Annotated in this window: 44 protein-coding genes and 1 pseudogene; 30 read left to right on the top strand and 15 right to left on the bottom strand. The window is 41.7% G+C overall.

The window, feature by feature from the left end:
* Positions 1-48: 48 nt before the first annotated feature.
* Positions 49-1,236, bottom strand: coding sequence for an acyltransferase family protein (locus WA256_RS05175; RefSeq protein ID WP_335989478.1), 1,188 nt, complete (start codon positions 1,234-1,236; stop codon positions 49-51).
* A 372-nt stretch (positions 1,237-1,608) separates the two neighbouring features.
* On the opposite strand from WA256_RS05175, the gene WA256_RS05170 reads away from it, so the two are divergent.
* Together WA256_RS05170 and WA256_RS05165 are read left to right on the top strand one after the other, a co-directional pair.
* Positions 1,609-3,222 (top strand): sensor domain-containing diguanylate cyclase, encoded by a 1,614-nt coding sequence (locus tag WA256_RS05170; protein WP_335989476.1) that lies wholly within the window; start codon positions 1,609-1,611, stop codon positions 3,220-3,222.
* Positions 3,223-3,274: 52 nt separating this feature from the next.
* The gene (locus WA256_RS05165) at positions 3,275-3,976 is read left to right on the top strand and encodes a M15 family metallopeptidase (protein WP_335989473.1); all 702 of its coding nucleotides are present in this window, start codon (positions 3,275-3,277) and stop codon (positions 3,974-3,976) included.
* Positions 3,977-4,267: 291 nt separating this feature from the next.
* On the opposite strand, the gene WA256_RS05160 is transcribed toward WA256_RS05165, so the two are convergent.
* Positions 4,268-4,762 carry a hypothetical protein gene (locus tag WA256_RS05160; RefSeq protein WP_335989471.1) on the bottom strand — a complete coding sequence of 165 codons (495 nt, stop codon included), beginning with the start codon at positions 4,760-4,762 and terminating at the stop codon, positions 4,268-4,270.
* A gap of 127 nt (positions 4,763-4,889) precedes the next feature.
* Between WA256_RS05160 and WA256_RS05155 the strand changes: the two genes are divergently transcribed.
* Entirely contained in the window at positions 4,890-8,903 is a 4,014-nt protein-coding gene (locus WA256_RS05155) for a rhombosortase-dependent M36 family metallopeptidase (protein ID WP_054563170.1), read from the top strand.
* A gap of 338 nt (positions 8,904-9,241) precedes the next feature.
* On the opposite strand, the gene WA256_RS05150 is transcribed toward WA256_RS05155, so the two are convergent.
* Positions 9,242-11,407 carry a M3 family metallopeptidase gene (locus WA256_RS05150; RefSeq protein WP_335989470.1) on the bottom strand — a complete coding sequence of 722 codons (2,166 nt, stop codon included), beginning with the start codon at positions 11,405-11,407 and terminating at the stop codon, positions 9,242-9,244.
* A 433-nt stretch (positions 11,408-11,840) separates the two neighbouring features.
* Between WA256_RS05150 and WA256_RS05145 the strand changes: the two genes are divergently transcribed.
* The 15 genes and pseudogenes from WA256_RS05145 to WA256_RS05075 all read left to right on the top strand — a co-directional run bounded on the left by WA256_RS05145 (position 11,841) and on the right by WA256_RS05075 (position 25,792).
* Positions 11,841-13,172 carry a dihydroorotase gene (locus WA256_RS05145; RefSeq protein ID WP_335989469.1) on the top strand — a complete coding sequence of 444 codons (1,332 nt, stop codon included), beginning with the start codon at positions 11,841-11,843 and terminating at the stop codon, positions 13,170-13,172.
* A gap of 11 nt (positions 13,173-13,183) precedes the next feature.
* Positions 13,184-14,068: a GTP cyclohydrolase FolE2 gene (gene folE2, locus WA256_RS05140; RefSeq protein ID WP_269408568.1), complete on the top strand. Its 885-nt coding sequence runs from the start codon at positions 13,184-13,186 to the stop codon at positions 14,066-14,068.
* Positions 14,069-14,191: 123 nt separating this feature from the next.
* Positions 14,192-16,351, top strand: a complete 2,160-nt coding sequence (locus WA256_RS05135; RefSeq protein ID WP_335989466.1) for a S46 family peptidase — start codon at positions 14,192-14,194, stop codon at positions 16,349-16,351.
* Between the two features lie 186 nt (positions 16,352-16,537).
* Positions 16,538-17,179: a thermostable hemolysin gene (locus WA256_RS05130; RefSeq protein ID WP_442961418.1), complete on the top strand. Its 642-nt coding sequence runs from the start codon at positions 16,538-16,540 to the stop codon at positions 17,177-17,179.
* Positions 17,176-18,633, top strand: a pseudogene (locus WA256_RS05125) (AMP-binding protein); the annotation flags it as partial. The gene WA256_RS05130 and the pseudogene WA256_RS05125, both read left to right, overlap by 4 nt.
* A gap of 12 nt (positions 18,634-18,645) precedes the next feature.
* The gene (locus WA256_RS05120; protein WP_205989601.1) at positions 18,646-19,335 is read left to right on the top strand and encodes a TenA family transcriptional regulator; all 690 of its coding nucleotides are present in this window, start codon (positions 18,646-18,648) and stop codon (positions 19,333-19,335) included.
* Positions 19,332-20,108 carry an SDR family oxidoreductase gene (locus WA256_RS05115; RefSeq protein ID WP_054563176.1) on the top strand — a complete coding sequence of 259 codons (777 nt, stop codon included), beginning with the start codon at positions 19,332-19,334 and terminating at the stop codon, positions 20,106-20,108. The genes WA256_RS05120 and WA256_RS05115 overlap by 4 nt, the downstream gene beginning before the upstream one ends.
* 20 nt (positions 20,109-20,128) lie before the next feature.
* Positions 20,129-20,776 carry a tetratricopeptide repeat protein gene (locus WA256_RS05110; protein ID WP_062565412.1) on the top strand — a complete coding sequence of 216 codons (648 nt, stop codon included), beginning with the start codon at positions 20,129-20,131 and terminating at the stop codon, positions 20,774-20,776.
* 3 nt (positions 20,777-20,779) lie between these two features.
* A complete protein-coding gene (locus tag WA256_RS05105; protein WP_063528423.1) occupies positions 20,780-21,439 on the top strand; it encodes a response regulator transcription factor in 660 nt (219 codons plus the stop codon).
* Positions 21,439-22,749 carry an ATP-binding protein gene (locus WA256_RS05100; protein WP_130167461.1) on the top strand — a complete coding sequence of 437 codons (1,311 nt, stop codon included), beginning with the start codon at positions 21,439-21,441 and terminating at the stop codon, positions 22,747-22,749. Before WA256_RS05105 ends, WA256_RS05100 begins: the two co-directional genes overlap by 1 nt.
* Positions 22,750-22,768: 19 nt before the next feature.
* A complete protein-coding gene (locus WA256_RS05095) occupies positions 22,769-23,089 on the top strand; it encodes a cupredoxin domain-containing protein (RefSeq protein WP_082422995.1) in 321 nt (106 codons plus the stop codon).
* Positions 23,073-23,822 carry an iron transporter gene (locus tag WA256_RS05090; protein ID WP_335989461.1) on the top strand — a complete coding sequence of 250 codons (750 nt, stop codon included), beginning with the start codon at positions 23,073-23,075 and terminating at the stop codon, positions 23,820-23,822. The genes WA256_RS05095 and WA256_RS05090 overlap by 17 nt, the downstream gene beginning before the upstream one ends.
* Entirely contained in the window at positions 23,810-24,514 is a 705-nt protein-coding gene (locus WA256_RS05085; protein ID WP_251602164.1) for a hypothetical protein, read from the top strand. Before WA256_RS05090 ends, WA256_RS05085 begins: the two co-directional genes overlap by 13 nt.
* Positions 24,515-24,714: 200 nt before the next feature.
* The gene (locus WA256_RS05080) at positions 24,715-24,924 is read left to right on the top strand and encodes a cold-shock protein (RefSeq protein ID WP_004587186.1); all 210 of its coding nucleotides are present in this window, start codon (positions 24,715-24,717) and stop codon (positions 24,922-24,924) included.
* 172 nt (positions 24,925-25,096) lie between these two features.
* Positions 25,097-25,792, top strand: a complete 696-nt coding sequence (locus tag WA256_RS05075) for a substrate-binding periplasmic protein (protein WP_253048936.1) — start codon at positions 25,097-25,099, stop codon at positions 25,790-25,792.
* Here the strand turns inward: WA256_RS05075 and WA256_RS05070 are convergent.
* From WA256_RS05070 to udk, 3 genes are all read right to left on the bottom strand, one after another.
* Positions 25,789-26,520 (bottom strand): substrate-binding periplasmic protein, encoded by a 732-nt coding sequence (locus tag WA256_RS05070; protein ID WP_335989451.1) that lies wholly within the window; start codon positions 26,518-26,520, stop codon positions 25,789-25,791. The genes WA256_RS05075 and WA256_RS05070 overlap by 4 nt on opposite strands.
* Positions 26,521-26,677: 157 nt before the next feature.
* Positions 26,678-27,901 carry a NupC/NupG family nucleoside CNT transporter gene (locus WA256_RS05065; RefSeq protein ID WP_054563193.1) on the bottom strand — a complete coding sequence of 408 codons (1,224 nt, stop codon included), beginning with the start codon at positions 27,899-27,901 and terminating at the stop codon, positions 26,678-26,680.
* Positions 27,902-27,919: 18 nt separating this feature from the next.
* Positions 27,920-28,549 (bottom strand): uridine kinase, encoded by a 630-nt coding sequence (gene udk / locus WA256_RS05060; RefSeq protein WP_054553619.1) that lies wholly within the window; start codon positions 28,547-28,549, stop codon positions 27,920-27,922.
* Between the two features lie 191 nt (positions 28,550-28,740).
* On the opposite strand from udk, the gene WA256_RS05055 reads away from it, so the two are divergent.
* The 4 genes from WA256_RS05055 to WA256_RS05040 all read left to right on the top strand — a co-directional run bounded on the left by WA256_RS05055 (position 28,741) and on the right by WA256_RS05040 (position 32,512).
* Positions 28,741-29,970, top strand: coding sequence for a phosphopentomutase (locus tag WA256_RS05055; RefSeq protein ID WP_130151981.1), 1,230 nt, complete (start codon positions 28,741-28,743; stop codon positions 29,968-29,970).
* Positions 29,970-30,671, top strand: a complete 702-nt coding sequence (gene deoD, locus WA256_RS05050) for a purine-nucleoside phosphorylase (RefSeq protein ID WP_335989442.1) — start codon at positions 29,970-29,972, stop codon at positions 30,669-30,671. Before WA256_RS05055 ends, deoD begins: the two co-directional genes overlap by 1 nt.
* A gap of 210 nt (positions 30,672-30,881) precedes the next feature.
* Positions 30,882-31,622: a ferredoxin--NADP reductase gene (locus tag WA256_RS05045; protein WP_062565402.1), complete on the top strand. Its 741-nt coding sequence runs from the start codon at positions 30,882-30,884 to the stop codon at positions 31,620-31,622.
* 71 nt (positions 31,623-31,693) lie between these two features.
* Positions 31,694-32,512: a nuclear transport factor 2 family protein gene (locus WA256_RS05040; RefSeq protein ID WP_335989437.1), complete on the top strand. Its 819-nt coding sequence runs from the start codon at positions 31,694-31,696 to the stop codon at positions 32,510-32,512.
* A 487-nt stretch (positions 32,513-32,999) separates the two neighbouring features.
* On the opposite strand, the gene WA256_RS05035 is transcribed toward WA256_RS05040, so the two are convergent.
* Positions 33,000-33,890: a tetratricopeptide repeat protein gene (locus tag WA256_RS05035; protein WP_063529509.1), complete on the bottom strand. Its 891-nt coding sequence runs from the start codon at positions 33,888-33,890 to the stop codon at positions 33,000-33,002.
* 271 nt (positions 33,891-34,161) lie between these two features.
* Between WA256_RS05035 and WA256_RS05030 the strand changes: the two genes are divergently transcribed.
* The gene (locus tag WA256_RS05030; protein ID WP_335989434.1) at positions 34,162-35,535 is read left to right on the top strand and encodes a GAF domain-containing sensor histidine kinase; all 1,374 of its coding nucleotides are present in this window, start codon (positions 34,162-34,164) and stop codon (positions 35,533-35,535) included.
* Between the two features lie 63 nt (positions 35,536-35,598).
* Here WA256_RS05030 and WA256_RS05025 read toward each other — a convergent pair whose 3' ends face one another.
* Positions 35,599-35,856: a hypothetical protein gene (locus WA256_RS05025; protein WP_058584436.1), complete on the bottom strand. Its 258-nt coding sequence runs from the start codon at positions 35,854-35,856 to the stop codon at positions 35,599-35,601.
* 263 nt (positions 35,857-36,119) lie between these two features.
* On the opposite strand from WA256_RS05025, the gene katG reads away from it, so the two are divergent.
* A complete protein-coding gene (gene katG, locus WA256_RS05020) occupies positions 36,120-38,297 on the top strand; it encodes a catalase/peroxidase HPI (RefSeq protein WP_269408578.1) in 2,178 nt (725 codons plus the stop codon).
* 583 nt (positions 38,298-38,880) lie between these two features.
* Here the strand turns inward: katG and WA256_RS05015 are convergent.
* From WA256_RS05015 to WA256_RS05000, 4 genes are all read right to left on the bottom strand, one after another.
* A complete protein-coding gene (locus WA256_RS05015; RefSeq protein WP_335989430.1) occupies positions 38,881-40,806 on the bottom strand; it encodes a hypothetical protein in 1,926 nt (641 codons plus the stop codon).
* A gap of 138 nt (positions 40,807-40,944) precedes the next feature.
* Entirely contained in the window at positions 40,945-42,543 is a 1,599-nt protein-coding gene (locus WA256_RS05010) for an ABC-F family ATPase (RefSeq protein WP_335989428.1), read from the bottom strand.
* Positions 42,544-42,868: 325 nt separating this feature from the next.
* Positions 42,869-43,870, bottom strand: a complete 1,002-nt coding sequence (locus WA256_RS05005) for an alpha/beta fold hydrolase (RefSeq protein ID WP_335989425.1) — start codon at positions 43,868-43,870, stop codon at positions 42,869-42,871.
* Positions 43,871-44,334: 464 nt separating this feature from the next.
* Positions 44,335-45,105 carry an EAL domain-containing protein gene (locus tag WA256_RS05000; RefSeq protein WP_058584440.1) on the bottom strand — a complete coding sequence of 257 codons (771 nt, stop codon included), beginning with the start codon at positions 45,103-45,105 and terminating at the stop codon, positions 44,335-44,337.
* Positions 45,106-45,426: 321 nt separating this feature from the next.
* On the opposite strand from WA256_RS05000, the gene WA256_RS04995 reads away from it, so the two are divergent.
* Both WA256_RS04995 and WA256_RS04990 read left to right on the top strand, forming a co-directional pair.
* Entirely contained in the window at positions 45,427-46,020 is a 594-nt protein-coding gene (locus WA256_RS04995; RefSeq protein WP_138618976.1) for a class I SAM-dependent methyltransferase, read from the top strand.
* Between the two features lie 349 nt (positions 46,021-46,369).
* Entirely contained in the window at positions 46,370-49,324 is a 2,955-nt protein-coding gene (locus WA256_RS04990; protein ID WP_335989420.1) for a DEAD/DEAH box helicase family protein, read from the top strand.
* Between the two features lie 569 nt (positions 49,325-49,893).
* Here the strand turns inward: WA256_RS04990 and WA256_RS04985 are convergent.
* Together WA256_RS04985 and WA256_RS04980 are read right to left on the bottom strand one after the other, a co-directional pair.
* Positions 49,894-50,628, bottom strand: coding sequence for a hypothetical protein (locus tag WA256_RS04985; RefSeq protein ID WP_250660744.1), 735 nt, complete (start codon positions 50,626-50,628; stop codon positions 49,894-49,896).
* Between the two features lie 30 nt (positions 50,629-50,658).
* Positions 50,659-53,811, bottom strand: a complete 3,153-nt coding sequence (locus WA256_RS04980) for a DUF3427 domain-containing protein (RefSeq protein WP_335989416.1) — start codon at positions 53,809-53,811, stop codon at positions 50,659-50,661.
* Between the two features lie 358 nt (positions 53,812-54,169).
* Between WA256_RS04980 and WA256_RS04975 the strand changes: the two genes are divergently transcribed.
* Both WA256_RS04975 and WA256_RS04970 read left to right on the top strand, forming a co-directional pair.
* Positions 54,170-55,042 (top strand): nuclease-related domain-containing protein, encoded by an 873-nt coding sequence (locus WA256_RS04975; RefSeq protein WP_063703968.1) that lies wholly within the window; start codon positions 54,170-54,172, stop codon positions 55,040-55,042.
* Between the two features lie 152 nt (positions 55,043-55,194).
* Positions 55,195-55,920 (top strand): hypothetical protein, encoded by a 726-nt coding sequence (locus WA256_RS04970; protein ID WP_335989413.1) that lies wholly within the window; start codon positions 55,195-55,197, stop codon positions 55,918-55,920.
* Positions 55,921-55,968: 48 nt separating this feature from the next.
* On the opposite strand, the gene WA256_RS04965 is transcribed toward WA256_RS04970, so the two are convergent.
* Positions 55,969-56,823 carry a LysR family transcriptional regulator gene (locus WA256_RS04965; protein ID WP_335989411.1) on the bottom strand — a complete coding sequence of 285 codons (855 nt, stop codon included), beginning with the start codon at positions 56,821-56,823 and terminating at the stop codon, positions 55,969-55,971.
* An 81-nt stretch (positions 56,824-56,904) separates the two neighbouring features.
* Here WA256_RS04965 and WA256_RS04960 point away from each other — a divergent pair, with 81 nt between their 5' ends.
* Together WA256_RS04960 and WA256_RS04955 are read left to right on the top strand one after the other, a co-directional pair.
* The gene (locus WA256_RS04960; RefSeq protein ID WP_058584444.1) at positions 56,905-57,126 is read left to right on the top strand and encodes a DUF2798 domain-containing protein; all 222 of its coding nucleotides are present in this window, start codon (positions 56,905-56,907) and stop codon (positions 57,124-57,126) included.
* On the top strand, positions 57,123-57,404 hold the full coding sequence (locus WA256_RS04955; protein ID WP_335989408.1) for a putative quinol monooxygenase: 282 nt from the start codon (positions 57,123-57,125) through the stop codon (positions 57,402-57,404). Before WA256_RS04960 ends, WA256_RS04955 begins: the two co-directional genes overlap by 4 nt.
* The last annotated feature ends 267 nt before the right edge of the window (positions 57,405-57,671 follow it).

The raw sequence follows: 57,671 nt of genomic DNA, 5'->3' as shown, positions 1-57,671 counted from the left end.
TTGCTAATTTGATGAGCCAGTGATTGACTGGCTCATCTATTTTAAAGCTTACACTTTCCAAAAAATGCCTTTGCGGTAGCAGCTGTACATCACCCCATAAGACACCACTAAAAACAGCAGTGAAAAGCTAAAAGAAGCGAGGTGATCATTGCTGATCACTAATTGTATTAAGCCATAAATACTGCCTTTTAAACTGCTATCGCCAAGCGGGCTCATAATTAGTAGCCGTGCAAACACGCCTGCAAACATAAAAAATAATATCGCATTTGCACCAAATACAATAAAAGGAGCGCCCCAACTACGCAGCTTATAAATATCTAAAATAGCACTGCACAGCGCATAGAAAATCGCTGCAAGCCCTGAGCTGAGTAGCACATAGCTCGGCGTCCATAAGGCTTTATTGATAGGCGTTAATGGCGAAATTGCATAGCCGGCAATAACAGCTAATGTACCCAGAAAAATAAGTGTACGGGCTTGTTTTTTAAGGTTGGGTTGCTTAGTTAAATAAACCGCAGCCAAGATGCCGCTATGCGCACTTGCAATGGCTGGCAATGTTGAAAATAGCCCTTCAGGGTCAAATGGCAGTGGCTTAGCACTGGCATAATACAGGTGATGGCTACCAAGTACGGCATTGTCTATGTAGGCACTTAAGTTATTGCCATGTAACCATAAGCCACTGACTACCTCGCCGTTTGGCAATGTATAGGGGATATAAAGCATGGCAGCGCCATAAAACACTAAAAGGACGATGCAAGTAATGGCTATTTTCTTAGGCGATAAATAGAGATAACAACACAGAGCGACTAAATACACCAAACCGATACGTTGCAGCACACCCAACACACGCAGCTGCAATAACTTGTCATCAAGCCAGCTAAAAGAAGGGTCTCGAAAGTTGTAATAAAACAAGGCTAAAAACCAACCGAGGGCAATGAGTTTAATGGTGCGAATAACCCCCGCTTTTAGTATGTGTTGATCACTGACCCCTTTAGCACGCAAGCTATTTACTGAGAGCGTGATAGACATGCCGACGATAAAAATAAAAAACGGAAAAATTAAGTCGGTTGGTGTCCAACCATGCCACTGTGCATGTTTCAAAGGCCAATACATCGCTCCCCAGCTACCCGGGTTATTCACTAATATCATGGCGGTAATAGTCAAGCCCCGCATTACATCTAACGCCATGAGGCGATGTGAAGGGAGTTTATTGATGATTTCAGCACAGTGGTGACGCATAGGAAAACTTTATTGTTATTTTGTTTTTATAGTGTAATAAATTATTACATCAAAGCAAGCTGCTTTTTGAACAATATAAATCGTACGTATTAGCCGTTCTTTTAACTGTCTTAAGTTTATAGTTCATTAAATTCAATATGTTAAACCGCGAAGGTTGTTGGTAAGTGACTTTGATGACGTTCATATTCAAAGAGCGCTTGGTAGCTGAAGTTTTAAACAGAGTTACTTTAATTAATTAGAGTAATTGCACTCATTTGTTTGCGCTAAATCAAATTATGACAAAAGTTCTATAGAGGTACATAGAACATCTTGCTAGTATAAAGGTATTAGATGTACCCGATATGGACTTTGGGCCTGTATGTGAGAAATATCGTGCTTAATAGTCTTAGCCATGGTTTAAACCTACGCCGCTTAATTTTAGTGTTAGCGTTTTCTACAACGCTTATTACCTTTCTAAATAGTTATTACTCGAGCTATCAAGTTCAGAAGCAACAACTAATAGATAAAACCCTAAATAACCATAAAGCATACGCCGCTAAGTTGGTGTCGGCGACCGATAACTTTTTACTTAATGCTCAGCAACAGCTTGCTTATGTTGGAAAAATTCTTGAAGACGATTTTAATAATCAAGGCTTAATTAATTCTGAGGCAGACCGCCTAAGGCTACAAACCAATAGTTTTAATTCGACCATTATTGTTAATGCGCAGGGCGATATTTTAGGGGTATCACCAAAGTCATTGAAGCTACAAAACCGTAAAGTAGATAGCTTTGGCACTAAAGCCGCTTTGTCGTATCGTACTCCAATGATCAGCGAGCCTTATATCTCGATGGCGGGCAATTTACTGATCTTTATATCGCAGCCTTTATTCGATAAACAAAGTAACTTCATTGGTTATATTGGCGGCACTTTGTACTTAAAACGTGCCAGTATTTTAAATGAATTGCTGCAAGTTCATTATTATCAAGATGGCTCTTATCTGTATGTGGTTGATGAAAACCATCGCTTACTCTATCACCCAGATAAAAGCCGTATTGGTGAGCAAGTGTTTGATAACCAAGTAATTGAAGAAGTACTAAAAGGAAACGCCGGCACCCAGCTTGTTACCAATAGCAAAGGCGTTGAGATGCTTGCAGGCTACGCTCCTATGACAGTTGCTCCATGGGGAGTCGTCACTCAGCGCCCTCTAGAAAGCACGCTTGCACCGCTTGATAATTTAATGTGGCAAGTGTTTGTAAAAACCGCCCCAATAGGTGTACTCACATTTATATTGATTTGGGTGTTAGCACGTTTAATTGCTCAGCCTTTAAGGCAGTTAGCCGAAACTGCAAATACTTTAGATCGCCCTTCAACGTCACTTGAGCTGACACAAATTCGCTCATGGTACTTTGAAAGTAATGAACTCAGAAAAGCCATGTTAAAAGGGGTCGGGTTATTACAAAGTAAAATAGGGCTATTGCGCCAAGAAGCGCAAACTGATCCCCTCACTTGCCTGCATAATCGCCGTAGCCTCGATATGCAAATTAGCCATTTGATAGCTCAACGTTGTCCTTTTGCTGTATTGGCTATAGACATCGATCACTTTAAACGGGTTAACGACGAGTTCGGTCATGACATTGGTGATGTGGTTCTACAGTCGTTAGCTAAAATTTTGTTAGATGTTACTCGTGATAGTGATGTGGTTGCTCGTACAGGTGGTGAAGAATTCATTGTGATTATGCCAAGAGTGGAAGCAAAACGTGCGTATCAGCTGGCTGAGCGTTTGCGTATGCGGGTGTCAGAAAGCTACATTGACCCGGTTGGCTGCATTAATGTATCAATTGGTATTTCGGGCTGGCCAATTGAGCAATTAAGCATTGATGAAGTATTTAAGCTTGCTGACCAAGCTTTATATCAAGCTAAAAAAACCGGTCGTAACCGTTCAGTTGTCGATGCCACATACAGCCAAGACCTTGCTCCAGTTTCTGAGCCTTCAATCTTGGAATAAGTTATTTAATGTGCAATAGTGGATGCTATTAAGTTATTTATGGAAAATCAAAATGGCATTCACTTTTTTGGCTCGTTTAACTAAATCCACTTCTTTGTTAGGTATTGCGCTTATGAGTGCAAGTACTGCTTATGCCAACCCAAGCGATGATAAACGTAGCGAATTTGTGGATGTAGGTGCTTTGCTACCGAATGCAGTGTTAGATATCCGTTATTTTGGTCATCACAACTTTGTTGGCAAACCAGTTGATGGTTACAACGCACCTAAATGTTTATTGCACAACAGTGCTGCAAGCGCGCTTAAAAATGTGCAAACAGCAGCGCAAACCCAAGGCCTGAGCTTAAAAATATTTGATTGTTATCGTCCGCAGCGCGCAGTAGATCACTTTGTGCGTTGGGTTAACGATTTAGAAGATACCCGCACTAAAGCTGAGTTTTATCCAAACTTAGGCAAAGACAAGTTACTTGGTGATTACATCGCCGCTAAGTCGGGTCACAGCCGTGGCTCAACGATTGATTTAACGTTAGTTGATGCAAAAGGCAAAGAGCTCGATATGGGCTCACCGTTTGATATGTTCGACACTCTTTCTAACACCGACGACCCGCGAATTAGTGCAGAGCAAAAAGCCAATCGATATAAACTTAAAAGCCTGATGACAGAGGCCGGTTTCGCCCCTTATTCAATGGAATGGTGGCATTTTACCTACCAACCGCAAGCATACCCCACCACCTATTTTGATTTTGTGGTGGAGTAGGTAAAACAGCTTTAAGCTTTCAGCTGTAAGTTTTAAGCCGAAAAGTGTTGTTTTTGAATGTTGAGTTAGCTTGATTAAATGGCGTTGAATGTTAGACACGCCATGCAAGCATGACGCCTACGGTTTGATGTAGGCGTGAAACTTGTTTCACGCGTCTGACGGCTGATAGCTGAAGGCTGACAGCTCCTTCTAGAACCTATCGCATGATGACGCGGGATAAACCCGCTGCTACAAGTAGGCGTGAAACTTGTTTCGCGCGTCTGACGGCTGATAGCTGAAGGCTGACAGCTTCTACATCACCTCTTTAATCGGCGAATAATCAACTTTAATTTCAACAATATCGACATTGGCATTTTGTTTAAAAGCGTTTTGTACTTTTAATAAATCAGTGTCTTTTTCAGCAAGGTAGCGATAGCTTTTGTTGGTCATTTTTTTCAGCGTATATTGGCTGCTAAGCGCTACTGGTAAGCTGTTTTCTTTTAGCGTTAAGTAAATTGCACCCGTTGCGATGCCACGCTCTTGCATTGCGTGATTAAAGACTTCTGTGCCCTTGGTTAAAGTAGGCGCATCAAAGGTAATTTTTTCGCCATTATTACTAAAAGCGTTCGTCGATTTTTGCTTGTTGATTTCGACTGCTTTTTTAACATCTTTAACTGAAGTTTGTTCTTTTTGTGAACTGGTTGTTGGCTGTTGTGTTGTATTTTGCTCGCTTATTTCATTTTTTTGACAGCCTGATACTAGTACTAATGCTAGTGTAAGTGCTTGTATCTTAATTGTTTGGTTCATTATGTTCCTACTTGTTTGTTACTTTTGTTTACAATTAATTCTGTTTTTTAATTGCCATATTGGGTACATTGGCCGCGGTTATGATTGTTAACCGAAAATAAAAATATAACAATAGGGAACGTAAGGAATGTCTCAATTTAAAGTAACAGCAGTTGCTACCATGGTAACGGCTATCTTGGCATCATCTCAAGTACAGGCAAGTGAACAAACTCGCTTTTATAATGCTTCAAGCGTTAGCTCTCAAGTACAATTTAATCCTCAAGTATCTCAGCAACGTGCATTAGCTGAGCGTCGCACTGTATCGGGTCACAAATCTATTTTCGATGCGCAATTAGGTAAAGCTACTTTCCTATGGAATGCAGTAGGTCAAGCTAAGCCTGATATGGCAATGGTGCTTCCTGAGCAACGTAATGCTTACGCTGCAGATTTTTATTTGAATGCCTTAACCGGTGTTAGCACCGCTAAAAAAGGTGTATCAAGCGCTGTATTAGCAGATTTATCTGAGCAAAAGCTTGGCTCAATCACAGCTAAATACAAGCAAAAAGTTCATGACATTGAAGTATTCAACCGTGAATACAACCTGATCATGGATAAAGAATATAACCTAGTTGCTGGTTCTGGTTATTTCGCTAACACAAGTTCAAATGCAACGCAGTCGTTCGCGCCACTTGCTGAGTTTGTTGGTGCTGAGCAAAGTATTAAACGTGCAATTAAAGAACTTGCTGATATCAATGTTTCTTTAACTAAATCAACTGAGCAAGGTGACTATGTTAAGTACACTGTGTCTAACCAAAGTGGTGACAAAGTTGTATTAGGTCAGCCACGTGCTAAGAAAGTATTCTTTGAAGTAGCGGGTGAGCTGCAATCTGCATACTATGTTGAAGTAGAAGTTGCTGATAAAAACAGCCTAGAAAGCGATTACTTCAGCTACGTTATTGGCGCGCAAAACAGCAAAGTTTATTTCAAGAAAGACTTAAAAGCACACGCGGCAGACTTTAACTACCGTGTATGGGCTGACGAAGATGGTTACCCGTGGGAAGGTCCACACGGTGACGTGATCCCAGCTGATGGCCCAGATCAAATTGATGAAACTGAAATCCTAGATGCACCACTTGTAAGCTTGTCTTACTACAAAAAACTAAGCACGATGGATCCGTGGCTTGCTGATGACGCTACAACAACATCAGGTAACAACGTATTTGCTTATGCTGATGTAATTGCACCTCAAGGTTACACAGAAGGCGACTTCACTGCTGAAACTACATCAGATTACACATTCGATTACCCTTACCAAGTTGATCAAGTAGCAAACAGCTACGACAACCGTAAAGCGGCAATTGTTAACTTGTTCTACATGAACAACTTCTTACACGATTTCTTCTATGACCATGGTTTTGACGAAACGTCAAATGTTGCACAAGTATCAAACTACGGCCGTGGTGGTGTAGAAGGCGACCCAATCGAAGCACAAGCGCAAGATAATAGCGGTTTAAATAACGCTAATATGGCAACACCTGCTGACGGTGCAAGCCCACGCATGCAAATGTACTTATACAACTCGAAAGATGCGAAAGTGGGTGTAGATTTCGGTGTGGTTGTAACATCAGATGAAACAATTGGTCTACTTGAGTCTTCTAAAGTATCTGGCTTTGGTCAAATGCAATTTGCTGATATCGCAGGCGAAGTTGTTCGTTTAGTTGATGGCAATGATGTAGATTCTGGTAGCGTAACAGACGGCTGTGAACCTGCAACAAATGCAGCTGAACTGGCTGGCAAAATTGCGCTAGTCGATCGTGGTTCTTGTAACTTCACAGCAAAAGTACTACACGCTCAAGAAGCGGGTGCAATTGGTGCAATCGTTGTAAACAACAACCCAGATACAGATGAGCCAGCGCCAATGGGCGGTGAAGACGATGCAGTTATCATTCCTAATATGGGTCTGAACTATGCTGACGGTCACGCACTTTACGATGGTATCGCTGCAGGCGACACTGTTACTGTTAATATGTTCAACAAAGCAACGTTAAAAGACGGTACGCTAGATAACGGTATTATTGCTCACGAATGGGGTCACTATATCAGTAACCGTTTAGTGGGTAACTCATCAGGTCTTATCAACTTCCAAGGCCGTGCGATGGGCGAAGGTTGGGGTGATTTCCACTCATTGATGTTCATTGCTAAAGCTGATGATATTAACATTCCAGGTAACGACAAGTTCCAAAAAGCCTACGGTAGCGGTACATTCGTAGAAGATTTCTACTATGGTATTCGTCGTGTTCCATATTCAACCAATATGGAAGTAAACCCGCTGTCTTTCCGCCACATTACTGAAAATGAAGGTGCTGATGTAGGTATTGCTCCAACTAATGTTGGTTCACCACACGCAGCAGGTGAAATTTGGGCAACTATGCTTTGGGAAAGCTATGTAGCACTTATCAACGAGCACGGCTTTGAAGAAGCTCAAAACCGTATGGCTAACTACTTAGTTGCTGGTTACAAGCTAACTCCAGTTGCTCCGCTATACACAGAAGCACGTGATGCTATCTTAGCTGCAGCGTACGCAGTTGACCCAGAAGATTACAAACTAATCTTAGGTGCATTTGCTAAGCGTGGTATGGGCTTAGGTGCTAAAGCACCAGAGCGTTTCAGCGAAGATTTAACAGGTGTTGTTGAATCTGACAAAATGAAACTTGCTAGCTTCACATTCAAAGATGTGGCAATGGATCCAAACTACAACGGTGCAGAGCTAGGTTATTGTTCAAACGATAACGTGCTAGACAAAGGTGAAACAGGCACGTTAACAGTTAGCATCATGAACACAGGTAGTGAAGTACTAACTGGTACTCAAGCACAGTTAACGGTTGTTAGTGGTCACGATGTAACGTTCGAAAATGATGGTTTAATCACTTTTGACGATACAACTCCTTACGCTTCACAAACAAGCGCACCTATCACGTTTACACTAAATGATGCAGGCACTGCTGATACACTTGAAATCGAAGTGTCATTCCCAGAGCTTTCTGCTGATGACGAGATTGTTGAAGCAGCAAGCGATACAGTATCTTACCTTGTGAACATGGACTTTGAAGATAAAGCACCAGTTAGCTCACAAACTGCTGACGATATGGAAGTAGCAGGCGCTTCATTACGTGACTGGAAAGAAAACGTAATGACAGGTGATGACTTAGCAGTTGGCACACAAAGCATGGCAACCGGCGGTAATGTTAACTTCTTCAACAGCTTTGGCTTCGGTCTTGGCGAGCAAACCATGTACCTAAACAACAATGACTTCCAGTCAGATGTTGCGGTTGAATCAAGAGAGTTTGATATCGGTTTTGCTGGTGATTTTGAAGTTTCATTCTGGCACTTCTATCTAATCGAAAACGAATGGGATGGTGGTGTTGTAGAGATCAGCGTAAACGGTGGTAACTGGGTAGATGTTACTGAAATGGGCGGTACATTTGATGTTGGTTACGATGGCCCACTAATCGAAAATGACGCGCAAGCACTACAAGATCGCGATACCTTCACAGGTAACAATGTTGATGGTAACGGTGTTTATGGTAACTACGAAACAATTCGTTTCGGTACTGAACTAAACGGTAACCGTGCAAAATTACGTTTCCGTATGTCATCAGACAGCGCAGTACGTGAGTTCGGCTGGTGGATTGATAACGTAACTGTTAGCAATGTAACGTCACCAATCTTCTCAAACGTGATTGCTGGTGATGCATTAGCATGTGATAACGCACTACCATTACTTTCTGTATCGGGTGATGAGTCTGTTTCTGAGTCTGCTTCAGGCACATTAACGGCAACAGCGTCAGACCGTAACAGTGATGACACGCTAAGCTACACCTGGACGCAACTAAGCGGCACAACAGCAACACTTACAGGTGCTGACACTGCAACTCTAGGCTTCACGCCAGGTGCTATCTCAAGCGATGACGAGTTAGTATTTGAAGTAACAGTAAGCGATGGTACAGACTCTGTATCAGAGCAGTTCACTGTTGCCGTAACTAACGAAGCTGAGCCAGTAGAAGAGAAGAAAGTAACTAAATCTAGCAACGGTAGCTTTGGTTTCTTAACACTACTACTTGCACCATTAGCGCTTATCGGCCGTCGCCGTAAACGTAAATAAGACTTTTAAATAGTGATAACAAAGCCCTTACAGCTCGCTGTAAGGGCTTTTTTGTTTTAAGTTAGCGAGAGTAAAGTTAGCAAGGGGAAAGGGGAAAGTTTCGAGATGCGAGATACGAGATATGAGATGCGAGATGCGAGATGCGAGGTAGCAGCGATTTTACATCGCGTCCTAGCGCCTAGAGCCTAGAGCCTAGCGCCTTTTTGTAGGCGTGAAACTTGTTTCGCGCGTCTGAACGCTGATAGCTGACGGCTGACAGCTCTTTTTACTATCTTTGTGGGGTCATCAATACTCGATAACCCCACATTTCTGACTTACAGCTTAGAGCTTAAGGTAAACTATTGAACCGTTGCTTTTAGGCCGCGGCGTTTTAATAACGCTGACGTGTCTGGCTCTTGACCACGGAATGCTTTGAACGATTCCATAAGGTCACGTGAGTTACCCACTTCTAAAATTTCTTTACGGTATTTTTCACCCATTTCGCGAGTTAAACCACCTTGCTCTTGAACATATGCAAAGGCGTCTGCCGCTAAGATTTCACTCCACATATAAGCGTAGTAACCCGCTGAGTAACCGCCGCCCATTGAGTGTGAGAAGAAGGCTGACTTATAACGTGGTGGTACAAACGGTACATCAACACCATGTTTTGCAAGCGCTTGTTGCTCAAACTTTTCAATGTCTTGTAATGGTGCATCAGCAGAAAGTGAATGCCACTCCATATCAAGTAATGCAGCTGCAACGTACTCTAGGGTATCAAAACCTTGGTTGAAGCTACGTGATTGAATTACTTTTTTCAGTAGCTCATCAGGAATCGGCTCGCCAGTTTTATGGTGTTTTGCATAGTTAGCGATAACTTCAGGGTACATGGCCCAATCTTCCTCAAATGTTGATGGGAACTCAACGAAGTCGCGTGATACTGAGGTGCCAGATAGAGTCGGGTACTTCACGTTTGAGAACATGCCGTGTAAGCCATGACCCAGCTCGTGGAAAATCGTTGTTGCTTCATCGTAGCTGATAAGCGTAGGTTCGCCATTCGCGCCTTTTTGAATGTTCATAACGTTTACGACAACAGGCTTTTGTTCTTTAAGGCCAGATTGTTTAACGAATGAGCTCATCCATGCACCGCCACGTTTGCCTTCACGAGCAAAGTAGTCAGCAAAGAAAATGGCTAAGCTCTTTCCATTTTCATCAAATAACTCATAGGCTTTTACATCAGGGTGGTAAACCGGAATATCGTTACGTGGTTTAAAGGTGATGCCGTATAAACGGTTCATGGTGAAGAATACGCCGTCTTCTAAAACGCGGTTGAACTCGAAATATTCTTTCACTGCATTTTCGTCAAGGTTGTATTTATCTTTACGCACTTGCTCTGCGTAGAATAACCAATCCCATGGCTGTAATTTAAATTGTTCACCTGACTCATCAATCTTAGCTTGAATAGCCGCCGCTTCAGCGTTGACGTTCTGCATTAATGCAGGGATCATACTCGCAAACATATCAAATACAGCTTGTGGTTTTTTCGCCATTTGTGACTCTAAACCAAAATCAGCCCAGCTGTCGTAACCTAATAGTTTCGCTTTTTGAGCACGTAACTGAGCAAGTTCTGCCACGATATCACGGTTACTATTTTCGCCCGATAATGCACGCTCAGCCGATGCACGCCATACTTTTTCACGTAAATCACGGTTTTTCAGTGTTGCCAGAATAGGCTGACGCGTGGTGTTTGTGATCTTAATTAGGTATTTGCCTGGATGGCCAGCCTCTGCTGCGGCATTGGCAAGCTGCTCAATTTGACCTGCTGGTAAGCCCTCAAGATCTGCTTTGTCATCCACTAAAACAACATTTGTGTTAGTCAGCGCTAATAAGTTTTGTGAGAACTGAGTTGTTAAGCTCGAGTGCTTTGTATTGATATCACGAATTTGTTGTTTTTGCTCAGCACTTAATTTTGCACCAGCACGCACGAAACGTTTGTAGTAAACGTCTAATAAACGCTTTTCTTCAGCAGTTAAGGCGAGGCTGTCAGCTTCGCTGTGAATAGCCGCTACTTTCTCAAAAAGTGCTTTATTTAAGAAAATGTTGTCGCTATGAGCCGCTAGTTTTGGCGCTAACTCTTTTTGTAATTCACGACGTGCCGGGTTTGAATCCGTACCCGCTAGATTATAAAAAATACTGCGTGTGCGTGTTAATAGCTCACCACTTTTCTCGAGCGCAACAATCGTATTGGCAAAATCAGGCTTTGCTGGATTGTTGATAATAGCCTGCACTTCAGCCATTTGCTCAGACATGCCTTTATTAAATGCCGGCATGAAATGTTCATCTTTAATCGCACTGAAATCAGGCGTTTCGTATTGTAATACGCTTTTCACAAACAGTGGGTTAGCTTGCTCTTTTGCAGCAACAGGTGCTGATTGCTCTGATTTAGGCGTTGATGTTGTTGTTTGAGGTTCTGAACAGGCTGTGAGTAACAGCGCAGAACTGATCGCGGTTGCGATTAGGTGTTTCATAGTTTTTCTCTTGTCATTTTTAAAATTAAATTGTGTCGATATAACCTTGCACTTACGCTTTATAAGCTCTTGATTTATATAGCAGTTAAAGCGAATTACAAAAAGATGCTACAAAAAATCAATTATATGAGGCAGGTATCACCATGTGATCAATGAGCCCAGCATACTGTGTCTTATTACAATTGACCTCATACGTTGCGATAAGGTGATTATTGGCTGCGATAAGCCGTTAAAATTCTCTAAGATCGGAAAGCCACTTATAACTTTACAGCTTAAATAGCCCGACCCAATTGATCTTTTTGACTCATAACAGTGTCCAAATAAAAACTTTGTGGTATGTTATATTGTAACAATTCAGTCTGCAATCAATCTTGCCATGGAGTGCATTTTTTTACGATAAGTTGCAAATGTTGCTGAATAAGCAAGGAGTCATATGGCTATCATAATCAAACACGCCTGCGTTGTTAATGAAGGGCAGCGCGCATTAAATGATGTAAGAATTGTTGGTGATCGAATCGCTGAAATTGCTGCAGATATCAGTGCTAAGGCCAATGATAAGGTAATTGATGCAAGCGGTTTGTTGCTATTACCTGGCATGATCGACGATCAAGTTCACTTTAGAGAGCCAGGCCTTACCCACAAAGGCACGATCGCCAGTGAATCCGCCGCCGCAGTGGCAGGTGGTATTACAAGCTTTATGGAAATGCCTAATGTTTCACCATCGACTACCACGGCAAAAGCACTTGCTGATAAATACGCGATAGCAGCGCAAACGAGCGCTGCGAATTATGCGTTTTACTTTGGCGCAACCCCAGACAACCTCGATGAAATTAAAGCTCTTGATGCCAAAAGTGTATGTGGTGTTAAAGTGTTTATGGGGGCATCAACAGGCGATTTACTGGTTGAACACCCTCATGCCCTTGAAGCCATTTTTCGGGAAAGCCCAGTACTCATTGCCACCCATTGTGAGCAAGGCGAAGTTATTCAACAAAATCAGCGCCGTTTAGCAAAGCGCTATGGTGAGTTACGTATCGAACATCACCCATTTATTCGCGATGAGTTAGCGTGTTATGCATCTTCATCCTATGCCGTATCGCTGGCAAAACGCTATGGCTCACAGTTACATGTTTTACACCTTACAACAGCAAAAGAACTAGAGCTATTTAGTAACGCACCCATAGAGCAAAAGCACATAACTGCCGAAGCTTGCGTGCATCATTTGTGGTTTAACCAAGATGATTACGCAAACTATGGCAATCAAATTAAATGTAACCCTGCCATAAAATCAGAGCAGGACCGCCAAGCGCTACTCGCAGCAGTACGCGATGGTCGCATTGATATCATTGCTACCGATCATGCCCCTCATACTTGGCAAGAAAAACAGCAACAATACAGCGCTGCCCCTGCTGGTCTGCCATTAGTCGAACATGCATTACTGTCGTTACTTGAACAGGTAAAACGTGGTGCGTTGAGCCTTGAGCAAGTCGTTGAAAAAACAGCGCATAACGTGGCAAAGCGATTTGCTATCAAAGAGCGGGGGTTTATCAGAGAAGGCTACTTTGCTGATTTAGTCCTGGTTGACCCAAACGCAGAAAAGCACGTTGAGCATACAAACACACATTACTTATGCCAATGGACTCCTTTCAATGGCATCACTTTTTCACACCGAATAACACATACCTTTGTAAATGGTGAGTGTGTCTTTGATGGGCAACAAGTGACCCCGCACAAACAGGCCGCTATGGCCTTAACATTCAATCGTTAAAAGAAGTCGATATGCAATTACCCGATATTACCTCGCACTCTAATGTAGATTTTCAGTCACCTTTAAAATGGGTCGGCATGGAAAAAATAGCATTGCCTTTGAAGCTTGCACAAACTCATGTTGATGTGCACTTGAATACCAAAGCTGATGTGTTTGTTAGCCTTGATAGTGATGCTAAAGGCATTCATATGTCGCGTCTATATTTATTACTTAATCAGCAATTGGCTAAACAAAGCTTAACGAGTCAACGTGTTAACGAGTTTATGCAGGCTGTTTTAGCATCACAAAAAGGCTTAAGTAAAGGCGCAAAACTGGTGCTGCATTTTGATTTACCACAGCTAAAACCAGCGCTACTTAGCGACCATGCCGGATACAATGCTTACCCTGTCGTTTTAACGATTACTAAGAAGCAATCGCTCACCATTAACTTAAAAGTCGATATTGCCTACAGTAGCACGTGCCCGTGTTCAGCGGCATTATCGAGGCAGCTTTTGAGCGAGGCAGTCGATAAGCAATTTAGTGATGAGCATATAGATAAAGCCTCTTTACTCAATTGGCTTGCAAGTGAACAGGGCTCAATTGCAACTCCCCATAGCCAGCGCTCTTATGCGTATGTCGATGTCACTTTTAGTAGTGAAAAGCTACCTGATATTAGCGGCTTTATCACAGTATGTGAGCAAGCCATAGGCACCCCAGTACAAACCGCCGTAAAGCGTGAAGATGAACAAGCATTTGCTGCCCTTAACGCAAAAAACTTACTGTTTTGCGAAGATGCAGCAAGGCGATTGAAGCAGTGCTTCGAAACCATGCCGAGTATTGCTGATTACCAGTTTAAGGTTGAACACCAAGAAAGCTTACATGGCCACAATGCCGTGGTTTATGAGTCTAAGTATTAGGCCATGAACCTAAAATGGTTTACAAATTTTGACATTAGCGGTCGCAAAATATTGCTATTCATTTTCACAATGATAATGATACGAGCGCTAAAAATGATAAACATAATAATATAAAGGACGACTATGCGTTTTAAATTTATTGCTGCTGCAGTGGGTCTCGCTGTAGCAAATGTTGCTGTTGCCGACGAAGGCATGTGGCAACCTCACCAGCTACCAGAGCTTGAATCAGTGTTAAAAGCGAAAGGCTTGAGCATTGATGTAGAGTCAATTTCAAAATTAACAGAGTTTCCGATGAATGCGGTAATTAGCCTTGGTGGCTGTACAGCTTCGTTTGTTTCACCAAAAGGCTTAGTTGTCACAAACCATCACTGTGCCTATGGTTCGATTCAATATAACTCGACTACCGAAAACAATATTTTAGAAAATGGCTTTTTAGCTAAAACAACAGGCGAAGAAGTCCCAGCTGCGCCGGGTTCTCGTGTTTTTGTAACAGAGCAAGTAACCGACGTTACAGATAAAGTAAATAAAGGGACTGAACAGCTAACCGGTAAAGCACGTTTTGATGCAATTCAAGCAAATGAAAAAGCACTTGTTAGTGAGTGTGAGCAAGACAAGAGCTACCGCTGTAATGTGTATACTTTCCACGGTGGTCTTGAGTATTACCTTATTAAATCGCTAGAAATTAAAGATGTACGTTTAGCGTATGCCCCTGCTATGGGCGTAGGTAAATACGGCGGTGATATCGATAACTGGATGTGGCCGCGCCACACAGGTGATTTCTCGTTCTATCGCGCGTATGTTGGCAAAGATGGCAAGCCAGCTGAATATTCAGAAGATAACGTGCCGTACCAAAGTGATGCGTTTTTAAAAGTAAGCGCTAAAGGTGTTCAAGAAGGCGATTTTGTGATGGTTACCGGTTATCCGGGCAGCACAAACCGTTACCGTATTTCGCCTGAAGTTGATTACGTGTTTAACACAGCTTACCCATTAGCGCGTAAATATAACTCTAAATATGTCTCGTTAATTGAAGAAAATGCGCCTGAAGGTTCAGAGGCACGTATCGCTTATGAAAGCACGATTGCGGGTTACAACAACTATATTAAAAACTATGGCTCAATGATTGAGAGTTTCAATAAAGGGTCAATGTATAGCCGTAAGCAACAATTCGAAAAAGATCTCACTGCATGGATCAATGAAGATAGTAAGCGCAAAGCCAAATACGGACATGTACTTGCTGATTTATCTGCGCTAGTTGCACAGTCGCAAGAGCATAACCAGCGCGACCGCATGTTAGGTTACGTACACCGCTCGCAAATGATCTCAACTGCTCGACGTTTATACCGTTTAGCTTACGAGAAACAAAAGCCAGATGCTGAGCGCGAAAGCGGTTATCAAGAGCGTGATATGCCACGTATCGAGTCTCGTTTAAAAAGCATGAGCCGTCGTTATGATGAAGCCGTTGATAAAGCTATTTTACTGTACTTTATTGAGCAATACGCTGCATTACCTAAAGACGAGCGAGTTGCAGAGGTTGATAAAGCACTTGGCCTAACAAACGGTTTTGATAAACAAAAACAGCAAGCCTTGCTTGATGATATGTATGCTAAATCGGTTCTTGCAGATGAAAGCAAACGTTTATGGATGGCAGATCTTGACCTTGCTCAGTTAAAGCAAAGTAGCGATCCATTCATTCAGTATGCGCATGCAATATTTGCAGTCACAAAAGATATTGAAGATGCGAAAAAAGAACTGGCTGGTAAACAGCAAGCTGCTCGCCCTGCATTAATGGAAGCAATCATCGCTTATAACAAGGCACTTAATAAGCCAGTTTATGCTGATGCTAACAGCACCCTGCGTGTAACTTACGGTACGGTAGGCGGCTATTCACCGCAAGATGGCTTAGTGGCAACCCCCTTTACATCTTTAGAAGGACTACTTGCTAAAAACACTGGTGTTGAACCATTCAACTCACCAGAGAAACAAAACGAGTTAATTAAGCAAAAGCTTTATGGTGATTACACCGGCGGTATGAATACGGTTCCGGTTAACTTTTTATCGAATGTAGATACCACAGGCGGTAACTCAGGTTCACCAACGCTAAACGGTAATGCTGAGCTCGTTGGTTTGTTATTTGATGGTGTTTACGAAAGCATTATTGGTGATTGGGATTACGATGAAAATTTAAATCGCTCAATTCACGTTGATTCACGATATATGCTGTGGGTGATGGATAAAGTTGATAATGCTCAAAACCTACTTAAAGAGATGACTATCGTTAAGTAATCTAAGTTTAAGGTTAATTTAAGCATTAAAATGCCAGTCTAACAGACTGGCATTTTTGTTTTTTATAAAAATAAAAGTACTGAATTTCATAAGGTTGAAAAATATTTATAAAAATTAATTTTTCTTAAGTTTTATTTAAGTTTCGCTCGATAAATTTTACACATAACCTAAGTGGAGCGAACAATTATGCTTTCAGTTCAACAATCACATCAAACTCAAGTTCAAGAGCCTGCCTTTGTTTGCATGCGTGAAGGAGGCCAATTTCGTGACCGCCTCGAGCGTAATATTAAGCAAGGTTTTGCTGCAGCCTATGACGCGAAAATTTCGCAGTTCATGCCGCTTCTTTGTGAGCTTAATGTTGATGATGAAGTATGTACCTTAGGCCTTCGCTCTGCATCACAACCTTTGTTTATTGAACAATACCTCCCTGCGTCTATTGAGCACTTTGTTGGTGCCAAGCGTGAGCACATTTTTGAGCTAGGTAATTTATGCTCAACGCATCGAAAAGCCACCTTGGCACATTTTGTTTTAATGAACGAAGCACTCTATCAAGCAGGAGCAAATTATTTAGTGTTTTGTGCAACCCGCAAAGTGAGAGCGCTATTAAAAATGCTGGGTGTCAATTGCAAAGAAATCGGTGTTGCAAATGCGCAAGCACTTCAAGATCCAGCAAGCTGGGGTAGCTATTACGACAATCAACCAACCATCTGTGTGGTTGACCTAAACGAAGCTCATCAGCGTGTATTAAATACCCCCGTTTTATTCAATATCAAACAGCAGTGTTTACAGTCATCGCTTGAGCTTGCTGTATTTTTGGAGGCGTTATGAGTTGGTTAACACAGTTACCACATAAAGATAGCGATACCTTAATGGTTTGCCACAAAAGCGATGGTGTGCGCTCACTAACTAAACAAGAATTTACTGAACAAGTGACTCGCTTGCTACCTACCTTGGCAGAATTTGATGCCCAAGGGGTGGCTTATCAATTAGATAACACACCTGCTTGGTGTGTATTAGAAGCTGCGCTTAGCGAGCTTAAAAGAGTGGCTATTCCGCTACCAACGTTTTTTACTGCTCAGCAAATTGCGTTTGGTTTACAAAACAGTGGGGCAGGTTTATTTGTTTGTGACCGTGCTTACGAAGGCGAGCATGCTAAATTAGTGGCGTTAGTAGATGTATGTAAGCATTACCCTTTATATGTTTACCAATTGAGTAATACACAGCCTGTGCCATATTTTGCAAACACGCAAAAGATTACCTTTACGTCTGGCTCAACGGGCACACCAAAAGGCGTGTGTTTATCGCTTGAAAGCCAATTGCAGGTGGCAACATCACTTTATCAAAGCATTGGTTTAGAAAAACCAAACCATTTATGTTTACTGCCGCTACCTGTTTTGCTTGAGAATTTAGCCGGTGTGTATGCGCCGCTATTAGCGGGTGGCACGGTTAACTTAGTGCTTTTAGCTGAACTTGGTTTTTCAGGTGCACAGCTACTTGAACCACATAAATTAATAGCCGCAATTGAACGTACTGAGCCAAACACCCTTATTTTAGTGCCTGAGCTACTGACTTGTTTAGTGGCTTTTGCAAAGCAAGGCTGGCAAGCACCTAAAAGCTTAAAGTTTATTGCAGTAGGTGGCGCAGTTGTAAGCCAAGCGCTTATTAAGCAAGCTCGTGAGCTCGGTTTGCCAGTTTATCAAGGTTATGGTTTATCTGAATCTTCATCGGTGGTGAGTTTAAACACTCGCGATGATGATGACATTGACACCGCAGGGCGAGTACTTAAGCACATTCAATACAAAATTGAAAATGGCCAGCTTTATATCAAAGGCTCATTGTTTTTGGGGTATTTAGGTCAAGCAGCACAAGATGCTGATGACTGGTATGCAACCGGTGATCTCGTTACTGAGCAAGCAGGTCGCTTGGTTATTCAGGGCCGCTTGAAAAATCAGCTGATCACCAGCTTTGGGCGCAATATCAGTGCCGAGTGGCCAGAGTCGTTATTGCTTAGCCACAGCCAGGTACAACAAGCGGTGGTGATTGGCGAAGGTCAGGCATTTTTAGCCGCGCTTATCTATGCAAACGAAGCGATGAATGACGCTGAACTTGCTACCCATATTAGTGCACAAAATGCGCAACTACCCGAATACGCACAGATCAGAAAGTGGCATCGAATGACAGAGCCTATGAGCCACACGCAAGGTTTATTAACCAGCAATAATCGCCCTAAACGCGATGTTATTAATCAATTTTTTGCTAAAGAAATTTCAGCACTTTACCAAGAGGCGACCAGCATGAGTCAATTTTTCAATACATTACAAGCCGAAACACAGAAAGAACGTGACTACCTATTAGCTGCGCCGATTATTGGACGCGTTTTTAAAGGTGAAGTAAGCCTAAGTGAATATGCATCGTTCTTAACGCAAGCTTATCACCATGTTAAGCACACAGTACCACTGTTGATGGCAGTCGGTGCAAAGCTGAGCGATAAACAAGAGTGGCTGCGCGAAGCTGTTGCAGAATACATCGAAGAAGAGTTAGGCCACCAAGAATGGGTGCTAAACGATATTGCAGCCTGTGGTTTTGATAAAGAGCAAGTGCGTCATTCTCGTCCACAGTTTTCGACCGAATTAATGGTGTCGTATGCCTATGATGCAATTAATCGCGGAAACCCATTAGCATTCTTTGGCATGGTTCATGTGCTCGAAGGTACCTCGATTGCATTAGCCGATAATGCGGCAGGGCAAATCCGTGAGGTTGTAGGTTTACCTAAAAAGGCGTTTACCTACCTTACTTCGCACGGTGCACTGGATATTGAGCATGTGAAGTTTTTCGAAAACCTCATGAACAAAATTGATAACGAGGACGACCAGCAAGCCATCATTCACGCCGCAAAATGTTTTTATAAATTGTACGGCAATATTTTCCGTGACCTCGATATCGAGCCTTTCTTTAGCGAGGCTGACTTGGAGCAAAGCGCATGAGTAGCCCAGTTTGTGTGCTAACCGGTGCAACAGGGGGCATTGGCCGTGCTATTGCCCTTCGCCTTGCAAAAGAAGGTTGGCGTTTATTACTTGTTGGTCGAAATGTGAAGCAACTTGCTGCACTGCAATTGGAATGTGGCAATGATGCTGAGTATTTTCAGGCTGACCTAAGTAACAGCGAATCTCGCGATGACCTAGCTAAGTTTGCTCAGCAAATTGGCGGGGCAACGTTACTAATCAATAACGCAGGCGTTAATGTAATGCAGGGGTTTAGTGAAATTAGCGAACAGCAAATTGATCACCTGTTAAATATTAATCTGCATGTGCCTATTAAATTGTGTCAGCTGTTTTTACCTCAAGTGACCCGCAATAAAGGCACGATTGTCAATATTGGTTCATCGTTTGGCAGCATTGGTTATCCGTATCAAACCTTGTACTGCGCAAGCAAGTTTGGCCTAAGAGGGATGACCGAAGCCCTTGCCAGAGAGCTCAGCCACAGCGATGTGAAAGTATTGTATTTAGCGCCTCGTGCCACCGATACCGCGATTAATTCGCCGCAAGTACGCGCGATGAACAAAGAGCTGGGTAACACCATGGATCCGCCAGAAAAAGTGGCTGATGCATTAATAGATTTAATTAAATCAAAAAAACGTCGTCGTTTTATTGGTTTTCCAGAAACATTATTTGCCCGTATTAACGGCGCATTTCCATCACTCGTTGATAACGCAATAGCAAAACAACTTCCTAAAATTAAAAGTTTTTTTGCCAACTAAATTGATCAAGGTGAATGATTATGACTAAACTAAATTTAAAAGCCCTAATGATGTTAGGTGTTATCATGGCTGCGCCTGCAAAAGCCGACTTTAATAGCGATTTAAGTTCGGTGCAAAAGCAGTGGGCAGTGGTTAATTACGAATTAGTTGACGATGCGCAGTTAGATGCATTCGAAAAGTTAGCGAGCGAAACCGCAGAGTTTAGCAAAGCCAACGACCAGCAAGCAGCCAGCCATATTTGGTACGGTATTGTGTTATCGAGCTATGCAGGTGCAAAAGGGGGCTTAGGCGCGCTAGGTCTTGCAAAAGATGCGAAAGCACAATTTGAAAAAGCGCTAAGCCTAGATCCAAAAGCGCTTGATGGCTCGGCATACACAAGCCTTGCAACCTTATACGGTAAAGTACCAGGTTGGCCTATTGGTTTTGGTGATGACGATGAAGCGAAAAAACTGTTTAAGCAAGCGCTTGAGCTAAACCCGCGTGGTATCGATAGCAACTATTTATATGCGTCATTCCTGTATGACGAGCGCAAGTATAAATCAGCTAGAGAGTTTTTATTGGTTGCACAGCAAGCGCCAGCGCGCCCTGAAAGACCCAAAGCAGATCTTTACCGCCAACAAGAAATTACTAAACTATTGGCTAAGGTAGAGAAAAAAATAAAGAGATAAACTATGCATTTATTGCTCGTTGAAGACGACCATTTAGTGGCAGAAGGCCTGTGTCGCTCTTTACGTCAACAAGGATACAGTGTTGAACATAGTTCGACCGTTAAGTCAGCGATGCAATGGCTGCAAAATGATGAAATTGAGCTGGTAGTCCTTGATTTAGGACTACCAGACGGTGATGGTATCGACATTTTAAAACACATCAAAAAGCATCGTAAAAACCTGCCCGTGGTGATTTTAACTGCTCGGGGTAGTATTGATGATAAAGTCATGGGGCTTGATTTAGGTGCTGATGACTACCTAGCAAAGCCCTTTGATCCCGCAGAATTATTTGCCCGTCTTCGGGTTGCCAGCAGGCGTGTGACCCAAGCACAAACCAGCACTTTAAAAGTTGGTGATGTTGAAATGGACACCGCCGCTTTTACCGTGAGCTTTCAAGGTGAGCCAGTAAACTTGCCGCGCAAAGAGTTTATGCTCCTTAAAGCCTTGCTAGAAAACCAAGGTCGCGTGCAATCAAAACAGCAGTTAGAAAGTAAACTGTACGAATGGGGCGAAGAGGTGGGGTCTAATACCATCGAAGTACACATTCATCACTTGCGTAAAAAATTCCCAAAAGAGTTTATTAAAACCTTGCGCGGCATTGGTTATGTGGTGGGTAAACGCTAGTGTCAATTCGTAAAAGGCTGACTCTACTTATATTGTCTATGGTGATCTTAACCTGCTTTTTGGCATTTACTAAAGGTTACCGTGAAAGTATGAATCAGGCTGAAGCACTGCTCGATAACGAGCTGGTAACGCTGGCACATGTGTTAATCGAGCAGCCACTCAGTAAAGAAACCCCAGCTTATACCAGTGATTTACCGCAGTTATTGTTTCAAGTTTGGGTTGATGATAGCTTGGCCTCAAGCTCAAAATCATTGCAGCAAAATCTTAGTAATCAAAGTCAGTGGCAAACAGGGTTTAGTGTTGAGAACTTGGCTGGGCAACGAGTCAAAGTGTATCGCTTAAGCGAAGGCAATAAGCGAGTACTTATTGCAGAGCCTTTGAGCAAACGTGTGGCGCTAACCGAAACTGTGATTTTGTCGGCCATGACGCCGCTGTTATGGAGTGTGCCTATCCTTGCTCTCCTTATTAGTGTGTTTGTAAAACAAGGGCTTGCGCCACTAACTCGGTTATCAAATCAACTCAAACATCGTCAAGCAAATGACTTTACAGCTATTCCTTGGCAAACCCCAGAGCAAGAAATAAAACCCGTAATTAGCCGCTTAAATGATCTATTCAAACGGGTTGAAAGTGCCTATTTACGAGAGCGCTTTTTTGCCTCTGATGCGGCCCACGAACTGCGTACTCCGCTCAGTAGTTTAAAAATCAATGTGCATAATTTAGTGGCTCAAGGTGTTGAGAGTGTTGAGCTTGATGCGATGGAAAAAGGCGTTGATAAGCTGAGCAATATAGTTGAACAAATGCTGATTTTGGGGCGTACCTATCCAGAGCAATGGCAAGCGCAATTTAGCCCTGTGTCGGTGTTAGAAATTAGCCAGCAGGTTGCCTCACAACTTTATGATCGTATTGACGAAAAAGAGCACACAATTAGCATTGATGGCGATGATTTTATCATCGCCGGTGACGAATTCACCTTAGTTACTTTGTTTGGCAATTTACTGAGTAACGCCATAAAATATACCCCAGCTGCGGGAGAGATTTGTATTACTCTGAAAACCGAAAATAATCGTTTTATCTGGCAAATAGATGACTCGGGCCCCGGCATTGATGAAGCTCAAAAACAGCGTATTTTTAACCGTTTTTACCGTGTGGGTGGCGATAAACATCCCTCTGGTGAACAAGGAGCCGGGCTTGGTATGGCCATTGTTGAACATATAGTTTCGATTTATAACGCTGATATTGCTTTAGCTGACAGTCACCTTGGTGGCTTGCGGGTGAGTGTCTCTTTTATGCAAGGAGATGTCAGTGAATAAATGGATTTTGGCAATTTCTATGTTGTTACTATGTATGTCGTCTTGGCTTGCCTATGCCAAAGAGTACAAGCTGATTTTAAAAGATCACTTGTTTTACCCAGCTGAAATTAAAGTTCCTGCCAATAAAAAGCTACGTTTACTCATCGAAAACCAAGATGACACGCCAGAAGAGTTCGATAGCTTTGACTTAAACCGTGAAAAAGTACTCTACCCAGGTCGGACGAGTGTCATTTATATCGGACCGCTCAGCCCTGGGCGTTATGACTTTTTTGGTGAATTTTCGCCTAATACAGCCAGAGGAACTGTCGTGGCTACGGAGGTGAATGATGCTGATAACTAGTTTATTAATGAGCATTAATCAGCTTTTGCCTGTGGTGATTTTAGCCGTGCTTTTGAGTTTAATTGTGCCTTTAAGTCAGCGCCAACTGAGTATTTATGCAGTGATTGGTACGCTACTAAGCTTAGTGTTTGTGCAAGGCGCTGCTTGGCTGAGTCAGTTATTTGATCACAGAGGCTTAGAGTTTATTCAAATGCTACTGTGTATTGTCATCTTTATCGCTGCATTAATTAGCTGTCAGCAACGAAGCATAGCGGCTGCGCTGGCCTTGATTGCAACCATGACGTTGTATTTAAGCCATTATATGATTTATTTAGTCAGTTTTTGGCACAGTAAAGATACTGCTGAGCCATTGATACTGGGTACATCTTTAGGTGTGGGCATTTGTATTAGCTTTGGCGTGTTGTTGTTCTTTTTGCTTGAGAGTATTGCTAAGCGCGTAGGCGAGCAGCCATTGGTTGTGTTGCTTGCCTTAAATGCAACGGCAAAGCTATTGATATTTATTGATTTAGCAAGTCAGATCGATTTACTCGATGTGACCTCAAATTATTTAGATTGGCGTGGGTTTTTAATTGAAAACTCAGAGCTTGGGCGCGTATTAAAAGCCTTAGTGGGCTACGAAGCTACGCCGAGTAAAACCGCGCTATGGGTGTATGTCGTTGCTACGTTGGGGTTTATCGCTTTAGCCCACGTTTTAAAAACTAAAAAGACCAAGGAGCCAGTATGCGGTTCTTAATAGTTAGTTTAAGTTGCTTGTTTTTATTAAGTATTAGCCAAGTTGCTCAGGCTGATGGCATGGTGGTTGATAAAGTGTACCACCCTTATGTATTGCCTTTTGAGCGCGAAGTTGAGTGGCGTTTGGTGTCTAGGCAAACTGATAGCGGTAATGTGCTTGCACAGCGTGCAGGCTTTGGCGGCGCAATTAACGACACCATGAGCCTTGAGGGCTACTTAGTTGGCGAGCGCGATGATAACGGTGACTTTGGTTTATCTTCGTATGAAGTAGAATTACGTTGGCAATTGGTCGAGCAAGGTCGTTTGTGGGCCGATTGGGGAGCATTATTTGAGCTTGAAAAACAGCATACACTCGATGCATACGAAGCAACGACCGGCTTTTTATGGGAAAAAGAGTTTGGCCGTACAAGCCTGACTATGAACGCATTTTTAGTGTATGAATGGGGGGCTGATATTGAAAACGAGTGGGAAAGTGAGTTTCGCTTACAGTATCGTTATCGCTATCGTTCGGCTTTTCAACCATCGATCGAAATATACGCGGGTGAGGACTTTATTGGAGTAGGTCCTGGCTTTACTGGCTTACACAGATTTAGCCCTAAACGCCAGCTAAAATGGGAAGCAGGTTTTATTAGTGAGCTTAGCCAATCAGGCAAAGATCATAGCTTTCGCTTGGCTTTAGAGTTTGAATTTTAATGTCGATAGTGTTTGACTTATCAAACTAACTCTATATAGTGGGCACCAGCTAGAAAGAAAGCGTGTAATTAATAAATCTTTATTTCGTTGTTGTATAAGTAATACTTGTAGTACCGTCCTGAAGTTTTTAAGTACCATCTCATTTTTTGCTACACCCGCCCACTAGGGCATGTTTAATTTTTTATATCAGGAATAATACTATGTCTAACATCGTATCAGGTACAGTTAAGTGGTTTAACGAATCTAAAGGTTTTGGTTTCATCGAGCAAGAAAATGGTCCAGACGTTTTCGCTCACTTCAGCGCTATCAAAAGCGAAGGTTTCAAAACTTTAGCTGAAGGCCAACGTGTAGAGTTCACTCTTTCACAAGGTCAAAAAGGTCCTCAAGCGGATAACATCACTCCGTTATAATTTTTACTTTTAGTAAAAGTTAAGAAGAAGCAAGCTACGGCTTGCTTTTTTTATGCCTAAAAATTGACTGAGCTAGTGAATATTTCTATATTTAATGCAGCTATGTCATTAGAGTGTATTAATTATCTTAAAATATTTGTTGTTAGCATGCCTAAGCTTTGCACCTGTAGTATTGGCAAAAGATAGTGTCACCATCTACACCGAGCAATTTCCGCCGTATAACTTCTCAAATAAAGGGCATTTAGAAGGCATAAACCTCGAGTTTGTTAAAGCAATGTGCGTTGATGCAAACATTGAATGCCAATTCGAGCTCTTACCTTGGTCTCGGGCGTATCACTTAGCTCAGCAAAAGCCGCTGTCAGGTCTGGTCTCTACAGCACGTATTCCCGACCGTGAAGAGTTATTCAAGTGGGTTGGTCCAATGGCTTCCTCTCGTAACTTTTTTTATCGCTTGCAATCAAATGACCGCATTAATCCCATCGACTTATCGCAAGTGAAAGATCATAGCCTGTGCGTAGTAAGAGATAGTATTTACGAAAAGTTTGTAGAAAGCATTGGCTTTGAAGGTGATAAAAACCTTCTTAAAGTGAGTCACTATTACGAGTGTATTAATTTATTTTTCAAAAATAAAATAGAGCTCATTATTGGCTCAGAGCTGTCGTTTAAATACCAATTAATGCAGTATGGTCACCAAGGTAGAGAAGTGGTTAAGTTGGTTGAGTTGCCACTTAATGGCACGGTTGGTAACTTTCTAGCGTTAAATAAGGCCTTACCCGAAGAGCTTGTAAGCCGATTACAGGCAAGTTATGACAAGCTCAGTAAACAAGGGTTATTAGAGACTTATATTGAGCAATATAAGGCGAATTAAGGTCGCTGCGCGAGCATCATCACTGCATTGTATCTTGGTGTCATAATCACCTCATTAAACGCAGCCTTTAAGGCATCGACATAACGTTGGTCGGTATTAATATTTGCGGCAAGATAGCCTTTCATGGTTAAAAAGTCGATTGCATGAGCAAAGCTGAAACGAGTTTCATCCAGCGCTAATTGCTCAGCCATAGCTGCAATATAGTTCTTATCATCAATGATTAAATCAACCTTGCCCGACATCAACAGTTGATACGACTTATTGATATCAGAGGTATATACCACAGTATAACCACGCTCTGTTAAGCGCTGCGCCGCTAAATCATGACGCTGAACCGCTATCTTATATTGTTTTGCTTGCTCGTTTGCTGTGATGTTTATATCGCTGCGAGAGCTCAGCTTCACAAAGCCCATTTGGTAGGTTGCCACTTCACCAATCCAATGAAAGTGTTTTTCGCGTTCAGCAGTTTTCGCCATACTATAAATAAAGATATTCGGTTTCTTCAGTGCCATATTGTAAGCACGGGCCCAAGGGTAAAGCTCTATATTCGCGTTCAAATTAGCTTTAGCAAAAATTGCTTTCACAAGCTCGGTGCTCTCACCGGCAACTTGGTTATTGATTAGAGTTTGATTAGGTGGCGACAGTTCAGTCACAACGGTTAGGGTCGGCTTACTCAGTGCTGGCCAACTAAAGAAAAGAATTAGCAAATAAAGTCGTAAATAGTTCATTTATGTACTTAAAAGGACTTAGTAATTAAATCTTAGCACATAAAACGATAAAAGGGCCTTGCGGCCCTTGGTGAAGTATCGTTCAAGTCAGATAGACCTTTAACCCCTTAAAGTCCTATCCTATTGTTTTGCAACTACGGCTCATCTCATTAAGTTTCTAAGCTAGCGAGAGGAAAAAACCTGCAATTGCTGCACTCATGAGGTTAGCCATAGATCCTGCTAACACTGCTCTGAGCCCTAAGCGTGCGATATCCTTTCGCCGACTAGGCGCCATACCGCCTAATCCACCTAGTAAAATTGCTATCGATGATAAGTTAGCAAACCCACATAACGCGAATGTGACAATCGCTTGTGTGTGCGCACTTAACGTATCGCGATAATTAATAAAGTCGAGGTAAGCAACAAATTCGTTAACTACAACCTTCTGACCTATAAAACTGCCTGCGATTACTGCTTCGTTCCACGGTACACCTAATAACCATGCAACTGGAGCGAATACGTAACCTAAAATTTCTTGTAGCGTTAATGTTGGATGATCAAACCAACCACCAATACCGCCTAATAACCCATTTAGAAGTGCAATAAGTGCTACGAAAGCAAGTAACATCGCACCTACGTTAAGTGCTAGTTGCATACCGTTTGCGGCACCTGATGCGGCTGCATCAATTACGTTAACCGGTTTTTCTTCTTGTACGTCTAAATCAGCTAAATCTTCTTTCGGTGTTTCGGTCTCTGGCACAATCATTTTTGCCATTAAGAAACCACCTGGTGCCGCCATAAAGCTGGCTGCAATTAAGTATTTAAGCTCTACACCAATTGTTACGTAACCTGCCATAACAGAACCGGCTACAGTAGCAAGGCCACCAACCATTACCGCAAATAGCTCTGACTTAGTCATGCTGGCGATAAATGGTTTAACAATCAATGGTGCTTCTGTTTGGCCAACGAAAATATTGGCGGTTGCAGAAAGCGATTCAGGGCGCGAGGTTTTCAATAGCTTTTGTAAGCCACCGCCTAGAATCTTGATTATCCAATCCATCACCCCGATGTGATACAACACAGCAACCAATGCTGAGAAGAACACGATAACGGGCAATACTTGTATCGCAAAAATAAACCCTAAGGTATCTTGCGATGCCAGTGAGCCAAATAAGAAGCTAATCCCGTCATTGGCATAACCAATAACTGATGAGACTCCTCGAGACATACTTGCCAGTACGTTTTTGCCCACTTCGAAGAACAAGACAAAGCCACCAATTAACACTTGAAGTAAAAAGGCGATGCCCACAGTTCTTAAATTAATTGCTTTACGGTTCGTTGAAGCCGCAAAAGCAATGCCTAGTAGCACAACAATGCCTACTAAGCTCATAAATGTTGTCATACTGACTGTTTCCCGTTGTTATTGTTGCAGTAAATATTTTATTTTACTTTTAATTATATCAATGGCAACGCGATTCATACCGCCGCGTGTGACTACGAGATCAGCTTTGTGCTTTGATGGCTCAATAAACTGATAAAACATAGGTCGCACTGTCGCTTGATATTGATCAACAACGGACTGTAATGTTCTGCCACGCTGCTCCATATCTCGTTGCATACGGCGCATAAGGCAGATATCTAACGGTGTATCAATGAACACCTTAATATCAAATTCTTTTCGAAGTGCCGGATCACTCAATAGCAAAATACCTTCAACGATAAGTACTTTTGCAGGTGCTACTCGGCGCGTTTCATCGCTACGGGTATGCATTGCATAGTCATAAGTTGGTACGTCTACTGATTTTCCAGCGCGCAATTGAAGTAAGTGCTCATGCAAAAGCTCATGCTCGAAAGCATCAGGATGGTCGTAATTGGTTTGCGTTCGATGGTCAAACGGCAAATGCGACTGGTCTTTGTAATAAGCATCTTCTTCGATCACTGCGATCGCGCCCGGTTCAAGCTCATTGACTAATTCGTTATAAATTGTCTTGCTAAAAAGAGACTTGCCCGACGCAGATGCGCCAGCAATAGCTATAATTGTTCGTGTCACTAAAGTTCTCGCCCACACAGAAGGAAACATTGTTAGGTAGATCACAATAGCAAAAAAGACACGATTAATCTCTTTTGCTTCGCTTAGAGATGCAAATTTATAATGTTTCTGTTTTATGAAACAGGACTTATGTCCTGTACCAAAAATTCGAAGAGCATATAAAGTATTCACATATTGATAACGAGGTACCCATGGCAAGAGCACTCATCTTAATGGCAGATAGCCTAGGAATTGGCGCAGCACCTGACGCAGAGAAGTTTGGTGATGTAGGCGCAAATACCTTTGCTCATTTACTTAAAGCCTATGCAGAAGAAACTGGTGAGCACTTATCGCTACCTAATCTTACCCGTTTAGGTTTAGCTGATGCATGCGAAGCCGCAGGCAAAGAGCCTTGTTTAGTTAGTGACCGTCAAGCACCTATTGGCGCATGGGGTTACGCTAAAGAGTTATCAAGTGGTAAAGACACGCCTTCAGGGCACTGGGAAATGGCCGGTGTACCTGTGTTATTTGATTGGGGTTACTTCCCTAATACACAGCCGTGTTTTCCACAAGAATTTGTTGATGAGCTAATTGCTCGCGCTGAGATTCCTGGCATTTTAGGTAACTGTTATGCCTCAGGAACAACCATTTTAGAACAGCTAGGTGAAGAACATATGCAAACCGGTATGCCGATTTGCTACACCTCAGTTGATAGCGTGTTTCAAATAGCCGCGCACGAAGAATCATTTGGACTGGAGAAACTTTATCAGGTTTGCGAAATCGCACGGGCGCTGCTTGATGAAATGAACATAGGAAGAGTGATTGCGCGGCCATTTTTGGGTTCGAGCCGTGACGATTTTGCCCGCACAGGTAATCGTCGTGACTATTCGGTGTTGCCACCGTCGCCAACCTTGCTTGATAAATTATCGCAAGACGGCGGTGAAGTGATCAGTATTGGTAAAATTGCCGATATCTATGCGCACCAAGGCATCACCCAAAAACACAAAGCGCCAGGGCTAATGAACTTGCTTGAGAAAACCTCAGAAGTGATTGCAAGCGCACCTGAGCATAGTTTGATTTTTACAAACTTAGTTGATTTTGATGAAAAGTACGGTCATCGCCGTAATGCAGTTGGCTATGCTAAAGCATTAAAAGAGTTTGATGATTACCTACCGACCATCTTAAATCAGCTAAATAGTGATGATGTGTTAATTATCACAGCCGATCACGGATGTGATCCAACAGCAGCAGGCACTGACCATACACGTGAATACGTGCCAGTACTTGCATACCAACCGGGCATGACAAACACCCCGCTTGGAGAACGAGCTAGTTTTGCAGACATAGGTCAAACCCTTGCCCAGTGGTTTAATCTTCCTGCACTTGAATACGGTGATAGTTTTAACGACAAGCTATTAGCGAACAAAAAAGGAAACCAATAATGAGTACTCCTCATATCAGCGCCAATGTAGGCGAATTTGTAGAAACGGTATTAATGCCGGGTGATCCGCTTCGCGCTCAATACATTGCTGAAAACTTTTTAGATGACGCAAAACAAGTAACAGGCGTTCGTAATATGTATGGTTTTACCGGTACCTACAAAGGTAAACCAGTTAGTATTATGGGCTCTGGAATGGGTATTCCATCAATGTCAATTTATGCCCGTGAATTGATCGTTAGTTACGGCGTTAAAAATCTAATCCGTATTGGTACCTGTGGCGGTATTGGTAGCGATATCAAAATCCGTGACGTTATCTTTGCACAAGGTGCAAGCACAGATTCAAACGTAAACCGTGCGCGCGTTCGCGGTTACGACTTTGCCGCAATTGCTGATTTTGGTTTACTACTTAACGGCGTAAACGCAGCAAAAGAATTAGGCATTGAAGCGAAAGTAGGTAATGTATTTACAACAGATACATTCTACCAAGCAGATAACACATTCTATCAAGAATTAGACAAGCTAGGCGTACTTGCTGTTGATATGGAAACAGCTGGCATGTACGGCGTAGCTGCTGAATACGGCGCAAAAGCGATGGCACTATTTACTGTGAGTGACCACGTAATCACTGGTGAAGCGACACCAAGCGAAGAGCGCCAAAGCACTTTTAACGAAATGGTTAAAATTGCTTTAGAATCAATTTAAATAAGTTCCTTGGTAACGTATTCACTGAAATTTGGAAACACGCCCAAAGTGAAGTGAGACTAACCTCAAAGCCGCATTTATGCGGCTTTTTTTATAGCTACAAGTTTACCTGCGTAAAATCCTGCCCGCATCTCGCAACCGCCCCTTAAAACTTGAAAATTCAACTAACTGTTGCCACTTTTAATAGAGGAACAATAATTGAGGATGTGTATGTCTAATTGGGTTGAAGCTAAGGTAAAAGACGTTAAATGGTGGACCGACTCATTATTTAGCTTAATCGTTAATGCCGATGTTGAGCCATTCACGGCGGGGCAGTTTACAAAGCTTGCGATGCAAGTAGGTGATAAACGTGTAGCTCGTGCATATTCTTATGTGAATGCGCCGAACAATCCCGACCTCGAGTTTTATCTTATTAATGTCAAAGACGGTCAACTTTCTCAACAACTCGCACAATTAAAGCCGGGTGACTCTGTGACTATAGAGCGCCGCGCGACAGGTTTTTTTACCCTTGATGAAGTACCAAGCAGTGAGCAGCTTTATATGCTGAGTACAGGTACTGCGCTTGGGCCTTTTATTTCAATATTAGAGCAGGGCGAAGTGTGGCAAAAGTTTGAGCATGTTCATTTAGTGCATGGAGTTCGTCTTAACGAGGACTTAAGTTATCAAGAACGCATTAAAGCGCTACAGCTGCAGTACCCAAATCTTTACTATTCGCCTGTAGTCAGCCGAGAGTCAGCCACAATAGGTTTTAATGGCCGGATCACAGACGTAATTAAAGATCATCGTTTATTTGATGTAATAGGGCGCCCAACTGTACCTGATACCGCACAATTTATGATTTGCGGTAACCCACAAATGGTAAAAGATACTACGGCTATTTTGTTAGAGCTTGGTTTTAGCCGCAACAGACGCCGTGAACCAGGGCAGATCACAGTAGAGCAATATTGGTAAAAAACTATGCCAAACAGCTAGAATTTGCTACCTTAGCGCCTCAAATCAGGAATGATGCATTTAGGAAAAGTATGAAACCGTTATTTTTTGCAATCAGTTTATTACTCTCTTGGCAGTCAATTGCAAGTGACGAAACCACCGAACAAACCCAACCTCAAACGAGCAATGAACAAAAAGTCGAAAAGAAGGACGTACCTAGCTTAGAGTTTATTGAAGAAAAGCCAGCTACAGAGCAAAAATCAGCGTCTGAAACTGAAAAAGCGACTGTAGAAGCCGCTCAAGTAGAAGAAAAAGCTGAAGAAGCTGCGAAGGCAACGAGTGAAACAACCACAAGCAGCGACGAACAAAAAGCGACAGCCGCAGCCTTAAAAGCGCTTGCAGAAGTTGATGATAGCAAAGTACTCGGTACACAAACCCCTGCACCTGCAGAGCAACCAAAAACAGTTGCCGAAAAACAGCAAGCCGTTGCAGAAGCAGAAAAAGCCGTTAACCAAGCTAAAGAAGCACTAACAGCGAAGCAGCAAGAAAAAGCACGTCAGTCACGTGAATCGATGGCGGTGATTGAACAGCTGATTGCAGCTTATAATGCTCGTAACATTGATGCTTTTATTAAGATGTACGATGAAAACGTTGAGTTTTATACATTCCCGAATGAGTTGATGTTCACCGGTAAAGAAAAACTCATTGCACGATACGGCATCATGTTTAAAAAGCTAAAGTGCATTAAATCATCGCCAATTAAACGCATTGTACTTGGCAACATCGTGATTGATCACGAACTGTCTGAAACCTGTACACAAGACCCTAAAGTCGTCGACAAGCGCTCTGAGTTCGTTACCAGCTACAAAATAGAAAATGGCAAAATAACCAAAGTGTTATTCTTCCGTTAGAAAAAAGAGCAGCCCAGCTGCTCTTTTTTTATGGGGTCAAGTTACAAGTTAGCGAGTTACAAGGGGAAAGGTGAAAGTTAGCGAGAGTAAAGTTAGCGAGAGTAAAGTTAGCGAGAGTAAAGGTACGAGTAACGAGATGCGAGATATGAGATGCGAGATTCGAGGTAGCAGCGATTTTACATCGCGTCCTAGCGCCTATGACGCGGGATAAACCTGCTGCTACATGTAGGCGTGAAACTTGTTTCGCGCGTCTGATCGATGAAGGCTTCTATATGTTGGGTATCGCTCCGCTCGACCCAACCTACCTGGAAATTGAATAGGTCGAATGCTGAGAAGAACACTCGACCTAAATAACTCCACAAATCGGCTGAAATCTAATATCTGACCTCTAAAGACTAGAAACCAGCGATTTCAAATCGCGTCCTAGCGCCTAGAACCCAGAGCTCGCCTATGACGCGGGATAAACCCGCTGCTACATGGGTTTCGGCTAAGCCGTTTCGTTTAGCAACGAATTAAAGCTGTCGTTGTCGTGTAGGCTGGCAAACGCGCTTTCGTGTAATAGCTCGTTACGTAGGTTAGGAGAATACTCAAGGGCCATACGAATATCAGCCATTGCATCGGCGTGTTTGTGAAGTAATGCATATGCACAAGCACGTTGCCAGTATGCGTAGCCGTAGTCGCTATCAATTTCTAATGCTTGATTACAAAGCTCGATAGCTTCACCTGTTTCGTTAATTTCTAACAGTGCATCTGCTTTATAGGCAATGGCTTCTACGTCTTCTGGTTTACGTTTTAAGATCTCGTCAAAAATCTCAATCTTATTCGCAACATCGCTTTCTAAATTGGCACGCATCCATAAAGAATGAACTTCATTGGTGATTGAGATCTTTTGTTGGTTTAATAAGATCTCTTCAGATCGCTCACGTAGCTTTTCTTCTAGTACTTTTAGGCGCTCTTCGTATTCTTGTGTGATCGCACTAACACGTGAGTTTACAATGTCTTCTACTTTGTTTTTCACATCACGCAGTGAATTCCAACCGACTAAAACCAAAATTGACGCGGTAATCGTAATAATGAAAAACACATTATTAATGGTGTCGGTTGTATAAGTTAATGCACGGTCGGCAGTATCTAGCTGCGTATGAGTAACTTGTTTTGTCACATCTTCGCGCAGTTTTTGTTGGTCTTGGCGCACAGCTTTTAATTCATCAAGAATATAGCGCTCTAACAATGGCTTATACATAGGTTCTTGAAGCTTATCGAGAGCTTGTTGTTGCTCTGCTTCGGTTAAAGCTGGGCGGTTTTCTGGCTCATTTTGAGCTGCTGCAAATGTACTAAAGCTCATTAAAAAAGTGATTAAAATTAAGGTATAACGCATGACATATTAATTTTTAGTGATTTCTGAGGTAACTGTAACATGCGTGAGCATTGTGGACTAGGCAAAAAAAAGCCAGCTCGGGGGAGAGCTGGCCAAACTGCTTAAACAACATAAAGTCGTAAGGGGTATCAACAGGAGTTAGGTACAATATACCCATTTTAATCTGAACAACTACTTAATACTTAATGAGTTTTTAAAAACTTATATTCGTTCTGTCAGAATCACAATGTTCGTCTAGACTTAAGGAGTCGTAAAACTAAAAGGTGAGAGTATGCGCCAACAACTAGTCCAACTGCTGTATGGAGTATCAATTTCTTCTGATCTTGATAGTGGCAATGTTGAATTAGCTGAACGCTTAATTCTGAATGCTGTACTTGATGGCCTAGAAATTGGCCGAGCAGGGATCTGGCTGTTAAATGAAGAAAACACCGCAATTGAATGCCGGTTACTACTCGATAGAGAAAACGGCAAAGAAATCCAAATGTTAGTGCTCCCACGTGATGCATACCCAGCCTATTTTAAAGCACTCGACACCCAACGTACGATTACTGCCGAAGATGCTCATACCGACCCTGCTACGTATGAATTTAGCGAAAGTTACTTAACACCTCTTAACATAGGTGCAATGCTCGATGCGCCAATTCGATATAAAGGAAAAATGATTGGTATATTTTGCTGTGAGCACATAGGTGGAACAAGGCAATGGACAGAAGACGAATGTTCATTCATCGGTGCTTTGGCTGATCTTTATGGCAGAGCCTTGTCTGCACAAGAAAACGAACGCATCAATGCAGAACTTGAGCGTGCCAATCAACATCTAGAACAACGTGTTGCAGAACGAACGCGTACGCTTGAAAAAACTTTATCTGAACTGACCGCGATGCAAGAAAAGCTCATTGAAGCCGAAAAAATGGCTTCACTGGGTAATCTTGTTGCGGGTATTGCCCATGAGGTTAATACGCCGATTGGCATAGCAGTCACAGCAAATAGTTCGGCAAAAGATAAGCTAAATATGCTTAATAAACACATAGATTCAAATACCTTAACAAAAGCGGCCCTACTTGAAGGCATGAATCATTTAAACGAGTGTATCAAAATATCGTTTACCAACCTTGAGCGGGCCGCAAAGCTCATCAGTGACTTTAAACAAACGGCGGTTGATCAATCATCGCTTAATTTACTCGAAACCAACATTAAAGATTACTTTGAAAATATTTTACATAGCTTAATGCCACTTACACGAAGTCATAATGTTGAAGTAAACATCAACTGTGTTGATGACTTTTCGCTTATAACTGTTCCGGGGGCGCTTAGCCAAATATTCTTAAATCTTGTAAATAACAGCTGTGTACACGGGTTTGTTGGCCGTGAGCAAAACCGCATAGATATCGCTGTAAGCATCGATAACGACACCAATAGTTACACCATAACCTATAAAGACAACGGTCATGGCATGTCCGAAGATGTAATGTACAAGGTGTTTGAGCCATTTTTCACTACCAAGCGAGGCAATGGCGGTAGTGGTTTAGGTATGTCGATAGTTTATAACCTTGCAACGCAAGCGCTGCAAGGCGAAGTGAGCATCGATAGCAAACCTGATAACGGCGTTACTGTCACCTTCAAATTGCCGCAAAAGCTCACATAACTAATTAATATTTATACAAGTTGTTGGCTAAATAATCTGGTGACTGGGTAATAAAATTAAAAATTAATCAGTTTGCTTAGCAAGGCAAGAAATATCAGTGCATTCGTTGTCTTGGCAAAATTGTTTAATACGTTTTTTAGAATATAAATAATTAATGCTCAATGGTGTGATTAACAGCGCTAGCCAAAACAACACCGAGCTTCTAAAGGTTAGCCCCACAAGCGATGCGACTACCAGCCCTGTTAACATCAAGATAGGTAAATTGGCGATAAAAAAGTTAATGCTTAGTTGTCTAGCAACGTCAGGATTAATAGTTTTCATAAGGGCTACTCGCTGTTTAAAAATACTCTTATAAAATGGACGGTTTTATAAAATGAATCAAATCAGATTTTTCTATCGGTGCAATCGATTTAAAACTATGTTCTGGATCTAGCTTTATTAAAGTACAACTCCTATAGTTTTAAACAGCAGGAACTTATTCGCTATTAGTTATTCATAACTATTAGAAAATCTCTCTTTATGACGAAAGGGATAAAAGCGCATTTTAGCATTTCGTCATATTTTTAGCTTATGAGGAGCACATAATGAGTAATGGAAAAACGGGCCAGTGCCCGGTAATGCATGGTAGTAACACTGTCACCGCTCAATCAAATATCGACTGGTGGCCAAACGCGCTCAATTTCGACATTCTTCATCAACACGACAGCAAAACGAATCCTTACGGCAAAGACTTTAATTACGCAGAAGCATTCAAATCTCTTGACCTTGAAGCCGTTAAAACCGATTTAAAAAACCTAATGACCGAAAGCCAAGAGTGGTGGCCAGCTGACTGGGGCCATTACGGTGGTTTAATGATCCGTATGGCATGGCACTCAGCGGGTTCATACCGTTTAGAAGATGGCCGTGGTGGCGGTGGTACAGGTAACCAACGCTTTGCGCCATTAAATTCATGGCCAGATAACGCTAACTTAGACAAAGCACGTCGCTTACTTTGGCCAATCAAAAAGAAATACGGTAATAAGCTTTCTTGGGCAGATTTAATGATCTTAGCCGGTAATATGGCATATGAATCAATGGGTTTAAAAACCTTTGGCTTTGCCGGTGGCCGCGAAGATATTTGGCACCCAGAAAAAGACGTTTACTGGGGCGCTGAAAAAGAATGGTTAGCACCTAGTGATGAGCGCTATTCAAATGTAGCTAAACCAGACACCATGGAAAACCCATTAGCAGCGGTACAAATGGGCTTAATTTATGTAAACCCAGAAGGGGTGAATGGCAACCCTGATCCGCTTAAAACGGCTGAACAAGTTCGCGAAACATTTGCCCGTATGGCAATGGATGACGAAGAAACTGCAGCGCTTACAGTCGGTGGCCACACTGTGGGTAAAACCCATGGTAATGGTAGCGAAGAAAACGTAGGCCCTGAGCCAGAAGCAGCTGATGTATTTGAGCAAGGCCTTGGCTGGAACAACCACAATTCACGTGGTATTGGTCGCGATACCATGACGTCGGGCATCGAAGGCGCATGGACAACTCACCCAACTAAGTGGGATAACGGCTATTGCTACTTACTGCTTAACTACGAGTGGGAACTTAAGAAGAGCCCGGCAGGTGCGTGGCAGTGGGAACCAATCGATATTAAAGAAGAAGACAAACCAGTTGATGTAGAAGATCCATCAATTCGTTTAAATCCTATTATGACCGACGCCGATATGGCGATGAAGATGGACCCAACCTATCGTAAGATTATCGAGCGTTTTAACGATGATTTTGAATACTTTAGTGATGTGTTTGCACGTGCATGGTTCAAACTAACGCACCGTGACTTAGGTCCTAAATCACGTTATTTAGGTGCCGATGTACCAAGCGAAGATCTGATCTGGCAAGATCCGATCCCAGCGGTTGATTACACCTTATCAGATAGCGAAATTAGCGAACTTAAAACCAAGCTACTTAACTGTGGTGTCAGCCAAGCAGACTTAATCGCAACAGCATGGGATAGCGCCCGTACTTATCGTGGTTCAGACCATCGCGGTGGTGCAAATGGCGCACGTATTCGCCTAGCACCGCAAAAAGATTGGCAAGGTAACGAGCCTGAGCGTTTAGCTAAAGTATTAAGCGCACTCGAGTCAGTACAAGCGGGTTTAAGCAAACCAGTAAGCCTCGCTGATTTAATTGTTCTGGGTGGTTCAGCTGCGGTTGAACAAGCTGCAAAAGCGGCGGGTGTTGATATAACCGTGCCATTTGCGCCGGGTCGTGGTGATGCCACAGACGAGATGACAGATGCAGACTCGTTCGACGTACTTGAGCCAATTCACGATGGATTCCGTAACTGGTTGAAGAAAGACTATGCGGTTTCAGCAGAAGAGCTAATGTTAGAGCGTACGCAATTAATGGGCTTAACAGCACCAGAAATGACCGCCCTTGTTGGTGGTATGCGTGTACTAGGCACTAATCATGGCGGCTCTAAGCATGGCGTGTTTACAGATAATGTAGGTACACTTAGCACAGACTTTTTTGTAAATCTAACTGACATGGCTTACACATGGAAGCCAACAAGCAATGGTCTTTACGATATTGTTGAGCGCAATACAGGTGCAACTAAATGGACAGCAACGCGTGTTGATTTAGTGTTTGGTTCAAACTCAATCCTACGCTCATACGCAGAGTTTTACGCACAAGACGACAACAACGAACGTTTTGTAAAAGACTTTGTCGACGCATGGGTGAAAGTAATGAACGCCGACCGCTTCGATATTTAATTTAAAATTCCGTTAAGTACAAAGGCCACACAGTTTAACTGTGTGGCCTTTTTTATTTAGAGAAGTTAGCGAGTTACAAGGGGAAAGGGGAAAGTTACGAGGGGAAAGAGTAAAGTTACGAGTAACGAGTAACGAGTAACGAGGTTCGAGATGCGAGATGCGAGATACGAGATACGAGATACGAGATACGAGATACGAGATACGAGGTAGCAGCGATTTTACATCGCGTCCTAGAACCTAGCGCCCAAAACCTAGCACCTAGAACCTAATGTCTTCACCGTAGGCGCGAAACTTGTTTCGCGCGTCTGATCGCTGAAGGCTGACAGCTGACCGCTTCTATACGTTGGGTATCGCTCCGCTCGACCCAACCTACTCAGAAAATGAAAAGGTCGAATGCTGAGAAGAACACTCGACCTAAATAACCCCACAGATCGACTGACATCTAACATCTGACCTCTAACGACTAGAAACCAGCGATTTTACATCGCGTCCTAGAACCTAGCACCCAGATCCTAGCGCCTAATGTCTTCACCGTAGGCGTGAAACTTGTTTCGCGCGTCTGATCTGAAGGCTGCAAGCCCCTTTACTTTTCAATCCCTAACCAATAACTGTTTTGGTATATGTTTTCTTCAATTTCTTTATCGCTGTAGTTATAGATACGCTGCCAAAACAGGCGGTCGAAAATGAATTTATCTGCTTCTTTATGAATAATTTTAAAATTAATTAAAGAGGCATATAAATTTTCATCATCGCCTAACACCTCATCCTTACAGCTAGAGTAATCAAATGCACTTGGGCACTGAGACATCATTGCAAAACTGATACTGTTATCAGCTTCAAATTGCCAATAGGTATTTGGCGTAAAGTTAGCTCTGTTTTCGAGGCCATATTGGTCAGCGTAATAGAAGCTGCCTTTACCATCATCATTTATAAACCAGTATGTTTTCAGGCTGCCGCTGGTGTAGTCTTGACGTAAGTAGCTAAATAGGTGCTTATAGTCATCAAGAGTGATGGTTGAATCATCAATCACTTCTATAAATTCATACCCTAAGCGAGCCTGACGCTCTTCTTTATTTCGCTCGCGCACCATGAGAGTTTTACCATCAGGTTGAGTGAAAAATTGTAAGCGGGTATCTAGGCCATTGCCGGTTACCTTAACGGTGTCGCCATTATTGTCTAAGTTGTAATGCCACTTGAACGAGTCGGTACTTATAGGCGTATTGAATGTTACCGTTGCAGTGTCGGCGGCAGTGATAGTGAAAAATGATGGTAAATAACGAAATGTTAGGCCTTCACCTGTATCTGAATTTTTATTATTTAAGCGACCAGTATACGTTTTACCCACTTCAAGCTCAGGAACCGCAATCGGTGTCAGTTTTTGTAATGCAACAACCGATGTTTGCATTTTCATAGCTTCAGTTAGCTCTTCTGATTCAACAATATTCGCAGCGTCAGCTTCATCATGATAGCTAAGAACATGTTGCAGTTTTAGAACCACAAAATCATCGAACTGCGCAACTACTTCGGCATTAACGAGGTTAAGGTCAAACTCTACATTCACCTCGTAGCCTTCTTTATTTAGCTGATTTGCATAGCTATTCGTAATAAATTTGTCGCCATTAATCGCTAACGATTTACCTTCTAAGGTCGCCGAAAACTCTGCATAAGGGAATGATGTGGTACTGCCTGAAGCAGTTGGAATATAGCTTGCAATCGATACTTCAAAATAGCTTTCTTCACCTTCGGTGTTTAAATGATTCACCATGTGAAAAGTATTGTCGTCCATATCAACATAATACGCAGAGCTAAGCTCTGTATTTGATTTATAAAGGGTAACTACTTCGCCTTTATCGGTCGAAACATTAAAAAGCTCAACACGAATAGCATCATCGCGCTTAGCCAACACTTCCATTTCAAGAAGGGCTTGTTGATTACATTCATGCAAGCAATCAATCGCTTGGGTATTTAGTGCAATAACATCAGGGTTCGACCAATCAAAACGACTTAACTCACCATTTTGAGCAATCACACCAGTGTCTTCAGTGGCAAACGAAAGCTGCACACTACCATCGCTTGATTGCCAGTTACCCATAACTTCGCTATTGCTAAGCTCAATAGGTTGCCATGCTGCACGGTTTTCGGCGACATTAACGATTAGGGTATATTGATTACTCGCTTTACCATCAGAGACTTCTAAAGTAAAAGCGTGGTTGGCTACTTCGAATAAGCTTGGCTCTGCACGAAAAGTTACTTGATTACTGCTGGTGGTTACAGTCAGCCACTCTGGTTTATCAATAATCGTTGTTGTCACACTGTCGTTTTGCTCATCTTTTAAATCAACAACTAAATTAGTTGATTCAAGCGCTTTGGCTGAGAGAGTGAGTGAGCCAGACAGCGTCGGTGCAGTATTTTGCTCTACTTTTACATCTGACGTTTTATCTGTAGATGAACCGCCACCACAGGCTGTTAGCGCCAGAGTCAGTGCCGATACGCTGAGGAGCTTTTTCATTTAGGTCCCTTAAATTTATTGTTCTATTAAAGTCAAAGAAATTTAAGTTACCTAAAATGGGTAATTCAGTAAAGTGAATATGTAACTGAACGTAAACAAAAAAGGTGAGCTAACTTGCTCACCTTTTCGAAGAAGGGGTTATTGCGCTTGTTGCGCAACATGGTCCATATATTCGTCAAACGTGCCCTGAAAATCGATAAGCTGTTGATCTTTTATATCGATGATCCGAGTCGCTAAAGACGATACAAACTCACGGTCGTGGCTCACAAAAATCAGCGTGCCTTGGTAATCTTTTAATGCGTTATTGAGTGCTTCAATGGCTTCCATATCCATGTGGTTGGTTGGCTCGTCCATAATGAGCACATTGATGTCTTGCATCATTAACTTACCAAACAATAGGCGGTTCTTTTCACCACCCGAGCAGTTACGAGCTTTTTTATTAGCGTCGTCTGCGGTGAATAATAAACGGCCTAACATAGCACGAACCATTAAATCGTTGTGCTTAGCGGTGCGCCACTGTGACATCCAATCAAATAAAGTTAAGTCGTTATCAAAGTCTTTACTGCTGTCTTGCGGGCAATAACCAATGCTGGCATTTTCAGACCACTTAACCACACCTTCGTTACTTTGTAATTCATTCACTAGGCAACGTAATAGGGTGGTTTTACCAACACCGTTTTCACCAATAACTGCAAGCTTAGCACCGGCTTCAAGTAATAACTCACCACCGCTGAACAGAGTTTCGCCATCAAAGCCATGACCTAACTTAGTAAGCTCTAATGCTTGGCGATACATTTTTTTGCCTTCGTCAAAACGAAGTGATGGGCTAATACGGCTTGACGCTTTTACCTCATCAAGCTTAATTTTATCCATGCGCTTAGCACGAGAGCTAGCTAATTTTGCTTTTGATGCGTTAGCACCAAAGCGGTTTACGAACTCTTGTAGCTCGTCAATTTCGGCGCTCTTCTTTGCGTTTTCAGCAAGTAGCTGTTCGCGTTGCAAGCTTGAGGCTTCGATCCACTTTTCATAGTTACCAGGGTAAATTCTTAGCTCACCGTAATCGATATCGGCCATGTGTGTACATACCGAGTTTAAGAAGTGACGGTCGTGCGAGATAATAATCATCGTACACTTACGCTGGTTAAGCTCGTTAGCTAACCAAGTGATGGTGTGAATATCAAGGTTATTGGTTGGCTCATCAAGAAGCAAAATATCAGGGTTTGCAAATAGCGCTTGTGCTAGCAGCACACGTAGTTTCCAGCCCGGTGCAACATTTGCCATTAAGCCGTAATGAAACTCTTGCTCAATACCCGCTTGGATCAAAATTTCTTCTGCGCGGCTTTCTGCTGTGTAGCCATCCATTTCAGCAAAAACGCTTTCAAGTTCAGCGACTTTCATGCCGTCTTCTTCACTCATTTCTGGCAGAGAATAGATACGGTCGCGCTCTTGTTTAACTTTCCAAAGCTCTGTATCACCCATGATCACCGCATCAACCACAGTGTATTGCTCAAACGCAAACTGATCTTGGCTAAGCGTACCTAGCTTTAAACCCGGTGCAATCGACACATTGCCAGAGGTTGGCACAAGCGCACCACTTAGAATTTTCATAAAGGTCGATTTGCCGCAGCCATTCGCGCCAATTAAACCATAGCGGTTACCGTTACCAAACTTAGCTGAAATGTTCTCAAACAGAGGCTCTGCACCAAATTGCATGGTGATATTTGCGGTTGAAATCAACGAATTGTTCCTAGAAAAATACTGACAGGGTTATGGGCGCAGCAACTGCGAAAATAAACAAGCAATAGGGTAAATAATAGGCCGCGGATTATACAGATCAGCCCCTAATAACGCTATTAAAAAAGAGAAAGTTTCAAGGGGAAAGTTAGCGAGTTAGAAAGAGTAAAGGGGAAAGGTGCGAGATGCGAGGTGCGAGATGCGAGGTAGCAGCGATTTAACATCGCGTCCTAGGGCCTAGATCCTAGAACCCAGAACCTAGCATCTGATGACGCGGGATAAACCCGCTGCTACACGTAGGCGTGAAATTTGTTTCGCGCGATCAAAATTAAAATGATAATGCTTTGTCTAATGCACCTTTAAAGCGTTCAAAATCCTCGATGTGAGGAAGGTGGCCAATATCGTCTAATTCAATTAATTGCGATTTTGGGATCATATTTGCCGCGGCTTTGCCTAATTTATCGTAACGGCCAAGCTCATGGTCAACATTTGCTTTTTTCCAGTTGCGGCCAGGGCCAGTTCTATCGCGGGTACCTATAATTAAAGACACAGGCATGTTTAACTGATCAAACTCCGTTACGACTGGTTGCGTAAAAATCATATCGTAGGTTTTAGCATTAACCCACGCCATATGCTTATGGTCAGGGCCTTGAATTTGACCACTAATAAAATGGGTTAATTGCTCGTAAGAGCTATTCCATTTACCGTCGTAATAGTTTTTCTTCTGGTAAGCAATAACCTTTTCAGGTGTTTTAGCTAATTCATTTTTAAAGAAAAAATCAGTGTCTTTGTATTGCACATAATTTAAATAGTTCTCTAAACCAATTGGGTTTAGCAAAATGAGTTTACTAACTTGGCTAGAAAACATCAGGCTGTAACGGCTTGCTAGCATGCCGCCCATTGAGTGGCCAAGTACAATGGGGTTTTCAATATTTAAAGATGACACTAGCTGATGAGTGTTATTGGCTAATACAGCAAACGAAAATTGATAATCGGCGGGCTTTGATGATTTACCAAAACCAATTTGATCTGGGATCAATACACCATAGCCTTTGCTATTAAGGTACTTGGCAGTATTGGTCCAATAATGACCGTTAAAGTTTTTGCCATGCATGAGCACAACGGTTGGCATATTATTACTTGGTCTAAGGTAAGAGTAAGCCATTTTTAATGGCGTATTTTGTGACGAAAAATTAAAAAACTGTACAGGTAAGTCGTATTGATAATTGCTTAACTCAGCATCAAAACTAAGAGACTGCTCTTTAGCGGCTAGGTTTGCAGAAGACCATAAAACAAGTGCTGAGACTAACAGTATGCGTAAAAACATCATTATCCTTTCTCAATATGCTTAAAGAATATTCAGCCTAGCATCCTAAATAAAAATTTATAATACAAATACGATTAAATACTAAAAGAAGTTAGCAAGGTACGAGTTATAAGTTTCAAGCTACAAGGGGAAAGAGTAAAGGGGAAAGGTGCGAGTAACGAGATGCGAGGTAGCAGCGATTTTACATCGCGTCCTAGAGCCTAGCACCCAGAACCAAATGTTTCTCCCGTAGGACTGGCTTTAGCCGGGAAATGTTTTAAGTTAGCGAGTTTTAAGGAGAAAGAGTAAAGGGGAAAGAGTAAAGGGGAAAGAGTAAAGGGGAAAGTTACGAGGTAGCAGCGATTTTACATCGTGTCCTAGCGCCTAGCGCCCAAAACCTAGGGCCTAGCACCTAATGTCTTCATGCGTCCGAGGGCTTACGGCTGAAAGCTCTTGTTTTGTCGCAACTCGATTCTCGTTACTCGTACTTAATCCAACTTACTAAAATCAACTTCTGGCAGGCTTTCAAACCCTGGGCGAGCGAAGAAATACCCTTGCATTAAACTTACGCCGGCTTGGCGCAACCATTGATACTCTTCAACTGTTTCAATGCCTTCGGCAAGGGCGGTGATGTTGAGCTCTTCAAACATAGCAATACAATGGTTCACTATGATTTGGCGTGCTTTATTTAGGTGAATATCGCGTATCAGCTCCATATCGAGCTTAATAATATTGCTCTGAAAATCAGCCAATAAATTTAAACCCGAGTAACCCGAGCCAAAGTCGTCGGTTGCGGTAATAAACCCGAGTGATTGGTAATACTCAACAACTCGTTTGATGTGCGTACTGTCTTCAACCTTTTCAACCTCGGTAAATTCAAACATAATTTGTTCTACCGGAAAGTCATATTGCTTAGCAGCTTCAAGGGTTGTTCTAATACAGCGCTCAGGTTTGTAAATCGCGTTAGGTAAAAAGTTAATACTCAAAATAGAATCAAGCTTCAGCTTAGCTGCAAGCGAAATAGCTTTAATACGGCAAAGCTGGTCGAAGGTATAACGGTTCTCATCGTTCACTTGTGAGATAACAGAATAAGCCGACTCATTATTGGGCCCTCTAACTAATGCCTCATAGCCAAAAATATGTTTATCGGTGCAATCAATAATTGGCTGAAAAGCCATTGTAAAATCAAAACCAAGTTCTAATTTGTCTTTACAGTTATTACAACCTGTTGGCTGGCAATGAGTTTGCTTGTCGTGCATGCTTACCTCAGACTTAAGTCTACTTAATACATAATAGTGCTAGTAAATTGCCAATTGTGCAATGTTGTTGAGTTAAAAGTATAAAATCTCGCACCTCGCACCTCGCACCTCGCACCTCGCATCTCGCATCTCGCATCTCGTCTCTCGCACCTCGTCCCTCGCACCTCGTAACTACTACCTTCTTCCTCCCTCCAACTAACTTCTAATATCCATTCTAAAATCGTTGATTCTTAGCATCTAAAATCACATTTCATCCTTTGCGTTACCTAGCTTTAATGGTATTTTAGCGCCAAGCAATCTTGCCAATATAAAGGAAGTAAAATGGCATCCAAAACCGTCGAATACTACAACCAAAATGCGCAAGCATTTGTTGATGCCACACTCGATGTAGACCTCAATGAACTTTACGACGAATTCTTACCGCTGATCCCAAAAAAAGGCGCTTTACTCGATGCCGGTTGTGGCTCTGGCCGCGATGCTTTCATCTTTAAAGAGCGTGGTTATAGCGTAGATGCATTCGATATCAGCCCAGCTATGGCAAAGCTGGCGTCAGAATACTTAAACCAAGACGTAGCAGTAAGCAGTTTTCTAGAGCTAAATGACGTTGCCAAATACGACGGCATTTGGTGCTGCGCAAGCCTTATTCACGTAGCAAAAAACGACTTAACCGACGCATTCAATAACCTTGCCCGCGCATTAAAGCCACAAGGTATCGTGTATGTATCGTTTAAATACGGCGACGGCGAGCGCGAACACAACGGTCGCGAATTTACCGACCTAAACGAACAAGCCCTTGAGAGCATTATTAAAGGCACAGACCTGTTTATCCTCAAGTCATGGCAAAGCGCCGACCAACGTCCAGAGCGTGCCACAGAAACATGGCTAAACGCTATTCTGCATAGAAGAACGATATAGTCGTTTGGCTGTGTAATCGAAGTTCAAATACCAAAAAGGTCGGCAATTGCCGACCTTTTAGCTTTAGTAATTAAACTCTTTTGCATCAAATTCACTTCTGCGTTCTTGCAGCGTTAATAGATGTCTTTTTGAATTCCATTTATTGTTTCTTGGGTTTTATACTCATTTATAGTCTTAACTTAAAACACATATCACCATTGTTTTTAAAGCAATTTTAATGCTAAATTAAAGCCTACAAAGCCAAGGAATAAAAAGGCACTGAATGTCTGCCAGCACACCTAATTATTACAATAACAACGCGCAAAACGTTTCTTACTTAAGACCTAATAATTACAAAGTGAAATGTTAAGTGAATAGCTTTAACGAACATCGGCAATTACAAAGTAATACGCAACAGCTTATTACAGGCGATAATGATCCTCTTTTACCAAATCTAATTTATGCGATAAATAATGCTACCGAGATAGAAATTACGGTCTCTTTCATTCAACCTAGTGGCCTAGATTTATTATTTGACCCACTAAATGAAGCCTTACAAAGTGGTGCATCAATCAAGCTACTGACCTCAGACTATCTTGATATCACTCATCCGAAAGCTTTAAGAAAATTGATGCTATTGGTTGATCGTGGAGCAGATGTTCGCATTTACCAAACAGGTAATCAGCAAAGCTTTCATATGAAGTCATATATTTTCGTTAAAACAAACAAAAATAGCGAAATTACTTCTGGGTGTGCCTTTATTGGCTCAAGTAATATTAGCAAAAGTGCACTCACCAAAGGACATGAGTGGAACTTTAGACATGATTATATGCAGCCAAAAACAAGCCAAGCAGCACTGCAGTTTATAAGTATTCGTAATGCTTTCGAATGCATTTTCAATCATGAGTCTGTCATAAACCTAAGTCATGAATGGATTGACAGTTACATAGCTAGGCGCAAAACACAGCAGTTAGTAGCGGTTAGTAATGGTGATACTGCGGAACATGTTATTGAACAAGTCGATCTTAAAGCGCCAAGAGCAGCTCAAATAGAAGCGCTTCAAGCGCTAGCGGCTACTCGTCAAAAGGGCTTTAGACGTGGATTAGTGGTATTAGCAACGGGAATGGGTAAAACGTGGTTAAGTGCATTTGATGTTAAGCAATTCAAAGCTAAACGTGTATTGTTTGTCGCACATCGTGAAGAAATACTTTTACAAGCACAAAGAACATATGCCGAGTTGCTACCGCTTTCAACAGGGTTTTATAATGGTAAACAACGTGAGAAAAATGCAGAGTGTTTGTTTGCTTCAATTCAAACTATCGGGCGCAGTAATCATTTAAAGCAATTTGCACCAAAGGCGTTTGATTATATCGTTGTTGATGAGTTTCACCATGCTAGTGCACGTGTTTATCGTCAGCTATTAAACTATTTTGAACCTCAGTTTTTACTAGGTTTAACTGCAACACCAGAACGTACTGACCAAGCAGATATTTTAGGGTTGTGTGATAATAATCTTGTCTTCGAGAGAAACTTAACACAGGGAATCGATGAAAAAACTTTAGTGCCTTTTCATTACTACGGCATTTGGGATGAAAACGTGAACTACCAAGCCATTCCTTGGCGTAATGGTAAATTTGATCCTGCCGCACTTGAAAACAAATTTGCGACGCAAAAACGTGCTCAACATGCACTTATACAATGGCAGCGATACAAACAAAAACGCACTTTAGGTTTCTGTATTTCTACAAAGCACGCGGACTACATGGCTGATGCGTTTAATAAATCAGGTGTGAAAGCATTAGCAGTCCATAGTCAATCAAAAGTACGACGAAATGATGCACTTCAACAGTTAGAGCAACATCACGTTGAAGTACTATTTACCGTTGATTTGTTTAATGAAGGTACAGACTTACCAAGCATTGATACTATTTTAATGCTACGACCAAGCGATTCTAAGATACTATTTTTACAGCAACTAGGGCGTGGTTTGCGAACCATAGAAGGGAAAACTCATTTAGTTGTGCTCGACTTTATTGGTAATCACCATAGTTTTTTAAATAAGCCTTATGCATTACTACATGAAACTAATCCTAGCGGTGTAGTGAAAAAGCTTAAAAAACCAAATCTTGCTGAAGGTTGTTTTATAAATATCGATTTAAAGGTCACTAATTTTTGGCAACAACTCGCTAAAGCTCAACGAACTACAGCACTTGAAGACGTATCCCAACTTGCAGAGACACTTGGGCATTTACCGACTTTGAGTGAGTTTTACTTTGAGTATGGCAATATCAATAAGGTAAACAGTATTTATTCTAGCTGGTTTGAGTTAATAGCCAAAACACACGATATTGATGCTCAAGCGCAAAAAGATGCGGCAGAACTAGCCCCATTTTATGAGTTTTTGAACAAAGGCATACAAACAACCAATATGACTAAATGCTTCAAAGCCATTTTCCTCAAGGCTTATGTAGCATTAAATGGTTTTGCTAACCCTCCAACTGTCGCTGATCTTGCGGCTATGAGTTCAAAAGAATTGGCTCGGTTTCCTAACTTAAAACAGCGCGACTTACCTATTAAAGAGCAACAAGCTGAAGCTTATTCACAAACTTGGCAAAGCTATTGGCGAAAGAATCCGGTTAGAGCTTACACCAATAAAAACAAAGACGGTACGCAATGGTTCACATTAGAAAATGACACTGTGAAAGCAACGTTTGAAGTACCCAAAGATAAACTTGAATTATTAAATAATGCAGTAATTGAGTTGGTTGAATTCTGCTTAGCTAAATATAGCCAACGACTAAAATCAAATACGCCTGTGGTTGGAGAAGAAAAAGTACAACCCTCTGATAATGTTAGTGAGCTAGAGTTCAGACACCTTGATGACTCATTACACGAAAAAGTTAACGTGCTAAAAATACCTTATTTCCCAAATATTAAAATTGCCTGTGGGCATTTTAAAACAGGGGATGAAAACGATATGGAATTGATGAGTGCGCCACTTGGCGCTGGTAAGATCGACCCTGAAGTACATTTTTTAGCCCGCGCATCGGGCGATTCTATGAATGGTGGTAAGCATCCAATACTCGATGGCGATTTACTGTTACTGGAACTTATAACACCAGAAAAAGCGGGTTCGTTACGTGGTCAAATAGTCGCGATTGAGCGAGATGATGTAGGTGGCGAAGGCCAGTATTTACTTCGTAAAGTTAATAAGTTACCCAACGGAAAATATGAGCTAATTGCTTTAAATCCAGATTATAAGGTAATGATTGCTGATGAAAGTATGCGAACGTTCGCACGCTTTAAACAAGTAGTGCAAGAGTAAATTAGATTTTGCATTTATTTAGTATCGTTATCTTTTAGAGAGGCGGCTTTTACATGGATTTTGATAGTAAACCTCTATTCGTGGTTTTACCAGATTGCTGGCGGCAACCAAGGGGCGAATACCGCCGTCCGCCCCTTGGAACCCCACGGCGCCCCTAGGAACACACTGAATCCTCAAGTTAAAAATTGATGTGAACGTAAACGCCGTGTAATCGCCATCCATGGCGAAGTCACGGCTTAACTTGCATCCATGCAAGTGATTACTCATCAATTTTTTCCTTTCGGGTGTGTTCACGGGGATTGGAGTGTGCTGGTAGGTTGGTGTTTATGAATAAAGGCGGTAATTTACCTCTCCCATTTAAGTCGTATTGCTTGTGAACTCAAGGGAGTTCATTACTCGTAGATTGTTTAGGAGTTATTTTCTTCGTAATTACTTGTGGGAAGTATAATATATCGCCTGCATAAACTTTGACTACAACTGATGGAGAAAGTCATGGTTGAAAGTAAATATATTATCGAGTCTATTTTTATATTTATTAAAAAGCATCACTGGCAATTAGCCTTGTTCGGTTATTCAATCATCATTAAACGACAGCTTTCAAATAAATCATCTAATTCGGTAAAATCAAATCCGTGAGTGAAAGCCGTTTTTTGTTTTAATCTGCGCCATTTTCTTAACTGACCTCGTCCACAATATTTGGCTATTTTTTCGATTGCATCGTCAATATGCTCATTACTTTCTTTTGCTGCGCGTATTAGCATTATTCTTTTTACACTCTTCAGGAAATCTTTTGTATTAGATTGCGGGCCTGTATTGGGTATGTGAAGCGTAGCTATTTGAGCTTTTGAAGTTTCAAATAGTTTGAGGAAATTGTCTCGACCTCTAATTTTAAAAGCTAAAATAGGGTTGTCTTCTGCCAAGTCAGCTAATTTTTCATTAAGAGCTGGTATTACGCTCTCAGAAAGGTTTTCCTCTATAGAGGCTAGTTGCTCTTTGAATTTGCACTCAATGAGTTTAAGCACAGCCTCCTCTGATGGGTTATTTTCTTCTGTAGGAGTAAATGAATTAAATTTTTTGGCTGCATATTCATAATACTCTTTAACGACTTCATCGATTGGTAAAGTTTTTAACCTAATTGCGTGACGAACCTCAAGCAAATGGAATAAGACTTTTTTTGCATTTCTTTTACTATCTCTGCGAGATCTATAAAAGAAAGCAACAGCGCCTGTTAATGCTATTATGAGAGCTACAGTAGCTGTAATTAGAGCTGAGATGATTTTAGTGTCTTGTAAAAAAGCTTCCATTTATAATTCCTATATAAAACTTATAACTAATCACCCAACCGCCAACTTCCCTGCCTCATGCCACATTTCACATGGCATGGGGTTTGTTAGCTCCCAAGTAATATTCATTGGTTGGCTGCCATTGTGGCTTTGGTATTTAACCTCGCCATAGTTAACGAATCCCATTGTTCTACCGTTTTCATCTTTGCTTTGTTCACGCACAAACAACAAGATGGTTTTGCCAGTTTGTTGGTGCTGAATGTAGCTTAGGCCGCGGCCGTGTTCTGGTCGTGCGCTGTTTTGCGTTTGCCAATGAAACAGAGTAGGGCTGATTGCATAGTCATGGTATAGCGTTGTTGGCGAATAGGTTTTTTCGCATTTATTGAGGGTTACAAAAAGTAATTCTAAATTTTGTTTTTTGAACTCTAATACGCCTTCGCGTGCAGTTGATTTTTTATCAAACGTATGAGCACCAAATGCAGCTAATATTTGCTGGCGTGTATAACGGCTGTGTAATTTTATTGCGTGATTTGGGAGACACGTTAAATCACTTTCTTGTTGGTGAATACGGTTTATTAAAAGCGTAATCACTTCTGATAACTCATGTTGTAATAGTGGGTTTTTTAGTGCTTGTAAGCTTTGTTTAATAGATTTAAACCCCAGATTTGTGCCGGTGTTATCCCAAAAATTGTAATGAGCCATTAGAGCGTATTGTTGATTTTTAGGCGTTACTTCAATGCTAAAGTCGCTGTTACATAAATCGCGTAAAAAGCTCAAATAGCTCAGTGAGTTGCAACTGAGTAATTGAGTGTTGATTGCACGATAATACGCAGCGTAAATATCTACTTGATCTACTGGTATTTCATCGCCTTTTAACCAGTGCCAGCCACCGAGCTTATTTTCCTTCGGTTTATAAATATCTTCTAACGTCACTTGAGGATTTATGGATAAAAAGTTACTTAGAGATAGTTGGGCGTTAGTATGTTGTGAATAGCTACTTATAAGCTGTTGCAAGCGCCTTTTACTATTAGTTGCCTGTTGAATATTACGCAAAATTGCTTTTTGGGTATGTTCTTGTAGCTCTATACTGCAACCCAACGGCAAATGCGGAAAATCATTTTCTATTTCGGCTTTTATTGACTGGTTAGTTTTGCCAATTAGAGCTCGAAACTTATTAGCAAAGTCATACTCTGGGCGAGCGTTACCAACAAAATCGAGAACGGTGCAGCATTGTTTTTGGCTATTGTCAGGTAAGCGCAGGCCCCGTCCTAACTGCTGTAAAAATAACGTTAGGCTTTCTGTTGGCCGTAAAAAAAGCAGAGTATCAACTTCAGGGATATCGACCCCTTCATTAAAAATATCTACTACACAGAGGATCTTTATTTCACCTCTTCTAAGCGCCTGTTGTTTGTGATTTCGCTCATGAGTATTTTTACTAGTAAGTACGTCTGCACTTATACCTGCAAGGTTAAATTTACTAGCCATAAATTCAGCATGATCTTGGCTAACACAGAATGCTAAGGCTTTAATTGTGTGAATATTTGTGGCGATTTCATTGAGGCACGATATGATTCTATTAGCGCGGTTGTTTTCCCCTGTGTAGAGCTTACTTAATTCGCTAATATCATAACGACCGCCACGCCAAGTTATTTTGCTTAAATCTATATCATCATCAAGCCCAAAGTATTGGAATGGGCATAGATGGCGTTGGTTTATTGCTTCTGGTAAGCGGATCTCTGCAGCAATTACACCACAGAAATCTTCCAAAATATTTGCACCATCTTGCCTTTCTGGTGTGGCAGTTAAGCCTAATAAAATGTTTGGTTTAAAGTGGTTAAGAATACCGCGGTAACTTGCTGCGCTTACGTGATGTACTTCATCGATAACAATGTAATCATAAAAATCAGCGCTCAACTTCATGTTGTCTATTTGATTATTAAGAGTCTGAATTGAGGCAAATAACTGGTTGTATCTTTGAGGTTTATAGTTACCGACCCAAAGCTCACCGAAATCGTTATTTTTTAGCACACCACGATAGGCGCTTTGTGCTTGAGTGAGGATCTCTTCTCGATGCGCGACAAATAAAAAATTGGCATTTGGCTTTTTCTCATACACGTTTTTAAAATCGAATGCCGATATGATGGTTTTGCCAGTGCCTGTTGCAGCCACCACTAAGTTTCTAAATCGATCGTGAACACTTCGTTCAACACTTAGTTTTTCTAAAATAGCTAATTGATGAGTTTTTGGTGTGATATCAAAATAAAACTGGTTACTTGGTTGGCCTTTACCACGCTGCTCATTCAGTGAGTTTATTAGCTTTTCTTTGCATTCAACTTTGCCGGTAAATAATTCAAAATCTGGCGACTGCCAATAGGTTTCAAAGGTGCTTTTGGTTTTAGCAATAATATGCGGTATTTCTTGCGCGGTGATTTTTAAATTCCACTCGAGGCCGCTGGTGAGTGCTGAATGTGATAAGTTTGATGAACCAATGTAGCCTGTATGAAAACCTGTGTTACGCATAAATAAGTAAGATTTAGCGTGTAAACGTTCTTGTTGATTGTTGTAGCTTAGTTTTACTTCTGTGTTGGGTAAGCTAGCTAAGAACTCAACTGCTTTAGCATCTGTTGCACCCATGTATGAGGTGGTGATTACTTTTAGCTTATTACCTTTTCTTGTAAAGGCTTCTAGCTCACTTTTAAATATCCGCAGTCCAGTCCATTTGATAAATGAAACGAGCCAATAAATGGTATCAGCTGATTTAATTTCTCTTTTAAGCTCAGTCTCAAGAGATAGGCCAGCATTTGCGCCACTAAATAGCTCACTTTGCGTAAGACCTGTTAGTGGGGAAATGCTGTTTGAGTAGTCTTTGAGATTAGTTGCTACAGGGTTTTCTGTATTGAATAGAGCTGTAAGTATTTTACCTTGGCTATCTATGAGGTTTTCATTGATTAGCTCATCGTCTTTAATATGATCTTTAAGCCATAAAACTAAGTTATTAGCTAAATCAATTTGCTCGCTTAATCGATCTTTAGAGTGGGGGATTGCATCAATCGCATGTGCGACTAGCTTTCCTAAAAATCGAGCTAACCAAGTTGCGGCTTCGGCACATTCTAGTTGGCGTTCTCCTACATAAAATTGCTTACGATCTAAATTCTGCTCAATCACTTGAGTAATAAGCTGCTCGTAAATGCCAACCTGTTCCATAAACCACTCCCTGTTATTTACAGCCAGTTTACTGAAATAGCTAATGAAAACAAGAAATAACTCATTGTTCAGTTGCAGGCGATTGCTGAGGTTTTCCCCGTGTTCACACCCGAAATTGAATTAATTATGAGTAATTTACAGCATGGATGCTGTAAAAGGCCTAGCTTGGCCACGGATGGCCTATCTACGCTGTTTACGTTCATTTAATTTATTCAAATTGAGGGAACAGTGTGAACCTCGGGGCGCCGAGAGATTCCAAAGAGAAGTCGGCGTTTACTTCTCTTTGGTTGCCGTCGCCAACGCGACATTATTAAATAATTGATGTATAAAGAGGGAGTTAACAGAACAAGGATCTGAAATGGATAACTTCATAGCACAAGGACTCAGCCTCTTATTTGTAATAGGAGGAATATATTCAATATTAGGTGTTATTTTTTTAAGAGTATGGCTTCATCAGAAGCAAGCCAAGTTACCTGTAGATCGAAAAAAATTTACTCGAGTAGCCGCACAAACACTTAACGATCAAGTAAACGATAAGGTCTTTAATGTTGTTGGTTACATAGGTTTAGCTACATTGATCATTACAATGCCGTTTGCCCTCAAAGGGATTACCGAAATGTTGGCAAGCGGTCAATTGAACTACTTTTTTATAGTTGTAATTATTGTCGGTTTAATTTACACCGCCAGAAAATCGTGGTTTGAATCAGACCAGTTAATTAAACTAAAACTAGGACGAGACGCTGAGTTAGCTGTTGCATCTGAATTAATTGAGCTTCAATCTCATGGGTATCAAATATTTCATGATATTCAAGCTGATGGGTTTAATATTGATCACTTAGTTATTGGGCCTAATGGTGTTTTTGCGATTGAAACAAAAGGAAGGCATAAGCGCGTTAAAGATGATACAAACTACAAAGTCCGATTCGAAAATAATCTACTTGCCTTTCCATCTTGGAGTGAAAGCAAGCCAATTGAACAAGCAAAAATACAAGCAAATTGGGTTTATAAATGGTTAAGTGAAGCAACTGGTTTTCAAACAAAAATAACCCCAATATTGTGCTTTCCAGGTTGGTTTATAGAGTTGAAGCAGCGACCACCATTTCCTATTGTTTCCCATAGACAGTTAGCAAAAACTATATTGTCGATGCGCCAAAACCAAATAGATGGAGCTATGCAAAAAGCTATTTGCTATCAAGCTGTGCAAAGAAGCTTAAATATTTCTAAGGTTTAATTGATAGAGACTAAATTTAATGCTTAGTTTGAGTAGGCACTTTGCATCGAAAGTTTTATAAAGCAATTGTTTTAGCTAGCTTTTATCGAATAAGTACCTCCCTAGCTAACACATAGGGAGTAATTACAACCAAATTACACAGATGTAATGTTATGAATAAATGGATTTTATCTCTCGCTATTTTGCTTGTGAGTTTCAACGCGGTTGCTGAAGAGCAATATTCAAAAAGTCGCTGCGATAACATTGAGGCTGAGCGCGAGGGCATTCGTAAGAGAATGAATCGTAGCTACACGGCTAGGCAAGGTGAACGTTGGAATCAGCGTTTAGATGAGCTTTTTACGCTGTTGGCGAGACACTGCAAACACCCAAAAAGAAGTTCTGGTAATGGCGGTAATTATACGTATCGCTCGAACCCTACCGCACTTTTAAACACCAAAGTACATAACTCTACGGTGTATTCAAATTCATATAATGACGATAAAAAGCGCCATGCTTGGGGGCAATTTTATCAATTACCTGATCGCTGTAGAGCGAAGAATATTCAGCAAGCTGATTTTGTATGGTGTAGCGAAAATAAAGCTGAGCAAAAGGCGCTATTTGAATCTACTTGGAGTGGTAAAGCTAAAGCAGACTATAAAGATATTGTTATTACTGTAAAGCCAACCATTACAGAAATAAATACAAACAAAGCCACAAGCAAAGTTGCAATAAAGAGCCCGATAACCGAGCCACCAATTCAGCAAGCTTCGCCGCCTTTAGATGAGAGTGTTGGTCCGCAATCTACAAAGTTGAATGGCCTTAAAATTTGGCAATTAGCCTTGGCTGGCATTGCGGCCATGTTGTTTGTGTTTGGTCTTTATCGTTGCTTTAAAGATTGAGTTGTTAAACGGGCTAAAGCCCGACCTACAATGCCTCGCAACTCGCAACTACAGTTTCAACACCTCTCCTTGCAAGCTTGGTGAGTCTGCAATACAGGTTTGGAGTTGTTCTATCAACAACTGGGCATTCGCTGATGGTGTGCGTGAATGTGGCCAGAGGGCGTAAATTTGCCTTGCGGGAATACTGTGGGGGGAGTCGATATAACTAAAGTTGCAGGTGTCTTCTATGCAGCAAATTTCGCTCATGGGTAGTAAGCCAATGCCATAGCCTGCTTCAACCATTTTTCTGGCGATTGTAATATCAAAGCAAAAGCTTATATGTTCATACTCGGTTTTTAGTTTGTTAAGTAAGCCGCTGGGGAGTTGTGACTCTGAATAGGGCAGTATCAGCCTTGATGTTGGGGCATCTTTCTTTTTAATCAGCTTTATTGCGATCATGCCTAGGCGCTTTTGAAAATAACTTGAATCTTGTTGTTCGCCAATGCGAATGGCTAAGTCAAAACGTTTTTGGCTTAGTTGGCTGTTGGCATTACTTGGGTAAATGTGGAGGTTTAGCGCAGGGTTTGCCATCGCAAACTGATTAACGGCCCCTATCAGTGGGCCCGCAATGATGTTTTGTGGGCACAAAAGGTAAAACTCTTTTGCGGCGGGCGAGTCATTTAATTGCTCAAGCTGGCTGTTAAGAGCAAGCACTTGTTCGCCTAACTCGTTATACAGTGATTCGCCTTTGGCGGTTAACACAATGCCTCGGGCTGTGCGTTGCAGTAATGGCTCAGCGAGTTTTTCTTCTAACGCCTGAATGCGCCTTGATAGGGTCGATAGATTCAGTCCTAAATCTTTTGCTGTTTGGCTCATGCTTTTACGGCGCGCTATTTCAATAAATAAATGCAGATCATCCAGCATACGACTCCCTCAATCTTAGTTTGCATTTTTGTGACTGTTGCCACTTGCCCTGTGCAAATATAGTAACGCCAAGGAGGACATATGAAAATTCATTTTACTTTTACTGCGGCATTTTCGTTTTTAATGTCGTTTTTACTTTCGGCATGGGTCACTTATGTCAACTTAGGGCTAAGCGATACATTTTTTCTGAGTTGGATGAAGGCATTTGCCAATGCATGGCCTGCTGCGTTTGTGGTGGCTTTTACGGTTGCCCCACCAATTCGGGCATTGGTTTTAAAGTTATTTAGTAAGGAGTCAGTATGATTAATATCGTGGCAAAAATTACCCCAAAGGCGGCATTATTTGACGACTGTAAAGGGCGTTTACAGGGCATTTTAGCAGCCACTCGTGCAGAGCCTGGTTGTAATCGTTTTGAGTTGTTTGCGAGTAAAGAGCAGCGTTGTTTGTTTTTAGTTGAGCAGTTTGAATCGCAAGCCGCCCTTGATGAGCATTATGCTCAGCCTTATACCAAAGCGGTATTCGCGTTTTATGAAAATGCCTTGGCAGAGCCGGTTGAGGTAGAGAAGGTGGAGATGTGTTGAGAGAAAAGTTTGCGAGATGCGAGGTGCGAGGGGAAAGGAGCTAGGCTCTAGGCACTAGGTGTCAGTCGAACTGTTGGGTTGTTAAGGTCGAGCGTTCTGCTGTGCAATAACAACCTTGTAGGAGGTCTTGTAGGAGATGTATGGACTCCTCCCCCAAATAGGGTGAGTACGGTATAAAGAGATTGAACATTTACTTTTACCAATAAGGAATCCATACATGTCAAAATTTAACCTAATTAGCATCGACTTGGCAAAAAATGTTTTTCA

Origin of the sequence: Pseudoalteromonas sp. CH_XMU1449-3 (assembly GCF_037027245.1) — a bacterium.
GTDB lineage: Bacteria > Pseudomonadota > Gammaproteobacteria > Enterobacterales > Alteromonadaceae > Pseudoalteromonas > Pseudoalteromonas shioyasakiensis.
This window is presented reverse-complemented; position numbering and strand designations above follow the sequence as displayed.

Bases quoted from the DNA above. Each gene is read 5' to 3' on its own strand.
- WA256_RS05175 (WP_335989478.1), bottom strand. From the start codon at position 1,236: ATGCGTCACCACTGTGCTGAAATCATCAATAAACTCCCTTCACATCGC.
- WA256_RS05165 (WP_335989473.1), top strand. From the start codon at position 3,275: ATGGCATTCACTTTTTTGGCTCGTTTAACTAAATCCACTTCTTTGTTA.
- WA256_RS05160 (WP_335989471.1), bottom strand. From the start codon at position 4,762: ATGAACCAAACAATTAAGATACAAGCACTTACACTAGCATTAGTACTA.
- WA256_RS05155 (WP_054563170.1), top strand. From the start codon at position 4,890: ATGTCTCAATTTAAAGTAACAGCAGTTGCTACCATGGTAACGGCTATC.
- WA256_RS05150 (WP_335989470.1), bottom strand. From the start codon at position 11,407: ATGAAACACCTAATCGCAACCGCGATCAGTTCTGCGCTGTTACTCACA.
- WA256_RS05145 (WP_335989469.1), top strand. From the start codon at position 11,841: ATGGCTATCATAATCAAACACGCCTGCGTTGTTAATGAAGGGCAGCGC.
- folE2 (WP_269408568.1), top strand. From the start codon at position 13,184: ATGCAATTACCCGATATTACCTCGCACTCTAATGTAGATTTTCAGTCA.
- WA256_RS05135 (WP_335989466.1), top strand. From the start codon at position 14,192: ATGCGTTTTAAATTTATTGCTGCTGCAGTGGGTCTCGCTGTAGCAAAT.
- WA256_RS05130 (WP_442961418.1), top strand. From the start codon at position 16,538: ATGCTTTCAGTTCAACAATCACATCAAACTCAAGTTCAAGAGCCTGCC.
- WA256_RS05120 (WP_205989601.1), top strand. From the start codon at position 18,646: ATGAGTCAATTTTTCAATACATTACAAGCCGAAACACAGAAAGAACGT.
- WA256_RS05115 (WP_054563176.1), top strand. From the start codon at position 19,332: ATGAGTAGCCCAGTTTGTGTGCTAACCGGTGCAACAGGGGGCATTGGC.
- WA256_RS05110 (WP_062565412.1), top strand. From the start codon at position 20,129: ATGACTAAACTAAATTTAAAAGCCCTAATGATGTTAGGTGTTATCATG.
- WA256_RS05105 (WP_063528423.1), top strand. From the start codon at position 20,780: ATGCATTTATTGCTCGTTGAAGACGACCATTTAGTGGCAGAAGGCCTG.
- WA256_RS05095 (WP_082422995.1), top strand. From the start codon at position 22,769: ATGTTGTTACTATGTATGTCGTCTTGGCTTGCCTATGCCAAAGAGTAC.
- WA256_RS05090 (WP_335989461.1), top strand. From the start codon at position 23,073: ATGATGCTGATAACTAGTTTATTAATGAGCATTAATCAGCTTTTGCCT.
- WA256_RS05085 (WP_251602164.1), top strand. From the start codon at position 23,810: ATGCGGTTCTTAATAGTTAGTTTAAGTTGCTTGTTTTTATTAAGTATT.
- WA256_RS05080 (WP_004587186.1), top strand. From the start codon at position 24,715: ATGTCTAACATCGTATCAGGTACAGTTAAGTGGTTTAACGAATCTAAA.
- WA256_RS05070 (WP_335989451.1), bottom strand. From the start codon at position 26,520: ATGAACTATTTACGACTTTATTTGCTAATTCTTTTCTTTAGTTGGCCA.
- WA256_RS05065 (WP_054563193.1), bottom strand. From the start codon at position 27,901: ATGACAACATTTATGAGCTTAGTAGGCATTGTTGTGCTACTAGGCATT.
- WA256_RS05055 (WP_130151981.1), top strand. From the start codon at position 28,741: ATGGCAAGAGCACTCATCTTAATGGCAGATAGCCTAGGAATTGGCGCA.
- deoD (WP_335989442.1), top strand. From the start codon at position 29,970: ATGAGTACTCCTCATATCAGCGCCAATGTAGGCGAATTTGTAGAAACG.
- WA256_RS05045 (WP_062565402.1), top strand. From the start codon at position 30,882: ATGTCTAATTGGGTTGAAGCTAAGGTAAAAGACGTTAAATGGTGGACC.
- WA256_RS05040 (WP_335989437.1), top strand. From the start codon at position 31,694: ATGAAACCGTTATTTTTTGCAATCAGTTTATTACTCTCTTGGCAGTCA.
- WA256_RS05035 (WP_063529509.1), bottom strand. From the start codon at position 33,890: ATGCGTTATACCTTAATTTTAATCACTTTTTTAATGAGCTTTAGTACA.
- WA256_RS05030 (WP_335989434.1), top strand. From the start codon at position 34,162: ATGCGCCAACAACTAGTCCAACTGCTGTATGGAGTATCAATTTCTTCT.
- WA256_RS05025 (WP_058584436.1), bottom strand. From the start codon at position 35,856: ATGAAAACTATTAATCCTGACGTTGCTAGACAACTAAGCATTAACTTT.
- katG (WP_269408578.1), top strand. From the start codon at position 36,120: ATGAGTAATGGAAAAACGGGCCAGTGCCCGGTAATGCATGGTAGTAAC.
- WA256_RS05015 (WP_335989430.1), bottom strand. From the start codon at position 40,806: ATGAAAAAGCTCCTCAGCGTATCGGCACTGACTCTGGCGCTAACAGCC.
- WA256_RS05005 (WP_335989425.1), bottom strand. From the start codon at position 43,870: ATGATGTTTTTACGCATACTGTTAGTCTCAGCACTTGTTTTATGGTCT.
- WA256_RS05000 (WP_058584440.1), bottom strand. From the start codon at position 45,105: ATGCACGACAAGCAAACTCATTGCCAGCCAACAGGTTGTAATAACTGT.
- WA256_RS04995 (WP_138618976.1), top strand. From the start codon at position 45,427: ATGGCATCCAAAACCGTCGAATACTACAACCAAAATGCGCAAGCATTT.
- WA256_RS04985 (WP_250660744.1), bottom strand. From the start codon at position 50,628: ATGGAAGCTTTTTTACAAGACACTAAAATCATCTCAGCTCTAATTACA.
- WA256_RS04980 (WP_335989416.1), bottom strand. From the start codon at position 53,811: ATGGAACAGGTTGGCATTTACGAGCAGCTTATTACTCAAGTGATTGAG.
- WA256_RS04975 (WP_063703968.1), top strand. From the start codon at position 54,170: ATGGATAACTTCATAGCACAAGGACTCAGCCTCTTATTTGTAATAGGA.
- WA256_RS04970 (WP_335989413.1), top strand. From the start codon at position 55,195: ATGAATAAATGGATTTTATCTCTCGCTATTTTGCTTGTGAGTTTCAAC.
- WA256_RS04965 (WP_335989411.1), bottom strand. From the start codon at position 56,823: ATGCTGGATGATCTGCATTTATTTATTGAAATAGCGCGCCGTAAAAGC.
- WA256_RS04960 (WP_058584444.1), top strand. From the start codon at position 56,905: ATGAAAATTCATTTTACTTTTACTGCGGCATTTTCGTTTTTAATGTCG.
- WA256_RS04955 (WP_335989408.1), top strand. From the start codon at position 57,123: ATGATTAATATCGTGGCAAAAATTACCCCAAAGGCGGCATTATTTGAC.